This is a genomic window from Nocardia sp. NPDC058499, assembly GCF_042719915.1.
Classification (GTDB): Bacteria; Actinomycetota; Actinomycetes; order Mycobacteriales; family Mycobacteriaceae; genus Nocardia.
Genome location: NZ_JBHXMZ010000002.1, coordinates 617,850 through 675,520, shown reverse-complemented (window position 1 = coordinate 675,520; position 57,671 = coordinate 617,850). Strand labels below are relative to the sequence as shown.

Here is a 57,671-nt window from a genome sequence, read left to right as displayed (position 1 = left end):
TGTGTGCTCGCGGTAGCCGCGCTGCTCCGGTTCGGGCGGACGGCGGCGTAGGCCGGCTTCGCGGACGGCCTCGGCCAGCGCCGTGAGGTCGTCGTCATCGGGGCTGGTGGCGAAACCGCCTTCGTGCCGGACCATATCCCAGCCCTTGGGGGCGGTGATCCGGGAGGCATGTGTTCCGCAGAGGTCCCAGGAATGGGGTTCGGCCACCGTCGCCAGCGGACCCACCACCGCGGTGGAATCCGAATAAACATAGGTCAGCGTCGCGACGGCCGGATTCTTGCAGCCGGGTCGGCAGCAACGACGCATGGAGATCACGTCGATGAGAGTAACCCGCAACACGGACACAGGTGGGGCAGACACGCTGTGACTTCGGCGTCGCCTCCGGTGGCCGCGGGATCGGAGCGCTGTCGGCCCTGGTCTCGGGGCGAACTGGTTGTGAAGAAGGGGTGGGGTGTGATTTCGAAGCGCACTGCGGCGTTGGGATGGGGTGGGGTGTAGTTGGCGTGCTGTTGGGAGGGCCCTCGGTGGAGTCGCCCGGGTGTGGTTCGGAGGGCACCGCGTCGCGGGGGCGGGGCCCTGTTGACCTGTTTCCGGGGTGGACCGTTCGTGAAGGGGCAGGGCTGTGATTCGGAGTGCACCGCGGCGTGGGGTGGGGGACCGTGCTGTTGGGGTAGACCGTTCGTGAAGGGCGGGGGTGCCGATTTCGGAGCGCATTGCGGCGTGGAGGTGGGGCGGTTGGTGTGCTGTTGGGTGGGCCATCGGTGGAGAGGAGGGGTGTGCTTTGGAGCGCACTGCGGCGCGGCGGTGGGGTCTGGTTGGAATGCTGGTGGGTGGACCTTCGATGGAGGTGGTGTGTTCTGGAGTCCACCGCGGCGCGGGTGGGTGTGATTTCGAAGTGCATCGCGGGGCGCCCTGGGTGGGTGTGATGTGGAACTGCACTGCGGGGCGCGGGGCGCGGGGCGCGTGTGGCTACGGTGCTGTCGGGGTCGACCGTCCGTGAAGGGGCGGGCTGTGATTTTGGAGACGCTCCGCGTCTCGAGGGTGGGGCCCTTATAGGCCCGGTTCTTCACTCCTGCGCTCCTCCGCTTCGCTCCCCCGCTCCGTCGCTCCAGAACCGGGCGGGCCCCACCCCGTGGTCCAGGGGTGGGCAGATAACTTGGGGCAATTGCTGTGCGGGCGGTCGGGGCGAGATTGTCCTGTGATCGTGGTGCCCGACGTTCAGGCCGGGGTCTCGGTTCGCTGGTTCCGCGTCTGGCGGGTGTATTCGAGGTTGTAGAACTTTGTGGCGTGGCAGAGCGACGACGGCTATTCCGGTTCGGGGTCGATGACGTCCGGGTCGACGCCGAGGTAGGTGGCGATCTGCTGGACCAGTACTTCGCGCAGCAGGTCCACCAGATCCTCCGGGTCGCCCGCGCGTAATTCGAGGGGTTTGCGGAACAGGACGACGCGTGCGCGGATGGGGGTGCCGTGCCGGTCGACGCCGGCCGGGATGAGCCGCGACAGCGGGACCGGGCCGTCGGCGACCACCTCGTCCGGCCAGGTGACCGAATCCGGGTGCAGCGGGCGTATTTTCGGGACATCGTCGACGGCGATATCCAGTTTGGTGAGCCGGTCGTGCCAGCGGGTGTCCAGTGGCGCGAACGCCTCGAGTACCAGGCGATCGAATTTCTGGCCGCGGGTGCGCCAGGCCGGGACCGTGGGAGGAAGCATGGGTCCGCGCACGCCGCGACCGCGGCGGCTCACCGACCGGGCGGTCGGGGGTCTGCGATTGCGGGATCGTGCCATGACTCGAACGTTAGTCACCGATCGCCGACCGCGACGGCCCGCCCCGGCTACCTGCTCCGGGGCGCACCGACGCGAGCGGTGTCGTCAGCCGATACCGCGCTTGAGGCGCCGGCGCTCCCGCTCCGACAGGCCGCCCCAGATTCCGAACCGTTCATCGTGTGCGAGCGCGTATTCCAGGCATTCGTCGCGAACCTCGCATCCCATGCAGATGCGTTTGGCTTCGCGTGTGGAGCCGCCCTTCTCAGGGAAGAACGCTTCCGGATCGGTTTCCGCGCACAATGCGCGTTCCTGCCACTGTTCCTCGATGGAGTCGAACATCTCGTCGAAACCGGTCACGATAAGGCTGAGCCGGGGCGTCGATTCTCGCTCACTCCGATCGCGATCGGTCCAGCCGTTGTCAGCAGCGACGCCTCGTGCTGCGCCTGCTGTGGAATCGGTTCGCGATACACCCACCGGAATGCCGGCCGGGGCCAGTTCTTCGGCCATCGCTCCGCCTCCTCACTGTGTGTTAGCGCAGAATGATTTCTTTCCGTCGATCCACACGCATATCGACGGCCTAACTCCGCGATGTTGTCTCGCGGACTTCCCCGAGCCCGTCATTCCAATTCGAACATCTGTTCGAGTTTCCGTTCGCGCCTTGAACTTCCAGCGCCATCCGGAATGACATGTCTGTGATTAGACACGCCGCCGGGTGTGATGGTCAAGCCACCGTCACTATTCCGTTACTATCCCGCGCGGCATTCCGAGTCGATCTTGTGACCCGAATAGCAAATGACCGGCAAATATAGCGGAAGACGCACTATTTCCCGAGCCGCATAGGGTGTACAGATGTGACTTCACAACAAGCGGACATCGGGCCCGCCAATGGTCCCCGTATCGTCGTCCTGGTCGGCGGAGTCGGTGGCGCGCGGTTCCTGCTGGGTGTACGGGAGCTGCTGCCCGAAGCGAAGGTTTCGGCCATCGTCAATGTGGGCGATGACGTCTGGATGCACGGGTTGAGAATTTGCCCCGACCTCGATACCTGCATGTATACCCTCGGCGGCGGAATAGACCCCGAGCGCGGCTGGGGCCGGCTGGGGGAAACCTGGCACGCGAAGGAAGAGTTGGCGAAATACCATGCTCAGCCGGACTGGTTCGGGCTGGGGGATCGGGATATCGCCACGCATCTGGTTCGCACCGAAATGTTGCGCGCCGGCTATCCGCTCTCGGCGGTTACCGAGGCGCTGTGTAATCGGTGGCAACCGGGTGTCGAACTCATCCCGGCAACCGACGATCGCTGTGAAACGCATGTTGTTATCAGCGACCCGGAGAGCCCCAGCGAACGCCGCGCGATCCATTTCCAGGAGTGGTGGGTTCGGTACCGGGCCGACGTTCGAACTCATGGATTCGCCACAATCGGGGCCGATGAAGCCAAGCCGGCACCGAATGTGATCGAACTCATAGCCGATGCGGATATCGTATTACTGGCCCCCTCGAACCCTGTTGTGAGCGTGGGCTCCATCCTCTCGGTGCCCGGAATCCGGGGCGCATTGCGCACCACCGCGGCCCCGGTGATCGGCGTATCGCCGGTGATCGATGGGAAGCCGCTGCGCGGTATGGCCGACGAATGCCTGTCGGTGATCGGAGTGGAGACCTCCGCCGAGGCGGTCGGCCGGCACTACGGATCACGTTCGGCCACCGGCATTCTCGACGGCTGGCTGATCCACACCACCGATACCGCCGACGTCCCGGGGGTGCAGGTGCGCAGCGTTCCGCTGTTGATGACCGATCCGCCGGCCACCGCCGAAATGGTGCGTGCGGCTCTCGAGCTGGCAGGAGTGAAACCGTGACCGGTGCCGAGTCTTTCGCCGAGGTAATTGCCGATCATGCCGCCGCGGAATTACGCATTCTCCCGATCACCGGATTACCCGAATTCCGGCCCGGTGACGACCTCGCCGAACATATCGCCACCTGCGCTCCGTGGCTGGCCGACGGCGATGTCCTGGTGGTCACCAGCAAGATCGTCGCCAAGGCGGAGGGGCGGATCGCCGCCGCACCAACCGATCCGGAGGAGCGCGATGCAGCGCGGCGGCGGCTGGTGGAGCAGGAATCGGTGCGGGTCGTGGCCCGCCGCGGTCGCACCCTGATCACCGAGAACCGGCTCGGCATCGTGCAGGCTGCCTCCGGGGTGGACGGGTCCAATGTCGAAAGCGGCGAACTCGTCCTGCTTCCCGCCGACCCCGACGGCAGCGCGAAAGGATTGCGTTCGGCACTGGCGACCCGGCTCGGTGTGAATGTGGCGGTGGTGGTCACCGACACGATGGGTCGCGCCTGGCGCAACGGCCAGACCGATGTCGCGATCGGCTCGGCGGGACTACGTGTACTGCACGACTATTCGGGCACCGTGGACGGCCAGGGCAACGAACTGCAGGTCACCCAGGTCGCGATCGCCGACGAACTCGCCGCGGCCGCCGATCTGGTGAAGGGCAAACTGGGCGCGGTGCCGGTGGCGGTGGTCCGCGGTCTGACGCTCACCGACGACGGTTCCACCGCGACCGACCTCGTTCGTGCGGGAACCGACGATCTGTTCTGGCTCGGGACCGCCGAGGCCCTGCAGCGCGGCCGGGAAGAAGCGGTGCTGCTGCGGCGTTCGGTGCGCAGTTTCACCGCCGACCCGGTGGACCCGGAAAAGATCCGGTCGGCGACCGCGGTCGCGTTGACGGCCCCCGCGCCGCATCACACCCGTCCCGTGCGGTTCGTCTGGGTACGCGACCGGGCCCGCCGTGAGCGGCTGCTCACCGCGATGGCGGAGAAGTGGCGGGCCGATCTCCTGGCCGACGGCCTGGACGCCGAACGGGTCGAGCGCCGGGTGAACCGCGGGCGCATACTTTTCGATGCCCCGGAGGTGATCATCCCGTTCTGCGTGCCCGACGGCGCCCACGACTATCCCGACGATCGCCGCCGCGCCGCGGAACAGACCATGTTCACCGTCGCGGTGGGCGCCGCGGTGCAGGGGATGCTGGTTGCGCTAGCCGCCGAGGGGCTGGGGAGCTGCTGGATCGGTTCGACCATCTTCGCGCCCGAAGTCACCCGCGCGGTCCTGGACCTGGACGACGACTGGAACCCGCTGGGCGCCATCGCCGTCGGCCATCCCACCGAGGAGCTCGCGCCTCGTTCCCCGCGGGATCCGGCGGCGGGGCTGGTGGAACGGTGAGCGCCGAATCGCTGCACATCTCGGCCGTCGAACTGCTGACCGGCTGGAAACCGGGCAGCGGCCCCGAGGCCTCGCTGCGGGAGGCGATATTGGCCTTTCTGGGGTCGGCGCCGCGCGGCTGCCTGCGCGAGCACGCGCCCGGTCATATCACGGCGTCGGCCGTCGTTTTCTCGCACGACGGCCGGGAGGTCCTGCTGACGCTACATCCCCGCGTCGGGCGCTGGATCCAGCTCGGCGGGCACTGCGAGGAGAGCGACGAGACGGTGGCGGCGGCCGCGTTACGCGAGGCCACCGAGGAATCCGGTATCGACGGATTGGGTCTCGAACCGGAACTCTATGCGGCCCAGGCGCATCCGATAACCTGCTCCCTCGGGGTGCCGACGCGGCATCTGGATCTGCTGTTCCGGATCACCGCCCCGGCCGGTGCGGTGCCGGTGCGCAGCGCGGAATCCACCGATCTGCGGTGGTGGCCGGTGGATGCCCTGCCGCCGGACGCCGACGTCGTGCTCTTGCCGTGATCCGAGCGTTCTGCGCGGGCCCGGCACGGCGGTAATCGATCGAACGAACTTGAAACTTTGACTCGAACAGGTCGTTCGTGCCAGTGTCGCTGCCATGCCGAGCACCGGATCCCGGAATTTCATCCAGGGGTCTGCGCGTGAGTTGCTGCGCACAGCCATCCTGGACGCGATGCGTGACCTTCTCGGGCGACGGGACTGGTCCAAGATCACCCTCACCGAGGTGGCGGCCGGCGCCGGGGTCAGCCGGCAGACCCTCTACAACGAATTCGGTTCGCGCCAGGGTCTGGCCGAGGCCTATGCCATCCGCTTGGCCGACGATCTCGTCGACCATGTGGAGTCGGCGCTCGCCGCCAACATCGGTGACGCCGACGCCTCCATCCGCGACGGCATCGCAAGCTATTTCCGCGACGCCGCCCAGGATCCGCTGGTGCAATCGCTGGTGCTCGGCGAGGTCAAACTCGACCTGCTGCGCCTCATCACCCTCGACGCAGGTCCGCTGATCGAGCACGCCACCGAGCGGCTGATCGGTGTTATGCAGCGTAGCTGGGTGGCCTTCACCAGGGGCCAGGCCGAGACCTTCGCCCATGCCCTGGTGCGGCTGGCGATCAGCTATATCCCCACCCCACCCGGGCCGGAACACGACGTACCGGCCGAACTCGGCAGCGTCTTCGGCCCCTATGTGGCCGCGGTGCTCGCCGGGCGGCCGGTAGCGGAAGTCCCCGCGCGGTGAGCCGGGCCGTGAGATACCAGAAGAAGTCGCCGCGACCCGCGGGTTCACCTGTTTCCGGCCGGGTTCGCCGCCGGCCGCCCATCGGGTACGGCGGCAGGGCACGGTTCCGGCGTGTAACGGTCACCACGTTTGGGTCGAACAACGACGCAATGGAGACACCGCGTCTGCGAATATGTAGGCCGCTGCAAGTTCGGTTTTTCAATAGCGGGGCAAACGTGCAATTGGTTGGCAAGTCGGCCGGGTCGGCCGATCCCAAACGCCATCTGTGGATCCTCGGCCTGATCGCTCCGGCCACCGCACTGCTGCCCTCCCAGCTGGTGCTGCACACCGGCCTCGAGGTGTTCTGGTGGACCGGGCCGATCATGGTCCTGGTACTCATCCCGTTGCTCGACCTGCTGGTCGGCGACGACGGTTCCAACCCCCGCGACGAAGACTACGAAACCCTCTCCAACGACCGCTACTACCGGTGGTGCACCTACCTCTTCCTGCCCATTCAGCTGGTCGGCCTCGCCCTGGCCGGGTACCTGTGGTCCGGTAGCGAACTCGATATCGTCGACAAGATAGGTCTGGCCGTCACCCTCGGACTGGTGTCCGGGATCGGTATCAATGCCGCCCACGAACTCGGCCACCGGGTCGAACGCCTGGAACGGTGGCTGGCCAAGATCGCCCTGGCGCAATCCGGGTACGGCCACTTCTTCGTCGAACACAACCGCGGCCACCACGCCCGGGTCGCGACCCCCGAGGACCCCGCAAGTGCCCGGTTCGGCGAGAGTCTGTGGGAATTCCTGCCGCGCAGTGTGGCCGGGGGATTCCGCTCCGCGCTACGGCTGGAGCGCGACCGGTTGCGCCGGACGGGGTCCGGCTGGTGGAGCCCGCGCAACCACATCCTGCAGGCGTGGGCGATGACGGGAGTGCTCTTCGGGGGCCTGATGCTGGTTTTCGGCTGGCAGATCCTGCCCTACCTGCTGCTGCAGGCGGTGCTGGGTGCGGGCCTGCTGGAAACCGTCAACTACATCGAGCACTACGGGTTGCTCCGGGAGCGCCGCCCCAACGGGCGGTACCGGCGCTGCACGGCGCGCGACAGCTGGAACAGCGATCGGCTCGTCACCAATATCTTCCTGTTCCATCTCCAGCGGCACAGCGACCACCACGCCAACCCCGGCCGGCGCTACCAGACGCTGCGCAGTTCCGACGAGGCCCCGCAGCTTCCCGCCGGATACGCGGCCATGGTGGTTCTTGCGATGATCCCGCCGCTGTGGCGCCGGGTGATGGACAAACGGGTGCTCGCGCACTACGACGGCGACCTCACCCGGATCAATCTCGCGCCCCGCAAACGGCCGGCCGCGGCTGCGGTTTCCCCCGGCCCCGGCATGGTCACCGGCTGAGGCCCACGGGTGTGCCGCACGGCCGCGCGCCCGGTACCGGCACCAACCGATCCAGCCGGACCGCGGCCGCGCCGAACCGGCTAGCCTTGCGATCGAGACCGATACCGAGAGAAGGCTGATCCACGCTGATGACGACCTCCGAATTGCCTCGCACATCGCTGAGCACCGATAGCCGCAACGGCGTCGAATACAAGGTCGCGGATCTGTCGCTGGCCGATTTCGGCCGCAAGGAGATCCGGCTGGCCGAACACGAGATGCCCGGGCTGATGGCCCTGCGCCGCGAATACGCCGATGTCGCGCCGCTGAAAGGCGCCCGCATCTCCGGCTCGTTGCATATGACTGTGCAGACCGCCGTGCTGATCGAAACCCTCACCGCACTGGGCGCCGAGGTCCGGTGGGCCTCCTGCAATATCTTCTCCACCCAGGATCACGCCGCGGCGGCCGTGGTGGTCGGTCCGCACGGCACCGTCGAGGAGCCGCAGGGCACTCCGGTGTTCGCCTGGAAGGGCGAAACGCTGGAGGAGTACTGGTGGGCGGCCGAACAGATGCTCACCTGGCCGGGTGAACCGGCCAATATGATCCTCGACGACGGCGGCGACGCCACCATGCTGGTGCTGCGTGGGGCGCAGTTCGAGAAGGCGGGTGTGGTGCCGCCGGCCGACGAGGAGCATTCCGCGGAGTACACGGTCTTCCTGAACCTGCTGCGCGAGCGGTTCGAGACCGATAAGGGCAAGTGGTCCGCCATCGCCGAGAGCGTCAAGGGCGTCACCGAGGAAACCACCACCGGTGTGCTGCGCCTGTACCAGTTCGCCGCCGCCGGTGAACTGTCCTTCCCGGCGATCAATGTCAACGACTCGGTCACCAAATCCAAGTTCGACAACAAGTACGGCACCCGGCATTCGCTGATCGACGGCATCAACCGCGGCACCGATGTCCTCATCGGCGGTAAGAAGGTGCTGATCTGTGGCTACGGCGATGTCGGCAAGGGATGCGCGGAATCGCTGGCCGGGCAGGGCGCTCGGGTCCAGGTCACCGAGATCGACCCGATCAACGCCCTGCAGGGGCTGATGGACGGCTTCGACGTGGTGACGGTGGAACAGGCCATCGGTGAGGCCGATATCGTCATCACCTCGACCGGTAACAAAGACATCATCACCCTCGACCATATGCGGGCGATGAAGGACCAGGCCATTCTCGGAAATATCGGCCATTTCGACAACGAAATCGATATGGCCGGCCTGGAACGGTCCGGCGCGACGAGGTTGAATATCAAACCTCAGGTCGATCTGTGGACGTTCGGTGATTCCGGTAAGTCCATCATCGTGCTGTCCGAGGGGCGGCTGCTCAATCTGGGCAACGCCACCGGCCACCCGTCGTTCGTGATGAGCAACAGCTTCTCCAACCAGGTGATCGCGCAGATCGAACTGTGGACCAAACCGGAGGAGTACGACAACGAGGTCTACCGCCTGCCGAAGGTGCTCGACGAGAAGGTCGCCCGCATCCACGTGGAAGCGCTGGGCGGCACGCTGACCAAGCTCAGCAAGGACCAGGCCGAATACATCAATGTCGATGTCGAAGGCCCGTACAAGCCGGAGCACTACCGCTACTGATCCGGCACCCTTTCCCGGTCTCCACCTGTGCCCGCCTGCCTCGGCAGGCGGGCACAGGCGTCCGAGTACGCTGCTCACCATGGGTGTGCTGGTCTCGGTGGAGGGCCTCGACGGTGCGGGTAAACGGACGCTGATCACCGATCTGGTGGCGGCGCTCGAGCAGCGCGGGCTGCACGTGCAGACCCTGGCCTTCCCGCGCTACGGCCGGTCCGTCCATGCGGATCTGGCCGCCGAGGCGCTGCGTGGCGCGCACGGGGATCTCGCCGCCTCGGTGAACGCCATGGCCACACTGTTCGCGCTGGACCGCGCCGGAGCCGCCGACGAACTGGCGAAACTGCTGGCCGACAACGATTTGGTCGTACTGGACCGCTACGTGGCCTCGAATGCCGCCTACAACGCCGCCCGGCTCGGCCAAAACGCCGACGGGGAAATCGTGCGGTGGGTGGGGGAATTGGAATTCGGCCGGTTCGCCCTGCCGGTACCGCAGGTGCAGTTGCTGCTGGACGTACCGGTCGAGGTCGCGGCCGAACGCGCCCGCCGGCGCGGTGAACTCGACGCAACGCGGGAGCTGGACGCCTACGAACGCGACGGTGGATTACAGGAACGCACCGCCGCGGTGTACCGTGATCTCGCTCGGCGCGATTGGTACGGAACCTGGTGGGTTTTCCGGCCCGGCGAACAAGGTCCCCGCCCACGCTCCGGCGAAATGAATGCATTGGCCGCGCGGCTCGCCGCATTGCCAGCGAATTAGTGTTGGATATCCGGCGGGAACGCGCCATGTATGGCGTGGCGACCCGTTACGAGCCCGGGAGATGACAACATAGTAACTATGAAGCCGAAGATTCTGGTCGTCGACGACGATATGGCCCTCGCGGAGATGCTCACCATCGTCCTGCGGGGTGAGGGTTTCGACCCGCACGTGGTCGGCGACGGCACCCAGGCACTGTCGGCGGTCCGGGAGATCCGGCCCGACCTGGTCCTGCTGGACCTGATGCTGCCGGGAATGAACGGTATCGACGTATGCCGGGTGCTGCGCGCCGACTCGGGTGTGCCGATCGTGATGCTCACCGCCAAGACCGATACCGTCGATGTGGTGCTCGGCCTGGAGTCCGGCGCCGACGACTACATCGTCAAACCCTTCAAGCCGAAGGAACTCGTGGCGCGGGTGCGTGCGCGGTTGCGCCGTACCGAGGAAGAGCCGGCCGAGCTGCTCAATATCGCCGATATCGTGATCGATGTGCCGGCGCACAAGGTCACCCGCGAAGGCGCGCAGATCTCGCTGACCCCGCTGGAATTCGATCTGCTGGTGGCGCTCGCGCGCAAACCGCGGCAGGTCTTCACCCGTGAGGTCCTGCTGGAACAGGTGTGGGGCTACCGGCACGCCGCCGATACCCGCCTGGTGAACGTCCACGTTCAGCGACTACGTGCCAAGGTCGAGAAGGATCCGGAGAATCCGGAGATCGTGCTGACCGTTCGCGGCGTGGGATACAAGGCCGGTCCGCCGTGATCGGTTGCCGTCGGCTCCGGGCCCGGAGGCGGTAACTTGCGCGACCACGAAGGGTCCCGCACAGATCGCGATTCGGGCGGGAGTGGGCGTCGGGACCGGCTGCGGCAAGCGCTGGCTCCGGTGAACGAATGGTTTCAGCACACCGCCAGGTCACTGGGTCTGCTCTGGCGGCGTTCGCTGCAGTTGCGGGTCATCGTTTCGACTCTGACGCTGTCGTTGATCGTCATCACCGTGCTCGGTGTCGTGCTGACCAGCCAGATCACCGACCGGCTGCTGGACGCCAAGATCAACGCCGGTGTCGAGGAGATGGACCGGGTCCGCAATACGGTGGAGGGCCAGCTCGCCGGGGTGCACGATGTCACCACTCAGGAGCAGCGGCTGACCGACGCCCGGGAGTCGCTGTCCAGCCGGCGCGAATCGAGCCGGTCCGGCGGTGCCGCGGGGAGTTTCGATTCGGCACTGAGCGTGATCGGTGGAACGCCGCAGCAGGTGATCGCCGTCGGGCCCATCAAGCAGGTGCCCGATTCGCTACGGCGGTTCGTGCAGCGCAATCAGGTCAGCTACCAGTTCGCCAATGTCTCCGATCCGGACGGCTACCGCGGCCGGGCACTGATCCTCGGCAGTCCCAGCGCCGAGGTGCCCACGCTGGAGATCTATCTGATCTTTCCGCTGGCCAACGAGGAACGCAGCCTGTCGCTGATGCGCGGAACCATGATGGTCGGTGGTGCGGTACTGCTGATCCTGCTGGCCGCGATCACCGCCCTGGTGACCCGCCAGGTCGTCCTGCCCATCCGGTCCGCCGCGCGAATCGCCGGACGGTTCGCCGACGGCAGGCTCAAGGAACGCATGCTGGTGCGCGGCGACGACGATATCGCCCGGCTCGCCAAGGCCTTCAACGAAATGGCCGAAAGCCTGTCCAACCAGATCAACCAGCTCGAGGAATTCGGCAATCTGCAGCGCCGCTTCACTTCCGATGTGAGCCACGAACTACGGACACCGCTGACCACGGTGCGCATGGCCGCTGATCTCATCCACGGCAGCAGCGACGATCTGGATCCCGCGCTGGCGCGCAGCGCCGAACTGCTGGTGACCGAACTGGACCGGTTCGAAGGACTGCTCAACGATCTGCTCGAGATCTCGCGCCACGACGCCGGCGTCGCCGAACTCCAGGTGGAATCGCTCGATGTACGGATGTGTGTGCGGGCCGCGATCTCCACGGTGCGGCATCTGGCCCGCGACGCCGGGGTCGAGGTCGTGATCGACCTCCCCGAGGAACCCGTGGTCGCCGAGGTCGACCCGCGCCGGGTGGAGCGGGTGCTGCGCAACCTGCTGGCCAATGCCATCGACCACAGCGAGGGCAAACCGGTGTTGATCCGGATGCGCGGGGACACCGAGGTCAATGCGCTGGCGGTGGTGGTCCGGGACCAGGGTGTCGGGTTGCGGCCGGGGGAGGAGAAGCTGGTCTTCAGCAGGTTCTGGCGTTCCGACCCGTCGCGGATGCGCCGCTCCGGCGGCACGGGCCTCGGACTGTCGATCAGCGTGGAGGACGCGAATCTGCACGACGGAAAACTCGAGGCCTGGGGACGTCCCAATATCGGTGCGAGTTTCCGGCTGACCCTGCCACTCGTGCGCGGTCAGAAAATGGGCAAGAGCCCGCTGCCGCTGGAACCGGGTATGCGTAAGGCCCCGCGGCGCCCGCAGGCCGAAGGCGAGCAGAACGGGTCCGAGCGAGTCGAGCTGGGCCCCCCGGTGACCGAGACGGAGCCGTGGGCTCCCCGGACCGCGGGCGCGACGGAAGCCGGCCGGGCCGCCGCCGAGGGCGCGTCCACTGAGGGCGCTTCCACTATGGATGCCGCCGGATCCAGCGACGGCAGTCCCGCCGCGGAGGGCCCCGGTGCCGAGGACTCCGGTCCGGCCGAAGCCGCTGGCGGCAGCGTAGGTGCCGCCGGGCTCGGTAGGGGCGGGTCCGACGCAGACAGACCGGGCGCCGAGGCCCCCGGGCCCGATGCGGACAGACCTGGTGAGGACACCGGCCCCGGTGCGGACAGGCCGGATGGCGGTCCCTCCGGTGCGGCTCCAGCCGATGGGGTAAGCGCGGATGCGGCCGGTCGCGGTGACCGGCCCGCGGACAGCCCGGGTAGCGAGTCCACCGGTACCCCCGGAACCGGTGCGGACGGCCCTGGTGTGGGAGGCGGCCCGGGGGCGGCCGAAGTCACCGGCGGCAGCCCAGGCGCCGCCGGGCCCGGCGGAGACAGTCCGGCTGCGGATAGGCCGGGTGCCGCGACCTCGGGTGCGGATAGGCCTGGCGAGGGCAGCGGCCCTGGTGCGGCTGAAGCCGGCGGTAACGCTACTGCGAGCGGTCCGGGCGTCGTAGCCCGCGGCGCGACTGAAATCGCTGGGGACGAAGCAGGTGCCGCCGGATCTGCCGGGGGCGGTCCTGTTGCGGAGAGCCCGGGCGCCGAGGCCTCCGGTGCGGCCGAAGCCGGTGGGGGTGGTGCAGGTGCGGCAGCGCCCGGTGGAGTCGGTCCGGTGGGTGCCGAGGTGCCCGGGGTCGGCGGTCCGGGTACGGCGGAAGCCGGTGCGGGCAGCCGGGGAGCGAACGCCCCGGGTGAGGACAGACCCGGGGCGGTGGAGAGCGACCGCCCCACACGTGGACCCGATTCGCCCGCGACAGATTCCGCCGAATCTGCGCCCCCGATCGTGTTCACCGACAGCGGAGACCAGAAATCATGACCGTGCGACCCCGATGCTCACGCTGGTTCCGGCTGCTGACCGCAGTCGTCGCCGTGGCGGGGCTGGTGGTTGTCGCCGGTTGCGCGAATCTGCCGGACTCCTCGCAGCCGCAGGCGCTGGGCACCATCAATCAGGAGCCGACGGCGGCGGGGCCGCCGCCGCCGATGCAGGGTCGCGACCCGGATCTGCTGTTGCGCGATTTCCTGCAGGCCACCGCCGACCCCGCCGACGGGCATCTCGCGGCCCGGCAGTACATGACGCCGGCCGCCTCCACCCAGTGGAACGACGAGGAATCGCATGTCATCGTCGAGCGCGCCGATACGCTGCGTGAATCCCGTTCCGAGAACGAGGCGACGTATGTCCTGCGCGCCCGGAAGGTGGGTGAGCTCGCCGAGGACGGTTCCTACCATGTGGCCGACGGGATCATCGAGCACAAAATCGAGATGACCCGGGTCGACGGCGAATGGCGGATCGACGAACTGCCCGACGGCGTGGTCATGGAGTACACCGCCTTCACCCAGTCCTACCGGCGGCACGCCCTGTATTTCGTCACCGCCGACGGCCGGCATGTGGCGCCGGACCTGCGCTGGGTTTCGGTGCGGCCGGACGATCTGACCCGGCGGCTGATCGATATGCTGATCGCCGGTCCCCAGCCGTATATCGCCCCCGTGGTGCGTAATTATCTGAGTCCGCCCGCGGCTGTGCGCGGCACGATCACCAAAGCCAACGGTGATCCGGTGGGTGTCGGGGTCGGTCTCGGCGGCGTGCGGATCGACTTCTCCGGTATCGGCCAATTGTCCCAGCGCGACCGTGAACTCTTTGCCGCGCAGGTGGTGCTGACCCTGTCCGCCGCGGACGTTCTCGGTCCCTACATTCTGCTGGCCGACGGCCGCCCCTTGGACGAACGGTTCGCCGAAGGGGGCTGGTCGGTCACCGATCTGGGCCCGGTGGCCGATTCCTTGCGACCGGAGACGCAGGTGGGTCTGCACGCTCTCCGCGACGGAACACTGGTCGAGGTCGAACCGGACGGCGGTCCGCGGCCTGCTCCCGGATACTTCGGCACCGTGCAGAATCTGCAGTCGGTGGGGCTGTCGCCGGACGGTAAACGAGTCGCGGCGGTGGCCGATGCGGGCCGGGAGCCGCCGGAGCCGCAGCGCACACTGATGATGGGTAGTTACGGCGGCGACGCCTTCCCGGTGGAGGAGGGCGGTACTATCACGCGCCCGTCCTGGACCGCGGACGGCAGTGCGGCCTGGGCGGTTGTCGACGGTAATCGGGTGATCCGAGCGGTCACCAACGGGGAAACCGGCACGGTGCTGCCGCAGGGCGTCGACACCACCGAGTTGTTCGCCGGTGGTTCCGGTACCCCGATACAGGGACCGATCACCGAACTGCGGATTTCGCGTAACGGGGTGAGTGCAGCACTGATCGCCGACGGCAATGTGTACCTGGCCATGGTCGTGGTCCGGCCGGACGGTACGTATGCGCTCACCGCACCGCGGCGGATCGCGATCGAGCTCCCCACCACCGCCACCGCGCTGGACTGGTACAGCGACGATACGATCATCATCGCCGGTAGCGGCACGGTGGACCCGGTGCGCACGGTGAAGATCGACGGTTCCGGTATGTCCTCGCTCGGGGGCCGGAATCTGACCCCGCCGGTCCGCCAGGTCACCGCCTCCATCGAACGCCAGTATGTGGCGGATTCGCGAGCGGTCCTGGAACTGACCCGTACCCCGGAGGGCGGGGATCCGTACTGGCGTGAGGTTCCCGGGCTCGGCGCGGACGCGGTGCCCATCCTCCCCGGCTGATATGGGGCCGGACGGCGCCCGGTCTGTCGGTGCCCGGCGGCACACTCGCCGCTATGCGGACACTTCTGGATCTGGTCCTACCGGCCGAATGTGGTGGTTGCCGTCGCCCCGGGACGCTGTGGTGCGGCGACTGCGCGCGCAGCGTGGCCGGGCCGCCGGTGCGTATCCACCCCCGCCGGGATCCGGGTGTGCGGTGCTGGGCGCTGAGCCCGTATCGCGGACCCGCGCGGCAGGCGGTACTGGCGGTGAAGGAACGCGGCCGGCGTGATCTGGCGGAGCCGCTCGGGCTGGCGCTGGCCGCCGGGCTCGCCGAGTTGCGGACCCTCGGTCGGCCGCTGATACTTGTACCTTCGCCGAGCCGGCGGGCCGCGGCCCGGCGTCGCGGCGGTGATCCGGTACTGCGCTGCGCCCGGTCGGCGGCGCGGTCGCTGGATGGTTGCCAGGTGCTGCCGTGTCTGCGAGTCTGGTGGGGAGTCCGCGATTCGGCCGGTCTGTCGGCGCGTGAGCGCGATCGCAATTTACGTGGTCGGATCCGCGCGGTACCGCTACCCGCCGGGGCGGCGAAGGCGCAGGTCGTCTTGGTCGACGATGTGCTGACAACAGGGTCCACGGTCCGGGCGTGCGCCGGGGCTCTGGCTGCCGTCGGTACATACGTCGATGACATCTTGGTGACCTGCGCCGCGTGAATCCCCCGGAATTTGCGTGAACAGTGGCGAACCTGGGATCGGCGTACTAGCGTCGCGTTCACACACCCCGTTCCGGGAGTTTGGAGGTGGGCCTGCGATTCGAATGCCGGCCGACTGATGGGACGCGGCCGGCAACGTTCATCCCGCCGCGCGCATCGGACGTGTGCGGCCAGATCCGGGAGGTACGCGTGACGACATCTTCACGACCTTCAGTTCAGGACACAGTCCAGCCGCAGCTGGAAGACCAGCTCGACCGCCCACGAGAGACCCGCGCCGATATCGTGGTCAAGGGTCGCAACGTCGAGGTCCCCGACCATTACCGAATCTATGTGTCGGACAAGCTGTCCCGGCTGGAACGCTTCGATCCCTCGATCTTCCTGTTCGACGTGGAACTCTTCCACGAACGCAATCGTCGTCAACGCAAGAGCTGCCAGCGGGTGGAGATCACCGCGCGCGGTAAGGGCCCGATCGTGCGGGCCGAGGCCTGCGCGGACAGTTTCTACGCCGCCTTCGAGGCGGTCACGGCCAAGCTCGAGAGCCGGCTGCGTCGCACGAAGGATCGGCGGCGAGTGCACTACGGTGAGAAGACCCCCGTATCGGTGCACGACGCCACCGCGGATCTGGCCGAGGAGAGTCTGCCGGGTGAGCTGCCCGGATCCTCCCACGATCATTCACCGCACAGTACGAAGCGGGCGGATTTCGCCGCCGACTACCCCGAATACGAGGGTCCCGGCCATATTGTGCGCACCAAGGTGCACCCGGCCGTGCCGATGACTGTCGACGACGCGCTCTACCAGATGGAATTGGTAGGTCACGATTTCTTCCTCTTCCAGGACAAGGAATCCGATCGGCCGTCGGTGGTGTACCGCCGGCACGCATTCGACTACGGCCTGATCAGGCTCGCATAAGCCGAGAGCACAGCCGGCCGGTCCCGTACGGGCCGGCCGGCTGGCTCATTGTCCGCGCCCGGCCTCGTAGCCCTCGTAGTGCACGGCGTCGGCCAGTTCCCGCCTGTCCCGCCAGCCGAAACGCTCGAGGTCGGGGAGGCGCTGGAATTCGCTCACCGGGCCGATACAGAGCCAGGCCACCGGCCGGATCCCGGCGGGCAGATCGATGAGTTCGGCGAGGAACGGCGCATCGTAGAACGAGACCCAGCCGACCCCGATCTGTTCCGCGGTCGCGGCCAGCCACAGGTTCTGGATCGCGAGGATCGTCGAGTAGACGCCGGTCTCCGGGACGGACGCGCGGCCGAGGATATGTGGGCCACCGCGGGCGTCGTCGTGGACGACTACGATCCCGGTACCGCTCTCCTCGATCCCCTCGATTTTGATCGGGTCGAAGGTCGCGGCGCGCTCGGCCGGCAGCGACCGGGCGAATTCGAGCCGCTTCTCCGCAACATGGGCCGCGAACTTCCGCAGGGTGGCCCGATTGCGTACGAGCACGAAATCCCATGGCTGGGAGTTTCCGACGCTCGGTGCGCAATGCGCCGCCTCGAGGATGCGCCACAGCACCGCATCGTCTACCAATTCCCCGGTGAACTCGGCGCGGACATCACGCCGCGTCCGGATCGCCTCGTACAAACTCATCTCCACAGCACCCACCACGCCAGTATCGCCGGTGCCCGGGGTCCACCGGGCATGTTCGCGCGCTTCGCGTCTTACCGACCTGCTTCCCGACGTGACAGCAGTAATGGCCCGCACGCCATGCGCGGGCCATTACTGGATGGGGTACGCCCCGGACGTCGATGCGCCTACGAAGCGGCGGTCACCCGAGCCGAGGTACGCCGGGTGAGCCGGCGGCGACCCTCGGCGATCGCGGTACGCAGACCGCGTCGTTTACCCGTCACCGGGTCGATCGTGCCGACGGCCCGGCCGTTGAACCGCCGTTCCGATGCCGTTTCCGGGGCGTCGTCGGCGGTATGACGCAGGTATTTGTTGGGCAGCGACAGCTTCGCAATGGTCCGCCATGCCTTGAAGTACTGGACGGGCAGGGATCCGGTCGTATACGGGAGATCGTATTTATCGCACAGCTCCCGTACCCGGACCGCGACCTCGGCGTACCGGTTGCTGGGCAGATCCGGGAAGAGGTGGTGTTCGATCTGGTGGCTCAGATTGCCGGTCATGAAGTGCATGAGCTTGCCGCCGGAGATATTGGCGCTGCCCAGCATCTGCCGCAGGTACCACTGCGCGTGGGTTTCGTTGTCGATATCGGCCTTCGTGAACTTCTCGGCGCCGTCGGGGAAATGACCGCAGAAGATCACGGCATTGGACCAGATGTTGCGGATCACGTTCGCCGCCAGGTTCGCGGTGAGCGTGTGGAAGAAGGAGGGGCCGGTCAGCAGCGGGAAGACGACGTAATCCTTCAACGCCTGCTTTTTGACCTTGGCCAGTACCTCGTCGACCTTCCGGTCGAATTCGGCCCGCTCCGGTGTTCCGGGCGCGACCTTCCCGGCCGCGACTTTGCCGAGTTCCAGGTGCTGGATCGCGACACCGTATTCGAACAGCGATTGCAGGACCAGGTTGTACACCGGGTTACCGATATTGAACGGTTTCCAGCGCTGATCGCGGGTGACCCGCAGCAGGCCGTAGCCGATATCGTCGTCCATCCCCAGGACATTGGTGTACTTGTGGTGCAGGTAGTTGTGGGTGTGCTTCCAGTGCTTGGACGGGCCGGCGTTATCCCATTCCCAGTGGCTCGAGTGGACCTCCGGATCGTTCATCCAGTCCCACTGCCCGTGCATCACATTATGGCCGATCTCCATGTTCTCGATGATCTTGGAGGTGCCCAGCAGGGCTACGCCGGCCAGCCAGGCCGGGGGCAGGAAACCGGCGAAAAGTACGGTACGGCCGCTGATTTCGAGCGCACGCTGCAAACGGATGACATTGCGGATATAGCGGGCGTCGCGCTCACCGCGGGTGGATTCGATGTCTCGGCGAATCGCGTCGAACTCTGCTCCGAGCGCTTCCACATCCGCCTCGGTGAGATGCGCGTATTCCTTGACATCCGATATAGCCATGCGGGCTACCCTACCGTAAGTTACGACACCGTAGGTTTGGGGATATCGGTAGAAAATGTGGCGTGCGCCCTATTGCAGGTCCCAATACGCGGGTGCTATGCCGAGACGGAACGCCGAGGGCGTGGATCACCGTGGCAGCTCGATCGAATCATCGATCGATTCCGGCCGGACGTTACACCCGAAGCGACCCCGCCGCGCGGCGAAATATCCGGGCCAGGTGGAAAGCTATCCGGCCGGCTGGGCGGTATTCGCCTTGCGCAGCGCATACCGGGTCCGCCGCAGCAGATCCCGCTCGTGCCGGGCCTTGGCCCGCATCGACCGCCGGGCGGCGCGCAGAACTTCTTTTTCGTGCTCGGCCTTTGCCCGCAGGGCGACCTTCGCCTCCGACAGCGCCGATTTCAAACCGCGCCGCTTACCGGTGTCCGGGTCGATACTCCACGGCCGGTGGTCGGTGCCGGAGCGCGCGGTGAGACCGGCGAATTTGCGCTCCGACGAGGTTTCCGGCGCGTCGTCGGCCGTACGCCGCAGGAATCGGTCCGGCAGGGCCAGTTTGTGGATGGTGCGGAAAGCCAGCAGATACTGCTTACCCAGCGACCCGGTCGTATACGGCAGATCGTATTTCTCGCACAGTTCGCGCACCGCCACCGCGACCTGCGGGTACCGGTTGCTCGGCAGATCCGGGAAGAGATGGTGTTCGATCTGGTAGCTGAGATTCCCGCTCATGAACCCCATCACCGGCCCGGCGGAGAAATTGGCGCTGCCCAGCATCTGCCGTAGATACCATTCGCCGCGCGTCTCGCCTTCGAGCTGCTCTTCGGTGAACTTCTCCGCACCGTCCGGGAAATGGCCGCAGAAGATGACCGCGTAGGCCCACAGATTGCGGATCAGGTTCGCGGTGGCGTTTGCCTTCAGGGTGGAGGTGAAGGCGGGGCCGGTGAGTGCCGGATAGATGAGGAAATCTTTGGCGACCTGCCGGGCGATCTTGCTGCCGAACTGTTTGTTCGGTTCGGAATCGAGCTGGAAGCGGGGCACCCCGGCCAGTTGTTTCTCGATCTTCCAGTCGTGTAGCGCGATTCCCCATTCGAAGGCCGCCGCCAGGACGATATTGGCGATCGGCTGTACCAGGTGGATGGGCCGCCACTGTTCGTCGCGGGTCATCCGCAGGATTCCGAAGCCGAGGTCTTCGTCGCGGCCGAGCACATTGGTGTAGGTGTGGTGCGAATAGTTGTGCGCGCGGCGCCACTGTGCCGACGGACCGGTCATATCCCACTCCCAATTCGTGGAGTGGATTTCGGGATCGTTCATCCAATCCCACTGGCCGTGGCTGATGTTGTGCGCCAGCTCCATATTCTCGATGATCTTGGCGACGGACAGCATCGCGGTCCCGGCCAGCCAGGCCCAGCGGTCACGGCTGCCGAACAGTACGGCCCGGGCGGTGAACTCCAGGCCGCGCTGGGCGGCGATGGTGCGCCGGATGTAGCGGGCATCGCGTTCACCCAGGGACTGTTCGACCGACCGCCGGATTCCGTCGAGTTCCTGACCCAGCATCTCGACATCCGCGGCCGTGAGGTGGGCAAAGGCTCTGATGTCGGTGATGGCCACCGGCGTCCCTTCTGTCAGCGCGATATGCGTAGCCGAGGGCGGCATGGTCGAAACGATGATGTGATCGCGTGAACTTCCCGGGTCCGGGAAGCGCCCCTGCGGTACATCCCGAGCGTACCTGTGCGCGGTGAACGCCGGGGGTGTCCGGTTCGGTCAGACGTCGAGGGTGCAGTCCCCGGCCGCCGCCGAAATACACGTCTGCACCTTTTCGCCTTCGAAGCGTTCGGTGCCGTTGCGCAGATCCCGGGCATGCCCCGAGGTCAAGGTGACCACACAGGTCTGGCAGATACCCATCCGGCAGCCGAAGGGCAACTGGACACCGGCGGATTCACCGGCCTCCAGCAGTGTGGTGGCGCCGTCGACAGTTGCCGTGCGACCGGTTTTCCCGAAGGTGACGGTGCCGCCCTCGGTGGTCGCCGACCGTTCCACCTCGAACCGCTCCACATGCAGCGCGCCATCGAGCCCGGCAGTGCGCCAGTGCTTTTCGATTTCGTCGAGCATTCCCAGGGGGCCGCATGCCCAGGTCTGCCGTTCTCGCCAGTCGGGGTACAGCTCGTCGAGCGCGGCGGGCGCGAATTTGCCCTTGTCCGCGGTGAGATGGACATGTGAGACGAATCCCGGATGCCGCCGGTGCAGATCGGCGAGCTCGTCCGCGAACATGACCTCGCGGGCGGACCGGGCCGAATGGATATGCACCACGTCGGTCACCGAGTCACGGCGATCCAGGGCGCGCAGCATGGACATGACCGGGGTGATGCCGGAGCCCGCGGTGAGGAAGAGCACCTTCGGGGGCAGCGGTGACGGCAGGACGAACGCACCCTGCGGGGCCGCCAGCCGGACGACGGTGCCGGGGGTGACGCCGTTGACCAGATGGCTGGACAGGAAGCCCTCCGGCATCGCCTTCACCGCGATGGCGATGACCTTCTTGCCGTAGCGCGGATCGTTCCAGTCGGGCGGGCTGGTGAGCGAATAGGACCGCCAGTGCCAGCGGCCGTCGACGAGGATGCCGATCCCGATGTACTGGCCGGGCTCGTACCGGAAATCGAAACCCCAGCCCGGTTTGATCACCAGTGTCGCCGAATCGGCGGTTTCCTTGCGAACGTCGACCACGCGGCCGCGTAGTTCCCGGGCCGACCACAGCGGATTGGCCAGATGCAGATAGTCGTCGGGTAGCAGCGGGGTGGTCGCCCGGGCCACCGCCCCGCGGAGGACGTTGAGCCGTCCGCCGCGTTCGGCGACCTCGGCCGCCGGAGCTTCCAGCCACTCCCGGACATTCTCGAGAAACATCGGTGCCGTGTTGTCCTTCTGTCGTCGTGGCCACCTGCGGCGACCGCCTGCCCACAGGTTACGGCATCGTAGGTTGTCCGGGGTTCGTGCGCCGTCACAACTATCGGAACGCTCGTGCCGGCCGGTCCGCCGTCGGCGGACCGGCCGATCGTCACAGCAAATCGAGCAGGAAGGGCAGTTCCTGAGTGGCGTACCAGGCCAGCTGGTGGTCCTCGGCGTCACCGAGGACGAATTCCGCGTCCTCGTCGCCGAGATCGGCGGCGTCGATGATGTCCACGGCCTTGGCCACCGCGGCTTCGGCCTCGGCCAGATCCATATGGACCGAGCCGACCCGTTTGTACTCGATCGGGCCGTCCAGCTTCACGACGGCATCGTCGAGGTCGGGCCGCAGGGTCGCGTCCGTGACGTCGACCGCGATCACCGCCCGCCGGTACATCGGTGCTGTCGAACTGTGCACATCGTCGGCCAGCAGCCGCAGCGACGCCCGCGCCGCTTCCGCCATGGCGACCTCCGAGAGTTCCTCGTCGTCGCCCGACGCGTAGGCCTCGCGTAGGGCGGGGGTGAGGGCGAAGGCGGTCCCGCCCACCGCGTGCAGTTCGCGTTTGTCCACGAGGTCTCGCAGCATCGACACCGTGGCCGGTACGTACACGCGCATGGTCTTGCGGTCAGAGGCAGGCACCGAGTAACTCCTCCATCGATTCGGGCACCGACGCGGCCAGCACACCGATATCGGCCATTGCCTCGCGGTCGGCGTTGAGTCCGTAGCAGACCCGTCCGTCGTAGGACGTGATCCCGATACTCGTCGCCTGGTTGCGCAGCAAGGGCGAAACCGGGTACATCTCCAGCATCCGCGCACCGCCGACGAACATGGGCGTCTGCGGGCCCGGCGCGTTGGTGATCACCACATTGAACGTATGGTCTGCGAACGTACTCGCCGCCCGCACACTCATCGCGTGCAGGCTGGCGGGAGCGAAGCCGGCGAGGTGCACCAGGGTGCGGGCCCGCACCGCATGACGCGGCCGGCCCTCCGCCGAGGTCGCATGGGCGATATGTGACAGCCGCATCACCGGGCTCGGTTCACCCACCGGCAGCGAGATGAGCAGGGGAGTGATCGCACTGGGCAGACTGCGCCCGGTGCGGGGTTCACCGCCGTATCCCGACATCGGCACCACCGCGCGCAGCACCGTCGATTCGGTCAGCCCCTTGTTCCGGGACAGCAGCCAGTTGCGCAGCGCACCGGTCACCACGGCGAGCACTACATCGTTGATGGTGCAGCCGGCCTGCTGATGGATCCGCTTGTAATCGGCGAGGTCGGTCACCGCGGTGGCGAACCGGCGTTGCCGGCAGGTGCGGGCGTTCAGGGGGCTGTCCGGGGTGCTGCTGGTCGCCGATCGCACCGCCGACACCACCGTGTCCAGCGTCCGGCCCGCCGTACCGATCAGGCCCGCCGCGTTCGCCCCTGCCTCACGTAAGACCTCGACCGCCGAGGTCGGCTGCGCCACGAGGTGGCCCAGGGCACCCACCAGCAGATCGGTATCGCTGGGTTCGCGGCCGGGTTGCCACTGATCGTCGGCTATCTCGCGCGGGGATTCGGCGGTGTCGGCGACGACATGCCCGATCTCCAGGGCGGCGACACCGTCGACCAAGGCGGCATGGGATTTCGTATAGATCGCGCAACGCCCGCCGGACAGGCCCTCGATCAGGTACATCTCCCACAGCGGCCGGGCCGGGTCCAGCGGTCGCGAGCCGAGCCGGGCTGCCAGTTCGTGCAGCTGGTCGTCGCTGCCCGGTGCGGGCAGTGCCGAACGGCGGATGTGATAGGTGATATCGAACCGGCTGTCCTCGACCCAGACCGGCCGGCCCAGCGACAGCGGGACCTGCCGGACCTTGCGCCGGTATCGGGGAGCCAGGGGCAGGCGCGCTTCGACCAGATCGACCAATGCCGGGTAGTCGAGCGGCCGATCGTCGCCGGTGCTGTTGTCCAGGACGATCAGTGATCCGATGTGTACCGGGTGCGTGGTCGATTCCAGCCGGAAGAAGTCGGCGTCCTGCGGTGTCAGCCTGGCTATCACGCTGGTGTCTGCCCTTCGGAGTCCGGAATCCGGACTCCATTGTGACCAGTCCGCAGTCGTTCCCGCACCATTGTGTGGATTTTCCGATACTCGATTCGCGGGCTTGCGCGGTAGTTCGTGGCGGTATAGCGGTCCTGACCGCTGTCGGCGTAAATGTGACGAAGGCGCGGTGGCCGGGTCCGCGGCGACGCCTACGATGGGAGCCGCATTACCATGAAGCAAGCTGCGGCTACGCACACCGGTAAGGACGGTTTCCACCGCCGGGCGGAGTGCAGCCGTGAACATCGGAGCCGAAACCGACCCAGAGGACTGACGAGACTCGTGCCTGCGCTGACACTGACGAGGTTGCTACGTTTTGGTGAGGGTCGCATGGTCAAGCGTCTCTCCCATCTCGCCGACGAGGTGATCCGGCTCGAGGACGATTACTCCTCGGTCACCGACGCCGAGCTACAGGCGAAAACCGACGAGTTCCGGGAGCGCTACGCCGACGGCGAAACCCTCGACGACCTGCTGCTGGAGGCATTCGCGGTGGCCCGCGAAGCCTCGTGGCGGGTACTGCAGCAGAAGCATTACAAGGTGCAGATGATGGGCGGCGCGGCCCTGCACCTGGGCAATATCGCGGAAATGAAGACCGGTGAGGGTAAAACCCTCACCTCGGTGCTGCCCGCGTATCTGAACGCGATCAGTGGTGACGGCGTGCATATCGTCACCACCAACGACTACCTGGCCAAACGTGACTCCGAATGGATGGGCCGGGTACACCGTTTCCTCGGCCTCGAGGTGGGCGCGATCCTGGCCGGGATGACACCGGCGCAGCGGCGCGACGCCTACAACGCCGATATCACCTACGGCACCAACAACGAATTCGGCTTCGACTATCTGCGCGACAATATGACCCATTCGCTGGACGATCTCGTCCAGCGCGGCCACAATTTCGCCGTGGTCGACGAGGTCGACTCCATTCTGATTGACGAGGCCCGTACCCCGCTCATCATCTCGGGCCCGGCCGATGCCTCCAGTAAGTGGTATGGGGAATTCGCCCGAATTGCGCCGTTGCTGAAAAAGGATCTGCACTACGAGGTCGATATCAAGAAACGCACCATCGGCGTGCACGAGGCCGGGGTCGAGTTCGTCGAGGACCAGCTCGGTATCGACAATCTCTACGAGGCGGCGAACTCGCCGCTGGTGAGCTACCTCAACAACTCCATCAAGGCCAAGGAGCTCTACACCCGCGACAAGGACTACATCGTCCGCGACGGTGAGGTGATCATCGTCGACGAGTTCACCGGACGTATCCTGGTCGGCCGCCGCTACAACGAGGGTATGCACCAGGCGATCGAGGCCAAGGAAGAGGTCGAGATCCAGCCGGAGAACCAGACCCTGGCCACGATCACCCTGCAGAACTACTTCCGTCTCTACGACAAGCTGTCGGGTATGACCGGTACCGCCGAAACCGAGGCGGCCGAGCTGCACCAGATCTACGACCTCGGGGTCATCCCGATCCCGACCAACCGGCCGATGGTGCGCGTCGACCAGGCCGACCTCATCTACAAGACCGAAGAGGCGAAGTTCAACGCCGTGGTCGACGATCTGGTCGAACGGTACGAGGCGGGCCAGCCGGTGCTGATCGGTACCACCAGCGTGGACCGCTCCGAGTACCTGTCCAAGCAGCTCACCAAGCGCGGTGTACCGCACAACGTGCTGAACGCGAAGTTCCACGAGAAGGAAGCGCAGATCATCGCCGAGGCCGGCCGCCCCGGTCAGGTGACGGTCGCGACGAATATGGCCGGTCGCGGTACCGACGTCGTGCTCGGCGGTAACCCGGACATCATCACCGATACCCTGCTGCGTCAGCAGGGGCTGGATCCGGTGAACACGCCCGAGGAATACCAGGCCAACTGGTTCCATGCCCTGGAGAAGGTCAAGAAGCAGGTCGCCGAGGATGCCGAGGCGGTGAAGGAGGCCGGCGGCCTCTACGTGCTGGGCACCGAGCGCCACGATTCCCGGCGTATCGACAACCAGCTGCGCGGCCGGTCCGGCCGTCAGGGCGATCCGGGCGAATCCCGGTTCTACCTGTCGCTCGGCGACGAGCTGATGCGCCGGTTCAACGGCGCGGCGCTGGAGTCGATCATGACCCGGCTCAACCTGCCCGACGATGTGCCGATCGAGGCGAAGATGGTCTCGAAGGCCATCAAGAGCGCGCAGACGCAGGTCGAGCAGCAGAACTTCGAGATCCGCAAGAACGTGCTCAAGTACGACGAGGTGATGAACCAGCAGCGCACCGTCATCTACAGCGAGCGCAACCGTATCCTGCGCGGCGAGGATATGGAGGGCCAGGTCCAGAGCATGATCACCGATGTGATCACCGCCTACGTCAACGGCGCCACCGCCGAGGGCTACGTGGAGGACTGGGACCTGGACAAGCTGTGGGGTGCGCTGAAAACCCTGTACCCGGTGAGCCTGAAACATCAGGACCTCACCGGCGAAACCGAGGTCGGCGAGGCCGGGGAACTCACCCGCGAGGAACTGCTCGAAACCCTGCTCGACGATGCACACGCCGCCTACGCGCAGCGTGAGGCCGAGATCGACGGACTGGCCGGCGAGGGCAGTATGCGCACGCTGGAGCGCCAGGTGCTGCTGTCGGTGCTGGACCGCAAATGGCGCGAACATCTCTACGAGATGGATTACCTGAAAGAGGGCATCGGCCTGCGCGCCATGGCGCAGCGCGATCCGCTGGTGGAATACCAGCGCGAGGGCTTCGATATGTTCGCGAACATGCTGGAAGGGTTGAAGGAGGACGCCGTCGGCATCCTGTTCAACGTCCAGGTCGAGGTTCAGCAGCCGCAGCCCGAAGGCGTACAGGTCGACGGCGGTCTGCGGTCGCCGGTGGGCGGGCTGTCCGGTGCGCAGGCGCCGCCGGAAAGCCAGTACCCGACCGAGAAGCTCCCGATCCTCAACGGTGCCCCGCCCGCGCTGCGGGCCCGCGGTATCGACCAGTCGGGGCCGCGGGGACTGAGCTATTCGGGACCGGCCGAAGGCGGTGCCACGGCGGTACACAGCGACGCCGAGGAATACGGTTCGGGGACCGAGGACCGGACGCAGGGTACCCGTCGCCAGCGCCGTGAGGCGGCTCGCGCGCAAACCAAACAGGGCAAGGGCCCGAAGTCACGCCGCAAGCACTGATTCCGGCTACGGCGGCGCCCCCATCACGGTGATGGGGGCGCCGCCGTTTTCGGCGCGGCCCGGCTGCGGTCGTGCCGCAACGCAATCCGTTCAGTTACCGGCGGAATGTCGTGGGCAGTAGGAACCGACGGCGGCCTGTAGGAAGAGATAGGGATACTCCACGAACGGACGGGACTCCTCGGCGAGATAGGTGCGATTCGCCGCGGTGTTACCGGATTTGTCGAGGTATTCACATTGTGCGCGGGCCAGGGCAATGGCGGCGTCCTGTAGCGGTCGCGGCTCGTCGTCGAAGGCGCTGGCCCGGAGGAATTCTCGATCGGTGAAGGGTAGCTGGGCGACGGAGTCGTCCTTGCCGGCCGGGTTGTGCAGGCCGGTGGTACCCGGGGCGCCGGGCCGGGCGGCGCCGGAGTGGGGATGCGCCCAGGCGGCCGGGAGGCCGCCGAACAGGAGTGCGGACGTTGCCGCGCTGATGATCAATATCCTGAACATCGTTCCTTCTGTGCTAGATGACATGCGGGAGGGGAACAGCTGTCGTACACAGATATCCGGATCGCCTGCCTCCGGACGATCGCACCGATGCCTCGCGGTTCGCAGCGGTGGAACTGCATCGATGCGCGCGCATCGCATACTGCATCGATGCGCGCGCATCGTATCGGGAATCGATAGCTGTCTGCGGCTCTTCGGGAAAGAACCGCCGGGGACCGGCGAAACATGGTGACCTCTATTGTTTCCGGGCGGCCACCTGCGAGTTCACTCCTCGTGCTCGAGATTCCGGTCCAACCGCAGCAGCACCTCGGCCACTTGTTCCTGGACCCATTCGACCATCCCCTTGGTCCCCATCCCGGTCGCCACGGGTACCTCCGCGGAGAGTGAAGTGACATAACGTCCGTCGCCGGGCAGATCACGCCAGCGCAACCCCATATCGACCCGGCCGCGCGGGCCGAACATCGACCTGCCCTGGAAAACCCGCACCAATCCGGTCGCGGTGGCCGGAGTGTTCAGGTACGACTCGCTGCGATAGGCCTCGTCATCCTCGGGCTCGTCGTCATCACTGATCAGCGGGACGAACGGCCGGGCATCGGGTTGGGTCTCCGGATCGATCAGGGCGATCTGGCGCATGCGGCCGGCCTTCGTGGTCGGCAGTAGATCCAGGACGGCCTCGGCGAGGGCATGCGGATCACAGGCGACCACATCGAAACCGCCACTGTGCCAAACCGTTTCGCCGGGACGCTGGGTGATCACGAAACCCCGTGCCCGCTGCCGGACGGCATGGACCCGGGTCCACCCTTCGGGTTTCTCCGGCTCCTGTTCGTCCCAGGCTTGCGCGACGACGGTGACATCCGGCCGGGTGAGGGCATCGGCCAGCACGGCCAGTTCGGCATCGTCGCGGTCCCGCAGCTCCCGCAGGGTTTTCGCGCGCTCCGCCCGGTAATCGGCGGCCAGCCAGGTCCGGCTGGTGAAGGTGAACGGAATCGGTAGCTCGGTGCAGCCGTGTTCCTCGCACAGCAGCACGAATTCGAGATCGGTCAGTGCCCAGGCAGGATTCACTGTTCGATCACCGGCCGTACCTTGGCCGGAGATTCGTCGAATACCTCGTCCAGATTCTCCCGCGACACCAGGAATTCGGCCGGTGCGTGACCGTTGCTCTGCCCGGGGCTACCGGGTGAACCCGCGCCCGCGGCCGGTGCGCCCATCATCGGCATACCGGGCGAACCGCCCGGTGATCCGGCGGCAGCCGAGATACCCGAATAGCCGGCGAGATCCAGACCCGGACCGGCGACCGAGGCCCGCGGGAACGGGCTGGGTTTCGTGCCCGGATACGGTGCCAGCGGTTCGGATTCCGCTACCGGGACACCCACGCCACCGCCGGCGCCGAGGCCCGCGGCCGGTGCGAGAGCTTTCGCGGGGTCCAGAAGTTGCTCCACATGCTGCTGCAACGCGCTGGGGTCGAGCATATGCTGTAACTGATCCAGCCCGGGCAGCGTGCCTCCGGTCTGGGCGAAGGCCTGGATTCCCTGGGTGAGCATATTCGTCAGCCGGTCGAGGATGTTCTGTTCTTGCCCGGGTACCGAACCCGGACCCGTCGTCTCCGGGGTACCGCCGAGCAGTGCCGAGATCGCTTCGTCCGGGTCGGTCGTCCCTTCGGTATCGCCGGCCGGCGTGATGTCTTCACCGAAAGCCCCGAACAGGGTCTCCACAGCGCCGTACGGTGAATCCTGCTGGTAGAGCGATTCCAGCGGAGTGTCGTGCAGTTCGGGCGGCATTTGGTCGACGGGAATACCCGTGATCTTCGACAACGCGTCGGCGAGGGTAGGGGGTTTGCCGTCCTTGCCGGTGATCGGGATGTTCTTCAGTGCCTCGGGTAGCTGCGATTTCGGAATGCCGGTGAGCTTGGCGAGGATATCGGCCGCCGTCGGATTCTTCGGCATGGTCGTGCCGGGCGCCGGTGTGCTCTCGCCGGGCACGCTCTCGCCGGGAGTGTCCGCGGCCGGGATCGAAGGGACGGCCGGTGTGGTTTCCCCGCCGGATCCGCCGGTGGAACCGGGGGTGGGCGATGTTGCGCCGGATCCGTATTCGGCCTGATCGTAGCTGGGCACTTCGGGAGTTTGCCCACCGGCGTTGCCGCCGCCCTTGCTGCCGCCTTGCTCTCCGGAGTCCTGCCCCTGTCCTTCGCCCTGCCCCTGCCCTTCACCCTGTCCTTCGCCTTGCCCCTGCCCATTGCTCTGGCCTCGGCCCTCGTCTTGCCCCTGGTCGCCACCCTGACCGCTACCCGAGCCGCCGCCCTGACCATCGCTCTGACCGGAACCCTGCCCGCCCTGGTCGTCGTCCTGGTTTCGGCCGTCCTCGAGTCCCTGGTCGTAGCCGTCGTCATAGCCCGCCTGGTACGACTTCTCCTCCGGGCTCTGGTTTCCCCCGTTGTCATTGTTGTTCTGGTTGTTGTCTTCGTTCGCGGGCGGCGGTTCCGGTTCGGCGATCGGGCCTTCGATCACCGGCATCTCCCGCAGGGTGTTCCGCATCCCTTCGGCGTAATGCTTGTCCCACTCCGCGCGGTACTGCTGGAGTACCGCGTGTTCGACCGAGGACCCGCTGAGGTCGAAATCCTGCTGCGGCATGGAGATCTGAGTTCGGCGCAACCACTCCGCGGTGTAGAACATGTTCTCACTCATCGAGAACATGGAGTTCCACAGTGGGGCGATGGCGTCCACGTAGTTCCTGGTGGCGGTCCGGGCGCGGTCCGCGGCCCGGCCCTGCCATTTGTCCTGGATCCCCTCGATGGCGGCCTCGAACTTCTCCAGTTCGGATTTCGTATGCGAGGCCAGCTGCCACCACCGCTGCCGCATCGCGGCCAGCACGAAGATGCCCCAGGGCAGGTTGTCCGCCAAGCCGCGGAAATGGTCGAAACCGAGCGCCGAACTGTTCTCCAGTTGGACGACATCCGGCGATATCGACTCCTGGCGGCCGATGTAGCGCTGAAGTTCGTCGGGGACGGCGGAGGCCGGCAGGGAACGGTAGTCGTCCTGTTCGCCGTCCCAGCCGGCATTGGTCGGCGTCCCCTCGGGATGGTCGGCGGCGTCGTAGGCGGGGCCATCCGAGTACAGCATCGGAATTTCGGCGCTCGGTTCGACCGGTACCCGGAAATCCGCGAGTTTGTCGAGTTCGGCCGAGTTCTGGTCCTCTGTCCGGCGGTAGTGGAGCCCGGCCTGCACGAACGCGTTCGCCATCTCGGTGCCGATATTTGCGTGGTCCTGCAGCACGGTCGACAGCCGGTCGGCGCGTTCGTTGTAGATCTCCGCGAGCTTCTGCCCCGAGGTCAGGATCCCCCCGGTGAAGTTGCTCAGTTCGTCCATATAGAAATCGTCGATGGCGGCGCGCATCGCCAGCATCTGATCGACCATCCGGCCGGCGGCTTCCGCACCGGTCACCGCGGCGGCGGGTTCGAAATACAGGAGGTCCTGGGAGGCGTCCTGTTTCAAACCGGCCCAGGTGCCCGGCTCTTGAACCATCGGATCCGCCTTCCATCCACTACCCGGACCGGCCCGCTGATCGCTGCGGAACGCGCCGGTACACGCCTGCTGGATTACATCGCACGACATTGAATTCGTTATGGCGCACAGGGAAATTCGGCGCGATATCTCTGCTGGATCCTTGCCCCCGGCGCAGGTGTCCGACGGCCGGGGCAGCGCAGGGCCGACCCCGAGACCGCCGAGTTGGGCTCGCGCTGACGCAAACGGTTCAGAGTTCGTATCCGCCGCCGCACTATGGCATGCAGCCGAATCACCGACTGAGGAATGAAGCCATGCCAAGACGCCCGAAACCACGAGTGCACCGACGGCTACGCGGCTCGGCGGTAACCGCACTGGTCTCCGCCGCGTTGTTGCTGCTGTGCGCCTGCGGTGCCGGCGGTGAGGCGGCCAGGACCGCCGACGGCAAGGCCATTCTGCGATATCAGGGCTGGTCGGGGAAGGTGGGCTTCCACGAGCTCGCTGCCGACCTCGGCTACTACGAGAACGTGCAGCTGGAGTGGGTCGGGGATACCACCAGCGGCCCGCAGGACATCCAGTCCGTCGCCACGGGGCAGATCGACTTCGGGTCCGCGTTCAATGGTGCGGTCGTGAAACTCGATACCGCCGGCGCGCCGATCACCTCGATCCTCAGCTCCTACGGTGCGGATGCCGCCGAATACACCGGGTACTACGTACTCGAGAACAGCCCGATCCGGTCGGCGCGTGACCTCATCGGCAAGAAGGTCGGGATGAATACGCTCGGCGCCCATCACGAATTCCTCACCCGGGAATGGCTCGCGCAGCAGGGGCTGACGCCCGAGGAGATCGATACCGTCCAGCTGACCGTGGTGCCCCCGGTGAACACCGAGCAGGCACTACGCGAAGGGCAGATCGATGTCGCGACCCTCAACAGCGTCTACCGGGAGACCGCGCTCGAACGCGGCGGCCTGCGCGCGCTGTTCACCGACCGTGACCTGTTCGGTGCCTTCAGCTACGGAACCTATGTCATGCGCGACGATTTCATCGCCGCCGATCCCGAGGTAGTGCGCGATTTCGTGCAGGGTACGGCCCGCGCGGTCCGCTGGACGCAGACGCGGCCCCGGGAGGAGGTGATCGCGCGCTTCGCCGATATCATCGCCGCCCGCGGCCGTGCGGAAAGCGCGGAGACCGTGCAGTTCTGGCGTAGTTCCGGTATCCCGGCGCCGGGCGCGGTCATCGCGGAACGTGAACTACAGGTCTGGATCGACTGGCTGGTCCGCAACGGCGAGCTCGAGGACGATGTGCCGGCCGCTCGCGACCTCTACACCAATGAGTACAACCCGTACGCCAACGGCACCTACCCCGCCGACAGTGGACCCGATGGACAAGTATTGGCCGGTGAGAAATGACCAGCACACCCAAACTCCGCCTGGACGAGGTGAGCAAAACCTTCCCGATCCGGGGCCGTAAGGCCGAGCTGACCGCAGTCCAGGACATCACCCTGGACTTGGCCGCCGGTGAATTCCTGGTCCTCGTCGGTCCCAGCGGTTGCGGAAAATCCACGCTGCTCGACCTGCTCGGTGGACTGAGCGCCCCGACCTCGGGGCGAATCCTGCTCGACGGCACCCCGATCACCGGGCCCGGACTGGATCGCGGAATCGTCTTCCAGCAGTATGCATTACTGCCGTGGCGGTCGGCGCGCCGCAATATCGAATTCGGGCTGGAAGCCAAGGGCATACCGCGTGCCGAACGCCGGGAACGCGCCGAACACTACCTCGAACTGGTCGGGCTGGCCGGGTTCGCCGACCGGTATCCGCACGAACTGTCCGGTGGGATGAAGCAGCGGGTCGCGATCGCCCGCAGTCTCGCCTACGACCCCGAGGTTCTGCTGATGGACGAACCGTTCGCCGCGCTCGACGCGCAGACCCGCGAATCGCTTCAGGACGAACTACTGCGCATCTGGGAGCGCACGGATAAGACGATCCTGTTCATCACCCACGGCATCGACGAGGCGATCTACCTGGGGCAGCGGGTGGCCGTACTCACCTCGCGGCCCGGCCGGGTGAAGACGGTGGTCGATATCGATATCGACCGCACGGCCGACGATATCCGTTCCGGCGCCGAATTCCGGGAACTGCGCCACCGGATCTGGTCGCTGCTCCACGGCGAGGTCGAACGCGCCCGCTCGCTCGAACTCGCCGCTGTCTCGACCACGGAAGAGGTTCAGCATGTCCAGCGCACTCGCCACCGGCACTCTCGACAGTGCGCCACGCGCCGGATCCGAACGCGCCGAAACCCGGCCCGGGGCGGCCGCCCGGCCCCGTGTACCGCGATGGGGGCGGCGCACGGCGGCCGTGGCGTGGCGTGTGGTGAAACCTTCGGTGGCGATCCTGACCTTCCTCGCCGTGTGGGAGATCGCGCCTCGCGCGGGGCTGGTCGACAAGGTGTTCCTGCCACCGTTCACCGAGGTCGCCGCCACCTTTTTCGAGCTGATCGGAAACGGTCAGCTGTGGGAACACATATCGACGAGCCTGACCCGGGCGCTCACCGGTTTCGTGATCGCGGTCGCGTTCGCGGTACCGCTGGGGGTCGCGATCGCCTGGTACCGGCCGGTGGCCGATTTCCTCAACCCGGTTCTGGAGCTGTTTCGCAATACCGCGGCGCTGGCGTTGCTGCCGGTATTCGTCCTGGTCCTGGGTATCGGGGAAACCTCCAAGGTCGCGCTGGTGATCTACGCCTGCGCTTTCCCGGTGCTGCTGAACACCATCTCCGGGGTCCGCACAGTGGAGCCGCTGCTCGTGAAATCGGCTCGTTCGCTGGGGTTCTCCCAATTCGCCATCGTGTACAAGGTGGTGCTGCCCGCCGCGGTCCCGACCATCTTCACCGGCCTGCGGATGGCCGCGGCGTCCTCGATCCTGGTGCTGATCGCGGCGGAGATGGTCGGTGCGAAAGCCGGGCTGGGCTACCTGATCACGGCTGCCCAGCTCAATTTCCAGATCCCCGATATGTATGCCGGGATCATCGCCATCGCGCTGGTCGGGCTGATCTTCAACGCGGTTCTCGTATTCACCGAACGCCGGCTGTCGCGCTGGCGTGTGGCTCTGTAGGGCGGTGCGCCGATGTCCTCACAACTTCACCTCAACGCGTTCCTCATGGGGGTCGGCCACCACGAGGCGGCCTGGCGGCATCCGCGCACCGATGCTCGTAATGTGCTGCGGGCCGGATATTTTCAGGAGCTCGCCCGGATCGCCGAACGCGGCAAACTCGATTCGGTGTTCTTCGCCGATCTGCTTTCGGTGGGTGCCCGAATCGAACGCAACACCCAGACGATTTTCGAACCGATCACCCTGCTGTCGGCGATGGCGGTGGCCACCGAACATATCGGCCTGATCGCCACGGCCTCCACCGGCTACAACGAGCCGTACAACCTGGCCCGGTCCCTCGCCTCGCTGGACCGGATCAGCGGCGGCCGGGCGGGCTGGAACATCGTCACATCCGTGGGCGCCGACGAGGCTGCCAACTTCGGTTACGCCGAGGTCCCCGACCACGCCGGACGCTATCGCCGGGCCGGTGAATTCGTCGAGGTGGCCACGGCCCTGTGGGATTCGTGGGAACCCGACGCCGTCGTCCTCGACACTGCCACCGGTATCTTCGCCGACCCGGACAAGGTGCATACGGTCGACCATCTGGGGGAGCGGTTCACCGTGCGTGGCCCGCTCAATGTGCCCGCATCCGCCCAGGGGCGCCCGTTGCTCGTCCAGGCCGGGTCGTCGGAAAGCGGAAAAGCGTTCGCCGGCCGCTGGGCGGAGGCGGTTTTCACCGCACAACGTTCGATCCCGGAGGGACAAGATTTCTATCGCGATGTGAAGGCCCGCGCCGTCGCGGCCGGGCGCGATCCGGACGAGGTGAAGATCCTGCCGGGGATCGTGCCCTTCATGGCCGAATCCGAAGCGGCCGGCCGGCGGCTGGAAAGGGAATTCACCGAACTGATCTCACCGGAGTACGCGCTGCGTCAACTCTCCCAGATCGTAGGGGTGGACCTCACCGGATATCCACTGGATGCGCCACTGCCCCCGCTGCCACCACTGGAAAAGATCCAAGGCAACAAAAGCCGCTACCAGCTGGTGAAGGATCTGGCGTCCCGCGAATCGCTGACCATCGGTGACCTCGTCGCCGAGCTCGGTGGCGGTCGCGGCCACCGCACCGTGGCGGGTACGCCGGAACAGATCGCCGACGACCTGCAGCGCTGGTTCGAAGCCGGCGCCGCCGACGGATTCAACGTGATGCCGCCGTATCTGCCCGGCGGCCTGACCGATTTCGTCGACCAGGTGGTCCCGATCCTGCAGGCCCGCGGTCTGTTTCGCAGCGACTACACCGAGACCACCTTGCGTGGACACTACGGACTCCGTCCACATATCGGCCGGTACACGCGGGCGGTTGCGGGGGTCGGCGGGTAGCCGCCGCGCACGGCTCCGGTGGAGGCGCGCATCCGGGTGGTTCTCGTATCCACCGAGCGCCGGCTGTCGCGCCGGCGGGTGGCGCTGTCGGTGATGTTCGGCCGCCGGGCCCCGTGTCCTCCGACGGTGACACCCACTACCGGGCAGTGGTGCTGCCGGGAACACCCCGCTACCGGCCGAGGGGTCAGCGAGTGGCCGCGGTCCGGACGAGTTCGATGAGTTCGTTCTCGTCCAGGCCGATATGGCGAGCGGCGGCGACGAGCTGACCGGCGAGGTCAACGACGACAGCCCGGCCGGCCGGGCTCCCGGCCCGGACCGTCGCGCCCCGGCCCCGGCGGAGTTCGATCAGGCCTTCGTCGCGGAGCCGCTGGTATCCGGCGAGCACCGTGTGAATGCTGACATCCAGCGACGCGGCCAGGTCGCGGGCGCCGGGCAGGCGCTCGCCCGCGGTCGCCTCACCGTCCGCGATGGCCCTGCGTACGCAGGCCGCGATCTGGTCGGCCAGGGGGTCCGGGCGCGCCGGATCGACACGGATGAGCACCGTCACGCGGCCTTCTGCACGACACCGGCCAGAACCCCCGCACCCGTTTCGGCGTCATCCACCGAAACCGCGAACTGCCGGCCCGAGCGGCGGGTCACCACGATGCCCGGACCGCCCCGCAACACCACCGCGGTGGCGCCCGGGGTCAGCCGGATTCCGTATCCGCCGTAGTGGGCGGGTGAGATATCGGTGGCGGTGACCTCGGTGATTTCGGCGGGCGACAATCGCCACCGCGGCCAGCCCAGCAGACCGGTTCCCACGGTGAGCCCGCGCTGATCGACGACTACCCTCACGAGCGCGAGTTGGCCCACCAGCAGTCCGGCGAGTACCGCGATCACACCTACACCGGGGTGTACGACGAATCCGACCGCCACGCCGATCACTGCCGACGTCACGCCGGCCAGCAGCATCCATGGTGAGGTCGCCCGGCGTGACCAGCTCACTCGTTCCGTGCGTCCGATGGGAAGGGGTTCGGCGGGTGCGGGCGCATGCTCGGCCACCGGGCTCGCCGGAGCGACGAGCCAGCCCAGGGCGCCGCACAGCAACGCCAGCACCGCCGCCACCGGAAACATCCAGCCGGGCAGGGTCGCCTGTGCGGGATCCGTCAGGCCGAGGTTGGCGCGGGTGCTCGCGAACAGGATGACGCCGAGCAGTGCGCCGACTCCCCAGGAGCTGGAGACGAGCAAACGGTTGGGGTCGAGGGTGGTATCCGGCCGGCGTGCCGGTGCGCCCTTCCGGTTGGCGGCCACCAGCATCGCGGCGAACAGCACACCGAAGCCGATGGCCAGCGCGGCGGCGATACCCATGGTGGCGACCCGCCCGGTGAAACCGTCGGCACCGCCGGAGGAGAAGTGGGTGGCCAGCGGATCGGGAAGATCCTCGGCCGCGGTGGCCAGCAGGACGAGGTTGGGGACGGCGAAGAGGATGGGCGGGAGCCCGGCCAGTATGCAGAGCCGGAGCGAGCTGGGGTTTGTCACGGCAACTCCTTTGTTATGTTTGAATCATAACAAAGGGTTCAGTGATGGCTGGTTCGCGGTGGACCTGTCGGCGGGGACGCGCACACTGACCCCATGGCATACGACGAAGAACTGGCGGAGCGGATCCGGGACGTGGTGGGCCCCGCGGCCGATATCTCCGAACGCAAGATGTTCGGCGGGCTGGCCTTCCTGTTCGGCGGGCATATGGGGGTCGTCGTGCTGGGTGGCGGCGGATTGATGATCCGGATGGCACCCGAGGAGGCGGCCGCGCTGGTCGACGATATCTCCGTGGCGCCGATGGTGATGCAGGGCCGGGAACTGGACGGCTGGCTGCGGGTGAGCTCCGGCGCTGTCGCCGGCGATCCCGCGCTCACGGCATGGGTGGACCGTGGTGCCCGGTTCGCCCGGTTGCTGCCACCCAAGAAACCGAAACCCGCGAAGCCGCAACGCTGATACGCCCACCGCCGGAAGTACTGCGGCAGGACGTTTTCACCAGGCTTCGTTCGAATTCAACGCGACCAGCAACCGGCGGATCGCGACCACCCGGCGCGCTTTGTCCGGGAGCTCGTCGAGGGCACATTCCGGATCCGCGGGCGGCCCGAGATGGGTGCATCCGCGTGGGCAGTCCTCGATCGCGGCGGCGAGATCGGTGAACGCGGCGAGCACGTCGTCGGGGGTGATATGGGCGAGACCGAACGAGCGCACACCCGGGGTATCGATCACCCAGCCGCCGTCCGGCAGTGCCAGCGCGACCGACTGTGTGGACGTGTGCTTACCTTTGCCGACGCCGGAAACCTCCCCGACCGCCCGTGCCGCATCCGGAACCAGCCGGTTCACCAGCGTGGATTTCCCGACACCCGAATGCCCGAGAAAGCAGGTCAGGCGGCCGGTGAGCAACTCCAGGGCGGCGTCGATGGGGTCGTCGACCCCGGCATAGACGATGGTCAGATCGAGGTCGGTGAAATCGCGGGCGAACTGCGAATCCGCGGCCAGATCATGCTTGGTCAGGCACAGCACCGGCGTCAGGCCACCGGCGAAAGCGGCGACCATCGCACGTTCGACGAAACCGGTTCGCGGCGGCGGATCGGCCAGCGCCACCACGATGAACAACTGTTCGGCATTACCGACGACCACCCGTTCGAACGGGTCGGTATCGTCGGCCGTCCGGCGTAATACGGTGCGCCGCTCGGCGACCCGCACGATCCGCGCGAGGGTGTCCGGCCGGCCGGAGAGATCGCCGACCACATCCACCTCGTCGCCCACCACGATCGGTGTCCGGCCCAGTTCCCGGGCGCGCATCGCGACCAGCGGCCGCGCCGGATCGCCGTCCAGTACACAACCCCAGCGCCCCCGGTCCACCGACACCACCATCGCCGACTGTGCGTCACGATGCTGCGGGCGGGTTTTGGTGCGCGGCCGCGAACTGCGCCCCGGACGCACCCGCACATCGGATTCGTCGTAGGAGGCGCTGCTACGGCCGCGGCGGCTCAGTGGGCCGCTCCCGGTGCGGCCGATTGCGGGTCGAGCATGGACTCCCACAGGCTGACGAAATCGGGCAGGGTTTTGGCGGTCGTGCCGATATCCTCGATCTCCACGCCGGGTACGGCGAGGCCGAGAATCGCACCGGCCGTGGCCATCCGGTGATCGGCGTAGGAATGCCAGCGGCCGCCGCGCAGCGGGGCCGGAGTGATCGCCAGCCCGTCCTCGGTTTCGGTGACCTGACCGCCGAGCCGGTTGATCTCGGTGGACAGGGCGGCGAGCCGATCGGTTTCGTGGCCGCGCAGATGCGCGATACCGCGCAGCCGCGATTCCGAATCCGCGAGCGCGGCCAGCGCCGCGACCGTAGGCGTCAGCTCGCCCACATCGTGCAGGTCGATATCGATACCGGCGAGCCGGTCGGGGCCGGTCACGGTGAGGGCTCCGTCGGAGAAACCGGCTTCGGCGCCCATCCGCACGAGGATCTCCCGGATCACATCGCCGGCCTGGGTGGTCAGACGCGGCCAGTGCGGGATACTCACCTGCCCGCCGGTGACCGCCGCGGCCGCCAGGAACGGGGTGGCGTTGGACAGATCGGGTTCGACCTTCCAGTCGACCGCGCGGATCTCGCCCGGCGCCACCGTCCAGACCTGTTCGGCGCGGTTGTCGGCCGGTGCCTCGACCGTCACATCGGCGCGGCGCAGCATCTCCACCGTCATCTCGATATGCGGCATGGAGGGCAGGGCGCCACCGGAGTGCCGGACCGTGACGCCCTCGTCGAACCGGGCGGCCGAGAGCAGCAGCCCGGATACGAACTGTGAGGAACCGGAGGCATCGATGGTGACGGTGCCGCCGCGTAGCGCACCGTCACCGCGCACGGTGAACGGCAGGGCGTCGCCCTCGATGGCTGCGCCGAGCCCACGCAGGGCGTCGAGAATGGTGCGCAGCGGGCGGACGCGGGCGGCGATATCGCCGTCGACGGACGTATCCCCGGTCGCCAGCGTGGCGACCGGCGGCACGAAACGCATCACCGTACCCGCCAGCCCGCAATCGACCCGGCCGCCACGGAGCGGGCCGGGAGTGACGGCAAGGGTATCGGCATCGCCGATGATCTGGGTGCCGAGCGCGCGTAGGGCATCGATCATCAGTCCGGTATCGCGGCTGCGTAGCGCGCCGGTGATGGTGGACGGACCGTCGGCGAGCGCGGCCAGGACCAGCGCTCTGTTCGTGATCGATTTGGAGCCGGGCAGGGTGACGGTCGCCTGCACGGGGGCGTCGACATGGGGCGCTGGCCAGAAACTCACTGCACCATCTTGGCGCATCGGGCCGACAGGCGTGCCGGTGGTGCTCCCGAGTGTGTCGCCGGGCACCACCGGCCGCCTGTTCATCTGTGCCGGACTCTCACTTGTTGCGGCCGTGCAGCAGCGGCACCATCTTGCGCAGCATCTTCATATTCGCCTGGGTGCGGCTGTAGCTCATCAGCGCCATACCCGGGATCGCGAAGCGCTGAACCGCGATCGAATGCGGTCGGACGAACTCGCGCAGGCCCGGTTCGCCGTGGATACGGCCGATACCGGAATCGGCGCTGCCGCCGAACGGCAGGCCGGGGATGGCGGCGAAACCGAGCACCGAGTTCACCGAGGTCGCACCGACTTTCAGGCGGCGGGCGATCTCCAGGCCGTTGTTCTTGGAGTACACGGCCGAGGCCAGGCCGAAGGTGGTGTTGTTCGCCAGCTCGATCGCCTGGTCGATGGTGTCGACCGTGGTGACGGTGACGGTCGGCCCGAAGGTTTCCTCCTTGACCGCGGCGGAGTTCTCGTCCACGTCGACCAGGACGACCGGTTCGATGAACGGGCCCTTCACCGATTCCGGGCCACCCAGCAGCGCCTTGCCGCCACTGGCCAGCGCCGCCTCGATATGCCGCTTGACGATATCGATCTGGCTCGGCATCGTCATCGGGCCGTAGGCGGCACTGTCTTCGGAACCGGGCTTGACGTCCTTCAGGATGCGGGTCAGCTCGGCGAGGAACTGGTCCTTCACCGATTTGTCCACGTAGACGCGTTCCACGCCCGCGCAGGTCTGGCCGCTGTTGGAGGTGGCGCCCCAGGCCACGGCGTCGGCGGCGGCCTTCACGTCGGCGTCCGCGGCGACGATCACCGGGTCTTTACCGCCGCATTCCAGCAGCACCGGGGTGAGGTTCTCGGCGGCCGAGGCCATGATCTTGCGGCCGGTGGCGGCCGAACCGGTGAACGCGATCTTGTCCACATCCGATTTCACCAGGGCGGCGCCGGTGGCCCCGTAACCGTTGATCGCGACGAATACACCCTCGGGCAGCTCCGGGTTGGCCTCGGAAAAGGCCTCGGCCACGAAATTGCCGATACCCGTGGAGAATTCGGACGGCTTGAACACGACGGTGTTACCCGCGGCGAGGGCATAGGCGATCGACCCGTTCGGGGTGTACACCGGATAGTTCCACGGACCGATCACGCCGACGACGCCCAGCGGGCGGTACTCGATCCGGGCTGCGAAATTCGCCATCATCGGGCCCGAGGGGACTTTCTGCGGCGACAGCTCCTTCTTGGCGTTCTTGGCCGCCCATGAGATGTGCTCGAGCGCCAGCATGAGCTCCAGGAAGGCGTCGTCGACCGGTTTGCCGTTCTCGGCATGGATGAGGGCGCAGAACTCGTCGGATTTGGCGACCAGCCGGCTGGACCAGCGCAGCAGCGCTTTCTTACGGCCGTCGAATCCGAGATCGGACCAGACGCCGGTTGCTGCGCGGGCCTTGGCGACGGCGTCGGCGACCGCCGTGTCATCCGCGATCGGATACGTGGCCAGCGTCGCGCCGGTGGCCGGATCGACCGAGGTGAGCACCGATTCTTTCTCGGCGGCTTTTTCTGTGGTTGTCACAGGGTCTCCTCTGCGGGAAGTAGGGCGGTAGCTGCGCGCGCGGACGGTGCAGCCTGTGACCGCCACGTCCCCGTTGAGAGAATGCTAAGACATAACTCTCAACACGTCACCCAGTACTAGCCCCCATTGTCGTCCTCCGGGTCGCAATTGTCTCGATCTGTCGGTATTCGATGCGACCATCGGAGTATGTGCGGACGTTATGCGACGACGACGAACCCCGGGCGCCTCGCCGCGGAGTTGGACGCCCTCGATGAAACCGGTCCCGCCCATTCGGAAATCCGGGCGGGGAGCGCCGGTGGATCGGGTGCGGCCGGATCCGATGCCGGCCCGGACCAGCGGCAGTGGGCGAACTACAACGTCGCCCCCACCACGCAAGTCCTCACCGTGGTCGACCGGCACGATCACGACGACCGTGGCGACGACATCCACCGCCGGATCCGCCGGATGCGCTGGGGCCTGATCCCGCACTGGACCAAAGCGGCCGAACCCGGCGTGCCCGTCAAGGGAAAGCCCCTGTTCAACGCCCGTGCCGATAAGGCGGCGAGCCTGCCGTCGTTCCGGGACGCGGTGAAGTACCGCCGCTGCCTGGTCCCCATGGACGGCTGGTACGAATGGCTGGTCGAACCCGATCCGGCCGGTCCGGGGCGCGGTAAGAAACCGAAGGTGATCAAACACCCGTACTTCATGTCGCGGGCCGACGGTTCGCGGCTCTACATGGCGGGCCTGTGGTCGGTCTGGCGCGACCGTTCCCTCGACGACCCGCGGCCGCTGCTGTCGTGCACCATCCTCACCACCGACGCGATCGGGGATCTCACCCGCATCCACGACCGCATGCCGCTACCCATGCCGCAGGAGCACTGGGCCGCCTGGCTGGACCCCGACCACCCCGCCCCCGCCGAACTCCTCGAATCCCCCGGCGAAGAATTGGTCGCCCAGATCACGGCACGCCCGGTGCCGCCCCTGGTGAACAGTGTGAAGAACAACGGCCCGGAACTCCTGGCTCCGGCCGACGGCACCGCCGAACAGCCGACGTTGCTGTGAAACCGGGTGCTTCCGGGGCGGGTGAACCGCCCCGGAAGCACCCGCCGGTCAGCTACCCAGCGGGCAGCTGATCGCCGGGGTCGCGATACTCAGACCACATTTGAGCAGGTCGGCGCTGAGATCGATGGTTTCGGAGAGAATGCCGCCGCCCGCTTTTTCCGCACGTTCGGCCGGCCCGTTCTCCGATTCACCGTCGTCGGTGGAGCCCTTCTCACCGCCGAGTGGATATTCGCTCGGCGCCGCATATGCGGCCGGTGCCGCGAGCGAGGTCGTCAGCAGGGCGGGGGCAACGGTCAGCGCCGCGGCCGCGGAGACGGCGACGAACACGGTGCGCAGGGGTTTGCGCGGGGACATATCGCATCACATCCTCGGGTCGGTCCAACTCCTCGCCCACAAGTAACGCATACAAGGGTGCGCTACCAGCGGATTCCCGCGCGGTACGCGGGCGAGTTGCCCGGTTTCGACGTGTGCGGCGCAGTCAGGCGCCGGCGCGGCGCAGCGGCCGGCGGCAACGCCGCGCCGCCGGTTGCGCGCACCTTCCCGAGGCCGGGGTGGACCTGTTGTCGCGGATCAGTTCCCCGGGACCCCGGCCAGTTCGCGATCTTCCGTCGTGGGGCGGGCCGCGAACGGGCATTGCCAATCGGCGGCTTTGGGGCGCCCGGAGTACCGCCGCGCTTCGGAAAGCTGTTCGTACTCCAGCAGATTGGGGTTGATATCGCCCTGCAGCGTGATGTCCTGTTTGCGGATCTTCTCCGCCAGCCGATCCCACATACCGGCCGATTTGATCAGCCCGAACTGTTCATGGGAGTTGAACGCCAGCATCGGAAACGGTGGCCGGCGGCCCAGCCGCCGATGCGTCTCGTGCAGCCCGATAACGAAGAACGGGTGGCCTGCCACGCTGTATCCGAATTCGCCGGACTGTGGGTCGGACGAATACCCGGGCGCCCACTGGTACCTGTCCGCTTCCGCCTCGTGCAGCAGCTGCAGGTGCTGCCAAAGCAATTCCTCGAAACGTAACTCGTCCACCCCGCGAGGCTGCTCGAAGGTGGCGATGAAGCTGGTGAACTTCCGCGGGTTCCAGTCCGCATCGCCAACGTATTCGGCAAGATCGAGTGCCATCAACCGAGCCGAATCCTCGCCACCCATCACGTCGTAGTGGCGGTGCGTGATACCGCCTCGGCGCCAGGCGGAGCGGCCCGCCAGACAGGCGAACCGGTCTCCCAGGAGGAACTTCTCCAGTTCAGCTCGCGCGTCCGTCGTCAATCCCGGTGTTCCTTTCAACCACGTATCTTCGTTCGAAGGACAGGTCGGCGATCCACCTGGTGAACCCACCCGCCTCGACCGCACTGCGCTGCCGATCCTGTCAGTCGATCGGCACTGTGCGCGAATCGGGGGAATCCTGCGGATCTGCACCCGGTTGCGGCGGCCCTGCTACGGGGCAGCAAACAGTCATCCGGACATGTCGCGGATCACAGCGGACACGGCTCCGGGCCGGCTGCCGGGGGATCGGTTCGCCTGTGCCGGCCTGCTCGGTTGACCTGCTGGTTCGCCATCGAGAACCTGTTCGCTGCGCTCCGCGCCCACCCGAACCGGTCGATCACCGCCCGCCCCGTCGGCAGGCGTCTCCGGGACATCATCGGCAGCGCGGCCGGATCTGGAGCGTTCAGGCAGTGACCGCGGCGGTAACCGCGCCGGTCAACCGGATCAGATCCGCCGGAGCGACTTCGATCTCCACCCCGCGCTTACCGGCGCTGCAGAACACGGTTTCCCAGTTCAGTGCCGAGGCATCGATCACGGTCGGGTGGCGGCGGCGCTGCCCCAGCGGCGAGATCCCGCCGAGCACGTAGCCGGTGGCGCGTTCGGCCTTCGCCCGGTCCGCCATCGTCGCCTTCGGGGCCCCGAGCGCGGCGGCCGCCGCCTTCAACGACAGGGTCTGCGGGACCGGGAGCACCGCCACCGCGAGGGATCCGGTGGACAGTTCCAGAACCAGCGTCTTGAAGATCTGCCCGGGCGCTGTCCCGAGCCGCTCCCGCAGCGCCTCGACCGCTTCGGTGCCGTAGGAGTCGCTACGCGGGTCGTGATCGTAACTGTGCACGGTATGTCCGGCCCCGTCCGCGAGCAGTGCGCGGATCGCCGGTGTGGCGCCTGCTGCCATGGCCAGCACCTTAACCCGGGAACACTTCGCGACCGGTGCGGGTTGTACGCGGCAGATACAGCGCATCGGGCGGGCCGTGCCCGGCCACCGGTGCCCAACCCGTTAGAGCGAAGGAGCGACGGTGCCCGTTCTTGTCGAACAACGCCCGATCACCGCGGATCCGGCCCCGGCGCGCACGCGGTTCTTCTCCGACTTCACACTCCCGGTAGATTTGGCTGGTGAACCTATCGAAGGGACACGTGTGACGAGCGAGGACGACGTGGCGACCGGAACCGGCGCCGACGAGCGGCCTGCCGAACAGCCGGAAACCGGCGCCGAACTGGACCGGCGGTTCGAGCGGGACGCGCTACCCATGCTGGATCAGCTCTACGGCGCCGCGCTGCGGATGACGCGTAACCCCGCCGACGCCGAGGACTTGGTCCAGGAGACCTATGTCAAGGCCTATGCCGGTTTCAAATCCTTCAAAGAAGGCACCAACCTGCGGGCCTGGCTGTACCGGATCCTCACCAACACCTACATCAACTCCTACCGGAAGAAACAGCGCCAGCCCGCGCAGTATCCGACCGACGAGATCACCGATTGGCAGCTCGCGGCCACCGCGGAGCACAGTTCGACCGGTCTGCGTTCGGCGGAGGTCGAGGCCCTCGACGCACTCCCGGACGACGACATCAAGGCCGCGCTCATCCAGTTGCCGGAGGAATTCCGGATGGCGGTGTACTACGCCGATGTCGAAGGTTTCCCGTACAAGGAAATCGCCGACATCATGGGCACACCTATCGGTACGGTGATGTCCCGGCTGCACCGCGGCCGGAAACAGCTGAAGGGTCTGCTCGGCGATGTTGCGCGCGAACGCGGGTTCAACCGCACCGCCGAGTCCACCGAGGTGCGCCAGGAGGTCAAGCAGTGAGCACCGAGCACGATCCCGATATGGAGCTCGACTGCACGGCGGTACTGGCCGATGTCTGGTTGATGCTCGATGGTGAGTGCGATGACCGCACCCGCGAACGGCTCCAGCACCATATGGACCACTGTGCGCCGTGTATCGAAGCCTACGGTATCGAAGAGAAGATCAAGAGCCTGCTCAGCCGCAAATGCGGCGGCGACAAGGCCCCGGATTCCCTCCGGGAACGCCTTATGGTGGAGATCCGCAGCCGCTCGGTGACGATCACCACCGAGGAGACTCCCGCCGAATAGGCCGTCTCCTTCCCGGGAAAATACGCGGCGGAACCGGTGCCCGCCGAATACCGCCGGCCGGGAATCGGTCACGGACTTGCCGGTCCGTGTGCGGCTGAATACCCGGCGGCCGGCCTCGGACGAGAAAACCCGCACTCCTCAGGAGTGCGGGTTTCAAACGTTCCGTACCTGTGCCGGCGGCTCAGGCGTTGGGACGTTTGCCGTGATTGGCGGCATTGCCCTTACGGCTGCGCTTCTTGCGGCCACGCTTACCCATGGGTAGCTCCCTCCTGGGGACGTTTCCCGCGACTGCGGGGAGTAGATATCGATCTCGGCCATTGTTTCACGTGTGATTGGCTGTACCGACGGCGGTACATCGGGCCGTGTAACCCGATACCGGAACGAAGCGGACGAACGAGGTGTCATGGCCGAAGAAGTGCGGGCGGAAATGGTCTCCACGGTGCTCACAGTCGAGGTCGCGGTGGGCGACCAGGTCGCCACAGACCAGACGCTGGTGCTGCTGGAATCCATGAAAATGGAGATCCCGGTGCTCGCCGAGGTCAGCGGTTCGGTCGCCTCCATCGCCGTCGAACCCGGCCAGGTCCTCCAGGCGGGCGACCTCATCGCCGTGATCGATTGATTTCTGCGGCCGTCGCGCTCGCCGCGTTTGGTCCCGCTGTGGGGGTGTCACCGCCGAGGTACGCGCCTGGGTCCCGGCCCCCGCCCCGGATACTGTCGGCCGGCGCCCGGTGCCGGGGCTGTGCGTCGCGGTAATGCTCGGCGACCGCGTTGAAGGCTTCCTTGGGTTCCCAGGGCATATCCGGGTAGGTCTCGCCGCAGCCGTCCGGTAGGACCTTGACTATGCCGAGGCCGGCGAGGTCGAGGTCGTCGCGCGGGTCGCCGGTCGTGCGGTGGGGGTAGTTGTACAGCGCGAAGAGGAAGACGAAGGTGCTGTCGACGCCTTCGGAATCGAAGATCTCCAAGAGTTCGCGCAGGTAGTCCGCCTGGCCGGCCTCGTCCCGGACGTAGTCGCCCGTCAGGCGGACGGGGTCGCCGTGCGCGTCGTATTCGACGATTTCCATACTTCGCGGCGCCACATCACCGGCGCCACGCCAGGTGGCCGTGCCGAAGCCGGTGACGGCCACCGGTTTTCCCTGTGCGACGAGGCTGCGGACACCTGCTCGGAACTGGTCGGCGACCTCGGCGGAGCGGAGGAGTTCGATGGCGAGGAAGTCGAACGGGGACCAGTCGATGCGTTCGAACGGTATGCAGGCGTAGGTGATCTTGCCGTGGAAGTGTTCGCGGATCGCCGGTAGCGCGCTACCGAAGAAACCGTCGAGCCGGGCGCTCACCTCGGCGAATCGTTCGGCCCGGTGCTCGGGATCGCTCAACAGCAGGTCCAGTCGTTGCTCCACGGTGTCGCCGGGGACGAAGCCGCGGTTCATGATGCTCAGTTCGACCCCGGCCACGAATACCATCTCGGCGCCCGTCCGGCGCAGCCGCTCGGCCCGCTGCGCGCAATCGGTGAGCAGCATCAGTATCTCGCCGGGATTCAGTTCCAGCGGGTAGGGCGAGAACCAGACCTCGAGCCCCAGTTCGGCGGCGCGGCGGGCCGCGAGTTCGAGCCGGTCGGGGTCGCCACCGATGATCTGGACGGCATTGCAGTGCAGATCATCGCGGATGATCGCGAGTTCACGCGCGACCACTGCCGGGTCGAAGTCCGGCCGCGAGATACGGCCGCCCCGGATGAATCCGGTGTCGTAGGTCATTCCTCTGCCGCGCATTTTGCACGCTCCGTTCGTCGATCCGGCCCCATGACGAACCATAGGCGAAAAAGTTGCGTGCACGCAATATTGCGTGCACGTAGGTTATGCGTGCAACCGGTCACAGGGTCCATCGACCGCACGGCGCCGTGCGGCCTCGAAGGACTGGATCGGCGGGGGCCGGAATGCCGCACGCGGCGGGCAGGCCAGAATTGGCTCATGTCCACACTGAGTGATCTGCTGGCCGAACACACCGATCTCCCCGGGGTGGCGGTGGATCATCTGCAGCGCGTCGTCGGGGACTGGCAGTTGCTCGCCGATCTTTCGTTCGCCGATCTGCTGCTGTGGGTCGGGGCGGGGCCGATTCAGGATGGCGCCGATATCGTGTGTGTCGCGCAATGCCGGCCCACCACCGCGCCGACCGTTCATCTGGCCGATCTCGTGGGCTCGGTGGCTCGGCGAGCGGATCATTCGCAGGTATTCGACGCGCTGATCAGCGGGGAGATCGTGCGCACGGATGCCGAGGGCGAGGCGGCGGGGGTGTATCACCCGCACCCGGTGCAGGCGATCCGGGAGGCGATCCCGGTGCGTTGCGGTGACGATGTGATCGCGGTGCTGAGCCGCGATACCGACCGGCAGCGTTCCCGGGTGCGCAGTGGCCTGGAGATCGCCTATGTCGCGTGTGCCGACGATTTGTGCCAGATGATGGCCGACGGGTCCTTTCCGACCACCGAGGACCGTGCCGCCACCCATTCCAGCCCGCGGGCCGGGGACGGGTTCATCCGGCTCGATACCGAGGGTATCGTCACCTACGCCAGCCCGAACGCCCTGTCGGCGTATCACCGCATGGGTTTGCAGGCCGATCTGGAGGGGCAGGATCTGGCGACCACCACGCGATCGCTGATCACCGACCCGTTCGACGCGCAGGAGGTAGTGGGCGATATCCAGGCCGCCCTCGCCGGGCGTACCGGCCGCCGGATGGAGGTCGAGGCGCGTGGGGCGACCGTACTGTTGCGCACACTGGTGCTGCGCCCGCACGGCGAGCTGGCCGGGGCCGCGGTGCTGGTGCGCGATGTCACCGAGGTCAAACGGCGCGACCGCGCACTGCTCAGCAAGGACGCCACCATCCGGGAAATCCATCACCGGGTGAAGAACAACCTGCAGACCGTGGCGGCGCTGCTGCGGTTGCAGGCGCGGCGCACCGAGAACGAGGAGGCGCGGGTGGCGCTCACCGAATCGGTGCGACGGGTCACCTCCATCGCCTCGGTGCACGAGATGTTGTCCATGTCGGTGGACGAGGAGGTCGATCTGGACGAGGTCGTGGACCGGCTGCTGCCGATCATGGCCGATGTCGCGACCGTGCATACCGCCCGGATCACCGTGCGCCGGGCGGGTTCGCTGGGAGTTTTCTCGGCCGAACGCGCCACACCGCTGGTGATGGTGCTGACCGAACTCGTGCAGAACGCCATCGAGCATGCGTTCGACGGCGGCCAGAACGGAACGGTGACCATCCGCGCAGAGCGTTCGGCCCGCTGGCTGGACGTGATCATCAGCGATGACGGGCGGGGGCTACCGGCCGCTTTCAGCCTGGAGTCGTCCGACAGTCTGGGGCTGCAGATCGTGCGCACACTGGTCACCGCGGAACTGGGCGGATCCATCGGATTACACCCCGGTACCGATATCGGGACGGATGCGGTACTGCGGGTGCCGTTGGGGCGTCGGGCGGCACGCTGATACCCGGCGGAAACTCGCCGGTTTCAATTATGCATACCGCTGATCGGCCGTGGCCGGAAACACCGCCTATTTTTCGGGCGACTTTCCGGCAAATTGCGGATTCATCTCCGGTCGGCGGCTCTTTATAAACTACGGCCCGGCACCAGATTCACTGGTGCCGGGCAATCCACGACTCCCCGGGCCGGGCTGAAAATGGTCCGGTAGTCGCTTCCCCGCGTTCTCAGACAGCCGTACGAGTGCGGGTGCGCGCATTGCGACGTTTGAGCGCGCGCCGCTCGTCTTCGCTCATACCGCCCCATACACCGGCGTCCTGCCCGGAACCCAGAGCCCAGGACAGGCATTCGGCGGTAACGGGGCAGCGGGCGCAGACCAGCTTGGCATCGGCAATCTGCGCGAGCGCAGGACCACTGTTGCCCACCGGGAAAAACAGCTCAGGGTCCTCATCGCGACAGATGGCCTTATGGCGCCAGTCCATTCCTTCTGCTCCTTTGTAGGGCGCCACAGGGCGCCGATCGGTTGCTGGATCGTTCACTTGTGCGAACTGAATGTTTCCGCACGGTTGCTTGTGAATGCTTTCACGAACACCGTAGATGTCAATAGGTATCCGACGCACCGTGGGGAAGCTCACGCACTGAAGGCCCCACGAGGAGACCTGCCGCAGTCCTTTTTACTCGCCTACGCCGGTTTCCGCAGCACAAACGGGATTTGTTTCCCGGATGCGCCAGTTCATACCGGTCGTGGAGCGACCACATCGAGGACGTCCGGCACAGCGGTGAAATCCACCACGTCGCGCCTGCCGATGAAGTCGCCGTCGATTTGCAGGCCGATCGGCTCGGCACTCGATATGCGCACCGACGGGACGTCGTCGTCACGAAACAGCTTCCGCGACTTCGGCTCGGAGTGTGGCGACAACAGTTGCGTCGCCAGCCGAAGTGTAGGCAGTAATGCCATGGTTCGCACGGCGAACACACCGAGACCCGATTCGAACCTGGTGCCGGGATTGGTACATACCGGTGTCGCATTCAGATAGGTCCACGGACTGGTGTTGGTGACGAATGCGTAATGCACGCCCGAAACAGGCTCGTGGCCCGGAACGTGCACGGTGACTTCCGGTTGCGCCCGTTTCGCGCGGAAGAACTGCGCCACGGTGGTGCGCACATAGCGCGCCGGTGTCGCCGACCGTCCTTTGGCGCGGGCCGAATCGATGGTGGCGCACACCTCCGCGTCGAGGCCGACCCCGGCGCTGAAACAGAACCACCGGTCATCGGTGATGCCGAGCCCGATACGGCGATCCCCGTCACCGGCTTTGAGAAGGTCGATCAATTGATTGGTCGCCGCCACCGGATCGGGTTTGATATCCAGTGCGCGCGCGAACACATTGGCCGAACCACCGGGAATGATGCCGAGCCGGGGCCGCCACGCCTGGCCGTCGTCGACCTGCGGCAGCGGTACGAAACCGTTGATCGTCTCGTTGACCGTCCCGTCGCCGCCGTGCACCACGATGAGATCCATCTCGTTGGTTGCCGCCCACTGCGCCAATTCGGCGGCATGACCGCGATGCTGGGTATGCGCGACCGTCAACTGCGTTCGGCTCTCCAGGGCGTGCGCGAGCAGGTCACGGGTCGCCGCCGTGGTAGAGGTCGCATTGGGGTTGACGATCAACAACGTCCGCATGGGGTAATTCTGGCCCGCCCGCGATACACCGGTCCAAATGCCTCGGACTCGGCGCCGAACACGCGCCCGCGGGCATCGGGAAAACACAACTTAAGCTGGCGGGGTGGTCGAGCGAAAAGACGTTGGTGTGCCCGGGACCGTGCGTGGCGCCGGTGGGCTGGTGACGCTGGAAGGCGCCGTCGCGGTGACCGTGGCGGTGGTGCTCGTGGTGCGGGCGCTGCTGGGCCACGAAGAGGACGCGATCAGCGGTTACGGCACGGCCATGTGGTTCGGGATCCTCGGCGGCGCGGTACTCGCCTCCGGTATCGGCCTGTTGCTGGGACAGCGCTGGGGGCGGGCCATCGCGGTGATAACCCAGCTGTTGCTGTTGCCGGTGGTGTGGTCGTTGTTGTTCGGCTCGGGACAGCCCCTCTACGGGACCCTGCTCGGCGTGGTGGCGCTGGGGGCGCTGGGCCTGCTGTTCGCCCCGCCCACCTCGCGCTGGGCCGCCCAGGAGTACGGGGTGACGGGCGAGGAATAAGCGCCGCGGCCCGGATATAGCCGAGCGCGAGCCGTTACCGCTGCGAACCGGCGGTCGCGGCCAGCGCGGTCAGAGCCGGACCGCTGAGCCGGTAGCCCACCCAGTCGTCCTGGACCTGCGCACCCAGGGATTCGTAGAAGCCGATCGACGGCGTGTTCCAGGTCAGTACCGACCAGCTGACCCGGCTGTAGCCGTGCGAGTGCGCCTCGTGCGCGAGAGCGGCCAGCAACGCCCGGCCGAGCCCGGTACCGCGCGCCTCCGGAGTGACATACAGGTCTTCGAGATAGATCCCGTGGACGCCGTCCCAGGTGGAGAAGTTCAGAAACCAGATGGCGCATCCCGCGACCGTGCCGTCCACGAGTGCCACATGGGCGAAGACGGCCGGGTGCGGGCCGAACAATGCGGTGTCCAGCTGCTCGGCGGTGAGCGTGCACTCGTGCCGCGCCTCCTCGTATTCGGCCAGCCCGTAGACCAGATCGACCAGTGCGGGAACGTCGCCGGGTTCGGCGCGGCGGATCACCGGGTCGGCAGCGTGGGACACGACATCTCCTTCGGTTGTGTCAGGGCAGGGCGTCGAAGTAGGCGGCACGGGTGGTGGTGACGAAACACGGTGATCAGCGGCATTCGGTCCGGTGACCGTCTCATACGGTGCCCGGTCGCAGATTGTGCGCCCACAATGTGGGTTCGTCGTGCTCGTAGCCCAGTACGCTGACCGCGGCCGTCGCCAGCGCGAACCGCCGGCCCTCCTGGACCGGGAAACGGAGCCAACGGGCGATCAGGGCGCGGGAGAAATGCCCGTGCCCCACCAGGATCACATCGCGCTCGCCGAGCGCGGCCGTCGCGGCGCCGAGTACACGGTCGGCCCGCGCACTCACCTGGGCTGCGGATTCACCGCCGGGCACCGCGCCGGTCCAGATGGTCCAGCCGGGGTCGCCGGTGCGAATCTGCGGTGTGGTGCGGCCCTCGTAATCGCCGTAATCCCATTCGGCGAGGTCCGGTTCGATCCGTGTGCCGGTCAGCCCGGCCAGTTCGGCGGTCCGCTGCGCCCGGGCGCGCGGGCTCACCAGGACCATCGGGTCCCGCAGCCCCAAACCGGCCACCACCGGACCGGCCGCCGTGGCCTGACGTTCACCGGTCGTGGTCAGCGGTAGATCGGTGCGGCCGGTGTGGCGATGCTGTACCGACCAGCTGGTCTCGCCGTGGCGCAGCAGCACCACACGGGCGTTCTCGGAGCCGGGCATACGCACCATGATGCCGGGCGCGGAATCCGGACTGCCCTGCCGAGGTCGTGGTGCCCAGCACATAGGCGGCAATCGCGCCGGGGCCCCGATCGACGTCCCCTGCCGACACAGTCCTTCGGCCGAAGGCGAATTCAGTGGAGTCCGTCGGTCTGGACCGGACCCGATGGAATCGAGCGCCCAGGCGCTGAGGCCGGGCCTCCTGCCGGTCTGGCCGCGACCGGTGTAATCCGCCGCCGCGGTCAAGAACACAAGCGACTCTTGTGGGGCCGGGATACTGCGCAGTCTTCGGCTCGGGCGGGATGCCGGTGCGGTAGCGGCCACAGCGCCCGGCGCCGACGACGGCAGCGTCCCCATTGGGCACACCGGTCGGGAACGTCCGCGCCCACATCCCCGCCGAACACCCCAACCGTCGCCCGCGCCGGTGCAGTCTGTCGGCGCGGCCAGGGGGCGGGGTGGTGGCCTGCTGATCTGGGTCGGAGGCCGGCGGGTCAGCCCTGTCGGGGATCCGGTGGCCTCGTCCCTGGCCGCCGATCCCGGTAACCGGGTGCGGTGATACGCAGCGCGGCGAACCGATCGGGGTGCCGTTGTGCACCGCCGGTGCGGGTCCCCTCGCTTTCCGAGTCGGCGGGAGGGCCGGCCTCTGTATGCTCCGGTCTCGGTGATGTGGCCGCGGGCCATCGACCCCGTCGGTGGCCGGGCCGGCGACCGAGGCCCCTGGACGACCTGCCTCTCGGGCCTCGGTCAGCGCGAACCGGCCAGGGTGAGGATCACCAGGGGGATGGGGCGCTCGGTGGTGGCCTGGAAATCGGCGAGTAGCGGATTGTTCGCCAGTACCCAGGCAGCGAACTCGTCGTAGGCGGCGCCGGTGAGGACCCGGGCCGTGGCGTGGTGCACGTGATCGCCCAGCTCTACGATCACCGCCGGATCCGCCCGCACATTGTGGTACCAGGACGGGTACCCGTCGTCGACGAGCGAACTGATGTAGAGGGTTTCCCCGCGATACAGCGCGGCAAGCGGAACCACATGGCGCTTACCGGTTTTCGCGCCCGTCGTGGTGAGCAGCAGCAGCGTCGCATCGGCATAGGCGCCGCCGACGCGCCCGCCGTTCGCCCGGAATTCGCGGATCACCTCGGTGTTCCATACCGCCGGAACATCTTCGGTGTGCTGGTTCCACGGCGCGTCGGGATCGTCGTAGCGGGAGGTCTCGGCCGTGGGGGCCGCATCGGTGGGCCGGGCTGCTTCTGTCATACCCGCCAGTGTGCCCGCGGGTACCGACAAAAACGTTTCACCGCAGTGGTTTTGCCGGTCGGTCCGCCTCGGCGTCGCCGGTTTCGGGGGCATCCGGATCGGCCAGTGCTACGAGTACTCCGTCGCGATGTTCCAGAACCGTGTTGCCGAGCACTCCGAGCGAGATCGGGCCGCCGCGATAATCCGGCCGGTCCACCGGTATCCGGGCGATTTCGGTGCCGTCGGCGGGATCGAGGGCCGCGATCGCGCCCGGTACCGGAATCAGGAGCCGGTCGGCCATGAGCACCGGAGCGCCCAAGGCGTCGGCCGCGGTCCACATCGGGTCGAAAGTACTGGCCTGCAGTGCGATCACGCTGTTACCGGTGAAGACGAGGAATGCGGAACCGGCCCGGACGGTGGTGGTGGTTTCGTCGAGTGGCGCCGAGAGTTCCTGCACCACCAGCGGATTACCCTTGGCGTCGAATATCGTCAGGCGGGGTGCGGCCGCCTCGGGACCGTCGGCTCCGGGCTGATAGACCGCGATCCGGTTGTCGGAGACCGCGATAACCCGCGCGTCGGGCGAATCCGCACCGGGACCTTCCAGGATCCGGGAACCGTACTCCTCGGGCACATTGTCGTCCTTGGGCGCGGGTGCCAGTACGGTGAGCCGCCCGGCCGGATCGCCCGGGCAGCGTTCCAGCACCACCAGTCGCGACGAACTCGAGGCCGCCGATCGCAGCTCGCAGTCGTGCCGCGGCTGGGTCTTCCAGTTCTCCTTGGCATCCACATAGCCGTATTCCAGGGTGCGGACGAGATCGGAGCGCCACACCTCCAGCCGCCGCGGCCCGTGCGCCACCACGTAGGTGCCGTCGACCGAAAGCCGGACCTGGTCGTCCATATAGCTGCTGCGGGCGGTGCGGCGGCGGCCGTCGGCGCCGGAGAGCATGGTGGTCTCGCTGCAGCCACGCTCACTGCGGTACACCGCGATCACCATGCCGAATTGCGCTTCGACGCCGCACAGCGGCAGATCGCGGCTATAGCGCCACACCTGATCACCGGTGCGCCGATCGTGACCGGTCACCGTACCGCCGTCCGCGGTGACGGCCACTCCCTCGGAAGTGAGTGCGCGGTCGGTCGCGGTATCGGGCGCACGCCACAGTTCGCGCAGTTCATCGGGAAGTTCACGGGCCGCCGAGGGGGTGCGGGCGGGCTCATCGGCGACCACCGATTCGGTTCCGGCGATATCGCTGCTCACCCACGCCACGACCACCGCGATCACCACAACGACGGCGATCGCGGCAGCGGTGATGACATCGGCGCGCGTTCGCCGCTCAGGTGCGAGCACGTACGCGAGCCTAACGGATGCGGGCCGGGCGCCCGGACGGTGCTCGCGGCGCCGCGCGGCCGGCGCCGTGCACGAAATGACTCGGGCCGGCGGTTCGGTAACCGCCGGCCCGAGTCCTCGTCCTGCCGAGCGTCACTCCGGTGCCGAGGCGCCGTTCGACATGCTGGGTGTCGCGTCTGCGGATGCCGGGCCGTCCGAATTCTCCGCTACCCCGGTTTCGCCGCCGGCGCCCTTGTCGGCCGGTTTCCGCCGCCGGCGGCGCCGCGCGGGCTTCTCGGTGTCGGCGGCGGTTTCCCCGGTGCCGGACTGCTCGGCTGCCTCGCCGCCGTTCACGTCCGCCGGCTCCGTGCCCTGGTTCGCATCGTCCGCGGCACCCTCGCCGGTGGTGGAACGCCGACGACGACGCTTGCGGCGTGCCGGGCCGGCTTCCCGATCCGCGTCCGTCTCCGCGCCCGCCGGGCTGTCGCTCACCTCGGAAGGGGCCTCGGCATCCGTCGACTCGACTGTGCCCGTACCGTTTTCGAGCGGCTTTCCGCCGCGGGTGCGCCTGCGGTTGCGTTTACGCGGGGCGCGCTCCGGGCGTTCGACTACCACCGCGTCCGGATCGCGTTCCGGTTTCCGCGCGCCGACCGTACCGGTCACACCCTCCGGGATCCCCAGATCGGAGAACAGATGCGGCGACCGCGAATATGTTTCCACCGGCTCGGGGATTCCCAGCCCGAGCGCGGCATCGATCGCCGCCCAACGGGTGAGTTCGTCCCAGTCGATCAGCGTGACCGCCACACCCGTACGGCCGGCCCGGCCGGTACGGCCGATGCGGTGCACATAAGTTTTCTCGTCCTCGGGGCACTGATAGTTGACGACATGGGTGACATCGTCGATATCGATACCGCGCGCGGCGACATCGGTGGCGACCAGTACGTCGATCGTGCCCCTACGGAATTTCGACAGCGCTTTTTCGCGGGCGATCTGCCCCAGATCGCCGTGCACCGCGCCGACCGCGAAACCACGTTCGCCCAGTTCGTCGGCGACTTTCTGCGCGGTCCGCTTGGTCCGGGTGAAGATCATCGTGGCGCCGCGGCCCTCGGCCTGCAGAATCCGGGCGATCAATTCACCTTTGTCCAGCGCATGCGCCCGGTACACGAATTGCGCCGTGCGATCGTGGACCGCCGAATCGTGCGGTTCCTCGGCCCGGATATGCGTCGGCCGGGTGAGGAAAGTACGGGCCAGCGTGATGATCGGACCCGGCATGGTCGCCGAGAACAGCATGGTCTGCCGTTTATCGGGCACCATGCCGAGAATGCGTTCGATATCGGGCAAGAAGCCCAGATCGAGCATTTCATCGGCCTCGTCCAGCACCAGGACGCCCACTTTTCCGAGAATCAGATGCTGCTGATCCGCGAGATCCAGCAATCGGCCGGGGGTCCCGACGACGACATCCACGCCTTCGCGCAGGGCCGCGATCTGGGAATCATAGGGGCGACCGCCGTAAATGGACGTCACCCGCAGCGGCCCACGTTCGCTGCTGACGTATTTCGCCGCGTTCTCCAGGTCCTTGGTCACCTGCAGGCACAGTTCGCGCGTCGGCACGATGACCAGGGCGCGCGGGGTGCCGTCCAGCGGGGTGGTCCCGGATTCCACAGTGCTGATCCGATGCAGCAGCGGAACGCCGAATCCGAAGGTCTTACCCATCCCCGTACGGGCCTGGCCGATGAGATCCTCACCGGCCAGCGCCAACGGCAGAGTCAGTTCCTGGATTGCGAAAGTACGTTCGATACCCATCTCGCCCAGAGCGCGCACGATTTCCTCGCGCACCCCCAATTCGGCGAAAGACGGTGCGGTATGTCCGGCATCCAGCTCGGCTGTCAGCAGCGTTTCCGCCAGACCCGGTTCCGGTTCTACAGTGATCTTGCTCAGCTTCGTGCCTTCCCTCGTTATCGCGCTACACGCGCACGAGGCGTGGGGCGGACCGGTCGGCCCACGACAACCACGGATCCGCCCTGCGATATTCACCCGGGCCGCCGCCGGATGTCGGCAGGTGCCCGGATGACGGACAGCGAAGCTCGGACATCGGCGCAGCGCATCGGTGACGCGGATCTGGTGCGCGCACATTTTCCGTGGACTCCGTAGAATTCCTCGCTACCGCTCCGCCCACCCGCGGTGCGCGACTTTCGGCGCTGCCGATTCCAACGGATCGACCGAAATTCTTCGGATGTCCGTCCGCGATTGTAGCTGTGTTTTTTTGCGCCGCCTCCGGCGGCGCGGGTTTTGGCCCCTAGAGGTCCCTGCGTTCAGCACTCGATACTCGCGGCTGCGCCGCATCGTATCGAGTGCTGAAC

General features: G+C 67.1%; 51 protein-coding genes and 2 pseudogenes (1 of these 53 only partly in view). 24 read left to right on the top strand and 29 right to left on the bottom strand.

Annotated elements, in window-relative coordinates; translation table 11 throughout:
* The 3 genes from ACFWPH_RS08225 to ACFWPH_RS08215 all read right to left on the bottom strand — a co-directional run.
* A protein-coding gene (locus ACFWPH_RS08225) for a DUF3499 domain-containing protein (protein ID WP_081595732.1) crosses the window boundary here: on the bottom strand, positions 1-306 show its 5' portion. It extends 69 nt beyond the left edge of the window; 306 of the gene's 375 nt are visible here — the first part of the coding sequence; its start codon is at positions 304-306; its stop codon lies off the left edge, out of view.
* Positions 307-1,305: 999 nt separating this feature from the next.
* Complete coding sequence (locus ACFWPH_RS08220; RefSeq protein ID WP_168433861.1) at positions 1,306-1,785, bottom strand: metallopeptidase family protein; 480 nt, start codon at positions 1,783-1,785, stop codon at positions 1,306-1,308.
* Between the two features lie 84 nt (positions 1,786-1,869).
* Positions 1,870-2,103, bottom strand: a complete 234-nt coding sequence (locus tag ACFWPH_RS08215; RefSeq protein WP_033243613.1) for a WhiB family transcriptional regulator — start codon at positions 2,101-2,103, stop codon at positions 1,870-1,872.
* Between the two features lie 512 nt (positions 2,104-2,615).
* Here ACFWPH_RS08215 and cofD point away from each other — a divergent pair.
* The 12 genes and pseudogenes from cofD (at position 2,616) to hpf (ending at position 16,866) form a co-directional block, all read left to right on the top strand.
* Positions 2,616-3,614 (top strand): 2-phospho-L-lactate transferase, encoded by a 999-nt coding sequence (gene cofD / locus ACFWPH_RS08210; RefSeq protein WP_378748868.1) that lies wholly within the window; start codon positions 2,616-2,618, stop codon positions 3,612-3,614.
* The gene (locus tag ACFWPH_RS08205) at positions 3,611-4,978 is read left to right on the top strand and encodes a coenzyme F420-0:L-glutamate ligase (protein WP_378748867.1); all 1,368 of its coding nucleotides are present in this window, start codon (positions 3,611-3,613) and stop codon (positions 4,976-4,978) included. Before cofD ends, ACFWPH_RS08205 begins: the two co-directional genes overlap by 4 nt.
* Positions 4,975-5,496, top strand: coding sequence for an NUDIX hydrolase (locus tag ACFWPH_RS08200; protein WP_378748866.1), 522 nt, complete (start codon positions 4,975-4,977; stop codon positions 5,494-5,496). The genes ACFWPH_RS08205 and ACFWPH_RS08200 overlap by 4 nt, the downstream gene beginning before the upstream one ends.
* Positions 5,497-5,590: 94 nt before the next feature.
* A complete protein-coding gene (locus tag ACFWPH_RS08195; RefSeq protein ID WP_378748865.1) occupies positions 5,591-6,226 on the top strand; it encodes a TetR/AcrR family transcriptional regulator in 636 nt (211 codons plus the stop codon).
* Positions 6,227-6,543: 317 nt separating this feature from the next.
* Positions 6,544-7,611 (top strand): alkane 1-monooxygenase, encoded by a 1,068-nt coding sequence (locus ACFWPH_RS08190; protein WP_378749455.1) that lies wholly within the window; start codon positions 6,544-6,546, stop codon positions 7,609-7,611.
* Between the two features lie 128 nt (positions 7,612-7,739).
* Positions 7,740-9,221, top strand: a complete 1,482-nt coding sequence (gene ahcY, locus ACFWPH_RS08185) for an adenosylhomocysteinase (protein ID WP_378748864.1) — start codon at positions 7,740-7,742, stop codon at positions 9,219-9,221.
* A 79-nt stretch (positions 9,222-9,300) separates the two neighbouring features.
* Positions 9,301-9,972 (top strand): dTMP kinase, encoded by a 672-nt coding sequence (locus ACFWPH_RS08180; RefSeq protein WP_378748863.1) that lies wholly within the window; start codon positions 9,301-9,303, stop codon positions 9,970-9,972.
* Positions 9,973-10,050: 78 nt separating this feature from the next.
* On the top strand, positions 10,051-10,728 hold the full coding sequence (mtrA, locus tag ACFWPH_RS08175) for an MtrAB system response regulator MtrA (protein WP_033243239.1): 678 nt from the start codon (positions 10,051-10,053) through the stop codon (positions 10,726-10,728).
* 36 nt (positions 10,729-10,764) lie between these two features.
* Positions 10,765-12,426 (top strand): annotated as a pseudogene (gene mtrB / locus ACFWPH_RS08170) (MtrAB system histidine kinase MtrB); the annotation flags it as partial.
* 1,031 nt (positions 12,427-13,457) lie between these two features.
* Positions 13,458-15,272: an MtrAB system accessory lipoprotein LpqB gene (gene lpqB / locus ACFWPH_RS08165; protein ID WP_378748862.1), complete on the top strand. Its 1,815-nt coding sequence runs from the start codon at positions 13,458-13,460 to the stop codon at positions 15,270-15,272.
* 53 nt (positions 15,273-15,325) lie between these two features.
* Positions 15,326-15,958, top strand: a complete 633-nt coding sequence (locus ACFWPH_RS08160; RefSeq protein ID WP_378748861.1) for a ComF family protein — start codon at positions 15,326-15,328, stop codon at positions 15,956-15,958.
* A gap of 188 nt (positions 15,959-16,146) precedes the next feature.
* On the top strand, positions 16,147-16,866 hold the full coding sequence (hpf, locus tag ACFWPH_RS08155; protein WP_378748860.1) for a ribosome hibernation-promoting factor, HPF/YfiA family: 720 nt from the start codon (positions 16,147-16,149) through the stop codon (positions 16,864-16,866).
* A 45-nt stretch (positions 16,867-16,911) separates the two neighbouring features.
* Here the strand turns inward: hpf and bluB are convergent, their stop codons facing one another.
* From bluB to ACFWPH_RS08125, 6 genes are all read right to left on the bottom strand, one after another.
* Positions 16,912-17,544, bottom strand: a complete 633-nt coding sequence (bluB, locus tag ACFWPH_RS08150) for a 5,6-dimethylbenzimidazole synthase (protein WP_378749453.1) — start codon at positions 17,542-17,544, stop codon at positions 16,912-16,914.
* A gap of 164 nt (positions 17,545-17,708) precedes the next feature.
* The gene (locus ACFWPH_RS08145; protein ID WP_378748859.1) at positions 17,709-18,974 is read right to left on the bottom strand and encodes a fatty acid desaturase family protein; all 1,266 of its coding nucleotides are present in this window, start codon (positions 18,972-18,974) and stop codon (positions 17,709-17,711) included.
* A 225-nt stretch (positions 18,975-19,199) separates the two neighbouring features.
* Positions 19,200-20,576, bottom strand: a complete 1,377-nt coding sequence (locus ACFWPH_RS08140; protein ID WP_378749451.1) for a fatty acid desaturase family protein — start codon at positions 20,574-20,576, stop codon at positions 19,200-19,202.
* A 153-nt stretch (positions 20,577-20,729) separates the two neighbouring features.
* Positions 20,730-21,863, bottom strand: coding sequence for a ferredoxin reductase (locus tag ACFWPH_RS08135; RefSeq protein ID WP_378748858.1), 1,134 nt, complete (start codon positions 21,861-21,863; stop codon positions 20,730-20,732).
* Between the two features lie 151 nt (positions 21,864-22,014).
* Positions 22,015-22,518 (bottom strand): DUF6912 family protein, encoded by a 504-nt coding sequence (locus ACFWPH_RS08130; RefSeq protein WP_378749449.1) that lies wholly within the window; start codon positions 22,516-22,518, stop codon positions 22,015-22,017.
* Between the two features lie 10 nt (positions 22,519-22,528).
* Entirely contained in the window at positions 22,529-23,935 is a 1,407-nt protein-coding gene (locus tag ACFWPH_RS08125; protein ID WP_378748857.1) for a wax ester/triacylglycerol synthase family O-acyltransferase, read from the bottom strand.
* A gap of 321 nt (positions 23,936-24,256) precedes the next feature.
* Here ACFWPH_RS08125 and secA point away from each other — a divergent pair, with 321 nt between their 5' ends.
* Positions 24,257-27,118, top strand: a complete 2,862-nt coding sequence (gene secA / locus ACFWPH_RS08120; RefSeq protein WP_378748856.1) for a preprotein translocase subunit SecA — start codon at positions 24,257-24,259, stop codon at positions 27,116-27,118.
* Positions 27,119-27,208: 90 nt separating this feature from the next.
* Here secA and ACFWPH_RS08115 read toward each other — a convergent pair whose 3' ends face one another.
* From ACFWPH_RS08115 to ACFWPH_RS08105, 3 genes are all read right to left on the bottom strand, one after another.
* Positions 27,209-27,607 (bottom strand): DUF732 domain-containing protein, encoded by a 399-nt coding sequence (locus tag ACFWPH_RS08115; RefSeq protein ID WP_378748855.1) that lies wholly within the window; start codon positions 27,605-27,607, stop codon positions 27,209-27,211.
* Between the two features lie 261 nt (positions 27,608-27,868).
* On the bottom strand, positions 27,869-28,666 hold the full coding sequence (locus ACFWPH_RS08110) for an ESX secretion-associated protein EspG (protein WP_378748854.1): 798 nt from the start codon (positions 28,664-28,666) through the stop codon (positions 27,869-27,871).
* Entirely contained in the window at positions 28,663-31,122 is a 2,460-nt protein-coding gene (locus tag ACFWPH_RS08105; RefSeq protein WP_378748853.1) for a hypothetical protein, read from the bottom strand. Before ACFWPH_RS08105 ends, ACFWPH_RS08110 begins: the two co-directional genes overlap by 4 nt.
* 293 nt (positions 31,123-31,415) lie before the next feature.
* Here ACFWPH_RS08105 and ACFWPH_RS08100 point away from each other — a divergent pair, with 293 nt between their 5' ends.
* The 4 genes and pseudogenes from ACFWPH_RS08100 to ACFWPH_RS08085 all read left to right on the top strand — a co-directional run bounded on the left by ACFWPH_RS08100 (position 31,416) and on the right by ACFWPH_RS08085 (position 35,558).
* Positions 31,416-32,510: an ABC transporter substrate-binding protein gene (locus tag ACFWPH_RS08100; protein ID WP_378748852.1), complete on the top strand. Its 1,095-nt coding sequence runs from the start codon at positions 31,416-31,418 to the stop codon at positions 32,508-32,510.
* Positions 32,507-33,331 (top strand): annotated as a pseudogene (locus ACFWPH_RS08095) (ABC transporter ATP-binding protein); the annotation flags it as partial. The gene ACFWPH_RS08100 and the pseudogene ACFWPH_RS08095, both read left to right, overlap by 4 nt.
* Positions 33,330-34,208, top strand: coding sequence for an ABC transporter permease (locus ACFWPH_RS08090; protein ID WP_378748851.1), 879 nt, complete (start codon positions 33,330-33,332; stop codon positions 34,206-34,208). The pseudogene ACFWPH_RS08095 and the gene ACFWPH_RS08090, both read left to right, overlap by 2 nt.
* A 12-nt stretch (positions 34,209-34,220) precedes the next feature.
* A complete protein-coding gene (locus tag ACFWPH_RS08085; protein WP_378748850.1) occupies positions 34,221-35,558 on the top strand; it encodes an LLM class flavin-dependent oxidoreductase in 1,338 nt (445 codons plus the stop codon).
* A gap of 184 nt (positions 35,559-35,742) precedes the next feature.
* Here ACFWPH_RS08085 and ACFWPH_RS08080 read toward each other — a convergent pair whose 3' ends face one another.
* Both ACFWPH_RS08080 and ACFWPH_RS08075 read right to left on the bottom strand, forming a co-directional pair.
* Positions 35,743-36,099, bottom strand: a complete 357-nt coding sequence (locus tag ACFWPH_RS08080; protein WP_378749447.1) for a GntR family transcriptional regulator — start codon at positions 36,097-36,099, stop codon at positions 35,743-35,745.
* Positions 36,100-36,101: 2 nt separating this feature from the next.
* Positions 36,102-37,076 (bottom strand): hypothetical protein, encoded by a 975-nt coding sequence (locus ACFWPH_RS08075; RefSeq protein WP_378748849.1) that lies wholly within the window; start codon positions 37,074-37,076, stop codon positions 36,102-36,104.
* A gap of 93 nt (positions 37,077-37,169) precedes the next feature.
* Here ACFWPH_RS08075 and ACFWPH_RS08070 point away from each other — a divergent pair, with 93 nt between their 5' ends.
* On the top strand, positions 37,170-37,529 hold the full coding sequence (locus ACFWPH_RS08070; protein WP_378748848.1) for a TfoX/Sxy family protein: 360 nt from the start codon (positions 37,170-37,172) through the stop codon (positions 37,527-37,529).
* A 36-nt stretch (positions 37,530-37,565) separates the two neighbouring features.
* Here the strand turns inward: ACFWPH_RS08070 and rsgA are convergent, their stop codons facing one another.
* From rsgA to ACFWPH_RS08055, 3 genes are all read right to left on the bottom strand, one after another.
* Positions 37,566-38,591: a ribosome small subunit-dependent GTPase A gene (gene rsgA / locus ACFWPH_RS08065; protein ID WP_378749445.1), complete on the bottom strand. Its 1,026-nt coding sequence runs from the start codon at positions 38,589-38,591 to the stop codon at positions 37,566-37,568.
* Complete coding sequence (gene aroA, locus ACFWPH_RS08060; protein WP_378749443.1) at positions 38,564-39,874, bottom strand: 3-phosphoshikimate 1-carboxyvinyltransferase; 1,311 nt, start codon at positions 39,872-39,874, stop codon at positions 38,564-38,566. Before aroA ends, rsgA begins: the two co-directional genes overlap by 28 nt.
* Positions 39,875-39,953: 79 nt before the next feature.
* Positions 39,954-41,459 (bottom strand): aldehyde dehydrogenase family protein, encoded by a 1,506-nt coding sequence (locus tag ACFWPH_RS08055; protein WP_378748847.1) that lies wholly within the window; start codon positions 41,457-41,459, stop codon positions 39,954-39,956.
* 186 nt (positions 41,460-41,645) lie between these two features.
* Here ACFWPH_RS08055 and ACFWPH_RS08050 point away from each other — a divergent pair, with 186 nt between their 5' ends.
* Positions 41,646-42,500, top strand: coding sequence for an SOS response-associated peptidase (locus ACFWPH_RS08050; protein ID WP_378748846.1), 855 nt, complete (start codon positions 41,646-41,648; stop codon positions 42,498-42,500).
* A 48-nt stretch (positions 42,501-42,548) separates the two neighbouring features.
* Here the strand turns inward: ACFWPH_RS08050 and ACFWPH_RS08045 are convergent, their stop codons facing one another.
* From ACFWPH_RS08045 to ybaK, 3 genes are all read right to left on the bottom strand, one after another.
* Entirely contained in the window at positions 42,549-42,854 is a 306-nt protein-coding gene (locus ACFWPH_RS08045; RefSeq protein ID WP_378748845.1) for a hypothetical protein, read from the bottom strand.
* Positions 42,855-43,070: 216 nt separating this feature from the next.
* Positions 43,071-43,763 (bottom strand): guanitoxin biosynthesis heme-dependent pre-guanitoxin N-hydroxylase GntA, encoded by a 693-nt coding sequence (gene gntA, locus ACFWPH_RS08040; protein ID WP_378748844.1) that lies wholly within the window; start codon positions 43,761-43,763, stop codon positions 43,071-43,073.
* A gap of 400 nt (positions 43,764-44,163) precedes the next feature.
* On the bottom strand, positions 44,164-44,655 hold the full coding sequence (gene ybaK / locus ACFWPH_RS08035) for a Cys-tRNA(Pro) deacylase (RefSeq protein WP_378748843.1): 492 nt from the start codon (positions 44,653-44,655) through the stop codon (positions 44,164-44,166).
* Positions 44,656-44,896: 241 nt separating this feature from the next.
* Here ybaK and ACFWPH_RS08030 point away from each other — a divergent pair, with 241 nt between their 5' ends.
* Together ACFWPH_RS08030 and rsrA are read left to right on the top strand one after the other, a co-directional pair.
* Positions 44,897-45,562, top strand: a complete 666-nt coding sequence (locus tag ACFWPH_RS08030; RefSeq protein ID WP_086007777.1) for a sigma-70 family RNA polymerase sigma factor — start codon at positions 44,897-44,899, stop codon at positions 45,560-45,562.
* Between the two features lie 20 nt (positions 45,563-45,582).
* Positions 45,583-45,849: a mycothiol system anti-sigma-R factor gene (rsrA, locus tag ACFWPH_RS08025; protein WP_033243597.1), complete on the top strand. Its 267-nt coding sequence runs from the start codon at positions 45,583-45,585 to the stop codon at positions 45,847-45,849.
* Between the two features lie 181 nt (positions 45,850-46,030).
* Here the strand turns inward: rsrA and ACFWPH_RS08020 are convergent, their stop codons facing one another.
* Positions 46,031-46,105 carry a 50S ribosomal protein bL37 gene (locus tag ACFWPH_RS08020; protein WP_022597109.1) on the bottom strand — a complete coding sequence of 25 codons (75 nt, stop codon included), beginning with the start codon at positions 46,103-46,105 and terminating at the stop codon, positions 46,031-46,033.
* 147 nt (positions 46,106-46,252) lie between these two features.
* On the opposite strand from ACFWPH_RS08020, the gene ACFWPH_RS08015 reads away from it, so the two are divergent.
* On the top strand, positions 46,253-46,468 hold the full coding sequence (locus ACFWPH_RS08015) for a biotin/lipoyl-binding carrier protein (RefSeq protein WP_378748842.1): 216 nt from the start codon (positions 46,253-46,255) through the stop codon (positions 46,466-46,468).
* On the opposite strand, the gene ACFWPH_RS08010 is transcribed toward ACFWPH_RS08015, so the two are convergent.
* Positions 46,449-47,612 carry a hypothetical protein gene (locus tag ACFWPH_RS08010; protein WP_378748841.1) on the bottom strand — a complete coding sequence of 388 codons (1,164 nt, stop codon included), beginning with the start codon at positions 47,610-47,612 and terminating at the stop codon, positions 46,449-46,451. The genes ACFWPH_RS08015 and ACFWPH_RS08010 overlap by 20 nt on opposite strands.
* A gap of 198 nt (positions 47,613-47,810) precedes the next feature.
* On the opposite strand from ACFWPH_RS08010, the gene ACFWPH_RS08005 reads away from it, so the two are divergent.
* Positions 47,811-49,325 carry a sensor histidine kinase gene (locus ACFWPH_RS08005; RefSeq protein WP_378748840.1) on the top strand — a complete coding sequence of 505 codons (1,515 nt, stop codon included), beginning with the start codon at positions 47,811-47,813 and terminating at the stop codon, positions 49,323-49,325.
* Positions 49,326-49,545: 220 nt separating this feature from the next.
* Here the strand turns inward: ACFWPH_RS08005 and ACFWPH_RS08000 are convergent, their stop codons facing one another.
* Together ACFWPH_RS08000 and ACFWPH_RS07995 are read right to left on the bottom strand one after the other, a co-directional pair.
* Positions 49,546-49,800 carry a WhiB family transcriptional regulator gene (locus tag ACFWPH_RS08000; protein ID WP_033243220.1) on the bottom strand — a complete coding sequence of 85 codons (255 nt, stop codon included), beginning with the start codon at positions 49,798-49,800 and terminating at the stop codon, positions 49,546-49,548.
* A gap of 251 nt (positions 49,801-50,051) precedes the next feature.
* Complete coding sequence (locus ACFWPH_RS07995) at positions 50,052-50,999, bottom strand: diacylglycerol kinase family protein (RefSeq protein WP_280460181.1); 948 nt, start codon at positions 50,997-50,999, stop codon at positions 50,052-50,054.
* 103 nt (positions 51,000-51,102) lie between these two features.
* Between ACFWPH_RS07995 and ACFWPH_RS07990 the strand changes: the two genes are divergently transcribed.
* On the top strand, positions 51,103-51,519 hold the full coding sequence (locus ACFWPH_RS07990) for a hypothetical protein (RefSeq protein ID WP_378748839.1): 417 nt from the start codon (positions 51,103-51,105) through the stop codon (positions 51,517-51,519).
* 34 nt (positions 51,520-51,553) lie between these two features.
* On the opposite strand, the gene ACFWPH_RS07985 is transcribed toward ACFWPH_RS07990, so the two are convergent.
* The 5 genes from ACFWPH_RS07985 to ACFWPH_RS07965 all read right to left on the bottom strand — a co-directional run bounded on the left by ACFWPH_RS07985 (position 51,554) and on the right by ACFWPH_RS07965 (position 57,249).
* Positions 51,554-52,039 carry a GNAT family N-acetyltransferase gene (locus ACFWPH_RS07985; RefSeq protein ID WP_378749441.1) on the bottom strand — a complete coding sequence of 162 codons (486 nt, stop codon included), beginning with the start codon at positions 52,037-52,039 and terminating at the stop codon, positions 51,554-51,556.
* Between the two features lie 121 nt (positions 52,040-52,160).
* A complete protein-coding gene (locus ACFWPH_RS07980) occupies positions 52,161-52,760 on the bottom strand; it encodes an acid phosphatase (RefSeq protein ID WP_378748838.1) in 600 nt (199 codons plus the stop codon).
* Positions 52,761-53,501: 741 nt separating this feature from the next.
* Complete coding sequence (locus ACFWPH_RS07975) at positions 53,502-54,008, bottom strand: nitroreductase/quinone reductase family protein (RefSeq protein WP_378748837.1); 507 nt, start codon at positions 54,006-54,008, stop codon at positions 53,502-53,504.
* Between the two features lie 37 nt (positions 54,009-54,045).
* Positions 54,046-55,332: a PQQ-binding-like beta-propeller repeat protein gene (locus ACFWPH_RS07970; RefSeq protein WP_378748836.1), complete on the bottom strand. Its 1,287-nt coding sequence runs from the start codon at positions 55,330-55,332 to the stop codon at positions 54,046-54,048.
* A gap of 132 nt (positions 55,333-55,464) precedes the next feature.
* Positions 55,465-57,249 carry a DEAD/DEAH box helicase gene (locus ACFWPH_RS07965; protein WP_378749439.1) on the bottom strand — a complete coding sequence of 595 codons (1,785 nt, stop codon included), beginning with the start codon at positions 57,247-57,249 and terminating at the stop codon, positions 55,465-55,467.
* Between the last annotated feature and the right edge of the window lie 422 nt (positions 57,250-57,671).

Excerpts from the sequence above, each read along its gene's own strand:
- ACFWPH_RS08220 (WP_168433861.1), bottom strand. The coding sequence starts at position 1,785 with ATGGCACGATCCCGCAATCGCAGACCCCCGACCGCCCGGTCGGTGAGC.
- ACFWPH_RS08215 (WP_033243613.1), bottom strand. The coding sequence starts at position 2,103 with ATGTTCGACTCCATCGAGGAACAGTGGCAGGAACGCGCATTGTGCGCG.
- ACFWPH_RS08195 (WP_378748865.1), top strand. The coding sequence starts at position 5,591 with ATGCCGAGCACCGGATCCCGGAATTTCATCCAGGGGTCTGCGCGTGAG.
- ahcY (WP_378748864.1), top strand. The coding sequence starts at position 7,740 with ATGACGACCTCCGAATTGCCTCGCACATCGCTGAGCACCGATAGCCGC.
- ACFWPH_RS08180 (WP_378748863.1), top strand. The coding sequence starts at position 9,301 with ATGGGTGTGCTGGTCTCGGTGGAGGGCCTCGACGGTGCGGGTAAACGG.
- mtrA (WP_033243239.1), top strand. The coding sequence starts at position 10,051 with ATGAAGCCGAAGATTCTGGTCGTCGACGACGATATGGCCCTCGCGGAG.
- lpqB (WP_378748862.1), top strand. The coding sequence starts at position 13,458 with ATGACCGTGCGACCCCGATGCTCACGCTGGTTCCGGCTGCTGACCGCA.
- ACFWPH_RS08160 (WP_378748861.1), top strand. The coding sequence starts at position 15,326 with ATGCGGACACTTCTGGATCTGGTCCTACCGGCCGAATGTGGTGGTTGC.
- bluB (WP_378749453.1), bottom strand. The coding sequence starts at position 17,544 with ATGAGTTTGTACGAGGCGATCCGGACGCGGCGTGATGTCCGCGCCGAG.
- ACFWPH_RS08145 (WP_378748859.1), bottom strand. The coding sequence starts at position 18,974 with ATGGCTATATCGGATGTCAAGGAATACGCGCATCTCACCGAGGCGGAT.
- ACFWPH_RS08135 (WP_378748858.1), bottom strand. The coding sequence starts at position 21,863 with ATGTTTCTCGAGAATGTCCGGGAGTGGCTGGAAGCTCCGGCGGCCGAG.
- ACFWPH_RS08130 (WP_378749449.1), bottom strand. The coding sequence starts at position 22,518 with ATGCGCGTGTACGTACCGGCCACGGTGTCGATGCTGCGAGACCTCGTG.
- ACFWPH_RS08115 (WP_378748855.1), bottom strand. The coding sequence starts at position 27,607 with ATGTTCAGGATATTGATCATCAGCGCGGCAACGTCCGCACTCCTGTTC.
- ACFWPH_RS08105 (WP_378748853.1), bottom strand. The coding sequence starts at position 31,122 with ATGGTTCAAGAGCCGGGCACCTGGGCCGGTTTGAAACAGGACGCCTCC.
- ACFWPH_RS08100 (WP_378748852.1), top strand. The coding sequence starts at position 31,416 with ATGCCAAGACGCCCGAAACCACGAGTGCACCGACGGCTACGCGGCTCG.
- ACFWPH_RS08090 (WP_378748851.1), top strand. The coding sequence starts at position 33,330 with ATGTCCAGCGCACTCGCCACCGGCACTCTCGACAGTGCGCCACGCGCC.
- ACFWPH_RS08085 (WP_378748850.1), top strand. The coding sequence starts at position 34,221 with ATGTCCTCACAACTTCACCTCAACGCGTTCCTCATGGGGGTCGGCCAC.
- ACFWPH_RS08070 (WP_378748848.1), top strand. The coding sequence starts at position 37,170 with ATGGCATACGACGAAGAACTGGCGGAGCGGATCCGGGACGTGGTGGGC.
- aroA (WP_378749443.1), bottom strand. The coding sequence starts at position 39,874 with ATGCGCCAAGATGGTGCAGTGAGTTTCTGGCCAGCGCCCCATGTCGAC.
- ACFWPH_RS08050 (WP_378748846.1), top strand. The coding sequence starts at position 41,646 with ATGTGCGGACGTTATGCGACGACGACGAACCCCGGGCGCCTCGCCGCG.
- ACFWPH_RS08045 (WP_378748845.1), bottom strand. The coding sequence starts at position 42,854 with ATGTCCCCGCGCAAACCCCTGCGCACCGTGTTCGTCGCCGTCTCCGCG.
- ybaK (WP_378748843.1), bottom strand. The coding sequence starts at position 44,655 with ATGGCAGCAGGCGCCACACCGGCGATCCGCGCACTGCTCGCGGACGGG.
- rsrA (WP_033243597.1), top strand. The coding sequence starts at position 45,583 with ATGGAGCTCGACTGCACGGCGGTACTGGCCGATGTCTGGTTGATGCTC.
- ACFWPH_RS08015 (WP_378748842.1), top strand. The coding sequence starts at position 46,253 with ATGGCCGAAGAAGTGCGGGCGGAAATGGTCTCCACGGTGCTCACAGTC.
- ACFWPH_RS08010 (WP_378748841.1), bottom strand. The coding sequence starts at position 47,612 with ATGCGCGGCAGAGGAATGACCTACGACACCGGATTCATCCGGGGCGGC.
- ACFWPH_RS08005 (WP_378748840.1), top strand. The coding sequence starts at position 47,811 with ATGTCCACACTGAGTGATCTGCTGGCCGAACACACCGATCTCCCCGGG.
- ACFWPH_RS08000 (WP_033243220.1), bottom strand. The coding sequence starts at position 49,800 with ATGGACTGGCGCCATAAGGCCATCTGTCGCGATGAGGACCCTGAGCTG.
- ACFWPH_RS07995 (WP_280460181.1), bottom strand. The coding sequence starts at position 50,999 with ATGCGGACGTTGTTGATCGTCAACCCCAATGCGACCTCTACCACGGCG.
- ACFWPH_RS07980 (WP_378748838.1), bottom strand. The coding sequence starts at position 52,760 with ATGCCCGGCTCCGAGAACGCCCGTGTGGTGCTGCTGCGCCACGGCGAG.
- ACFWPH_RS07975 (WP_378748837.1), bottom strand. The coding sequence starts at position 54,008 with ATGACAGAAGCAGCCCGGCCCACCGATGCGGCCCCCACGGCCGAGACC.